The following is a 57,295-nucleotide window of genomic DNA, read 5'->3' as shown; positions in this document are numbered from 1 at the left end:
CCGGACGGGGACGCGGCCACCGTGTGATCCTTCGAGAAAGCTCTCTACTTCTCACTCGAACGGAGTCATCACGATGACCGCTCCTCATATTGTCGACCCTGCTGGCCTGCTCAGTCACGCCCTGTCCGAAGCGTCACCGGATCTGATGCGTGATCTGCTGCAGAACACGATCAACATGCTGCTGTCCGCGGATGCAGACCTCGTCGCCGGCGCGGAGTACGGCCGGCCCAGCCAGACCCGCAGCGCCCAGCGCAACGGCTACCGCCACCGCGAGCTCGACACCCGCGTCGGCACGATCGACGTGGCTGTGCCCAAGCTCCGTTCGGGCAGCTACTTCCCTCACTGGCTGCTGGAGCGTCGCAAGCGGGCCGAGGCCGCTTTGATCACCGTGGTCGCCGATTGCTACCTCGCCGGCGTCTCCACCCGCCGCATGGACAAGTTGGTCAAGACCCTCGGCATCGACGGTCTCTCCCGTTCCCAGGTCTCCCGGATGGCTGGCGAGCTCGACGAGCAGGTCAAGACCTTCCGCCACCGGCCCCTGGGCGAGGCTGGGCCGTTCACGTTCGTTGCCGCCGACGCACTGACGATGAAAGTCCGCGAAGGCGGGCGCGTGATCAATGCGGTCGTGCTGATCGCCACCGGGGTGAACAACGACGGGCACCGCGAGTGTCTCGGAATGCAGGTCGCGACGAGCGAGACCGCAGCAGCATGGAACACGTTCTTCGCCGACCTCGTCGCCCGCGGCCTCGACGGAGTGCGCCTGGTCACCAGCGATGCCCACCGGGGCCTGGTCGAGGCGATCGCTGCGAACCTGCCCGGCGCTGCCTGGCAGCGATGCCGCACTCACTATGCCGCGAACCTGATGAGCACCTGCTCGAAAGCAGCCTGGCCCGCGGTGAAGGCAGGTCTGCACGCGGTCTTCGACCAGCCCGACGCGGCCTCCGTGAACACCCAGTTCGACCGGCTCCTGGAACAGACCAGCGAGCGTGTGCCCGAGGTTGCCGACCATCTCGCTGCTGCACGAGAGGACCTGCTGGCGTTCACCGCGTTCCCGAAGGAGATCTGGCGACAGATCTGGTCGAACAACCCCCCAAGAGCGCCTCAACCGCGAGATCCGCCGACGCACGGACGCCGTCTCGATCTTCCCCCACCGCGATGCGATCATCCGCCTCGTCGGTGCGGTCCTGGCTGAACAGACCGATGAATGGCTCGAAGGCCGCCGCTACTTCGGACTCGAGGTCCTCCGCCGCTCCCAGCTCCACCTGACCACCACCTCGACCGCCACCCAGGAGGTGACCACCCCCGGCCACACGACCCCAGCCCTGACCGCCTGAACCACAGAACCCGAAGAATCCGACCGCTACACCACTACCCAGGACTTGACCTCACTCTCCGGGGTGGGGAGGGGCTGTCCGCACCAGAAGCACTCCGCCACAGCCGCCTCACGGACCTCGGCGCGGTACTCGGTCGGGCTCAGCCCGGTCAGCTTGCGGAACTGCTGGGCCGCGTGGGCTTGATTCGACCAGCCGACGGCTTGGGCGATGTCGCGCACGGGTTGAGGGGTCTCGCGAAGGAGGCGGGACATCTCTCGGATGCGTTGGTGGGTGATCCATGTGAAGGGGCTGACGCCGTGCACCTTGATAAATTGTCGTCCGAGTCCCGAGTGTGACAGGTGTGCGATAGCCGCGAGTTCAGATAGCGTCCAGTGATGGGAGATGTCTGCACGGACGGCAGATTCCACCGCGATGACCGCGTCGCACGGGTGGCGTCGGAGGTGATCGGGGTTCTTCACCGCGACTCTTTGTAGGAATCATGCCGCCTTGGCTGAGCGAGTCCGGGAAGCGCCGTTGCGTCCGAGGAGAGCGGTGATCCGCCCTCCTCGGACCCGCCGGTCGAGCCGTACTTCACCACGAGGCTTTCAGCATGGGCGACAGCACCTGGAGCATCGAATGTTCGTCCTTCAAAAGCACCTGGGGGCTACTTGGCCATAACGGCAGGGGACTGCAGGGAGATGATGTTGCCATCTGGGTCCGTGAACCGAAGCGCCGTGGCCCACGGCATGTGCTCGATCTCGTGGGGCAGTTCCACATCCCGATCGCGCAGCGTGTCGCGGGCGGCAGCAACGTCAGGGCACTCGAACACCACCGTCGCACTACCGGGCTGGGCGTTGCCTTCGCCGGGGGTCAGGGCGAGTGAGGTTGCCGCACCTTCGGGGGCCACCTGAAGCCAGCGACCATGAGGCCCACCGTCCATGTCGGCCACAACCGTCAGCCCGAGCTTGTCGATGTAGAACTCCTTGGCGCGGTCCTGATCGGCAACCGGGACATGTGCGATCTGTACGTGAGTGATCATGAGGTTCCTCTCCAATCTTCCACAATACGTAGGCAGGTTCCTACGCATTACTCGTAGGCTAACCCCTACCGATACGATGGGGCAATGCCCACAGTCGATGACGTGTTCGCAGCGGTTGCGAACCCCCACCGCAGGCGGCTACTCGACCTCCTGCTCGACCAGCCGCAATCCGTCAGCTCACTCGCCGCGCGCTTCGACATGCAACGCCCCAGCGTCTCGGAACACCTCAAGATCTTGAAGGACGCTGGCCTGGTCGAGGAGGAGCGGCACGGCCGAGAACGGATCTACCACGTCGAGGCAGCACAACTGCAACCACTAGCCGACTGGCTGAGCCCATACGAAGTCTTCTGGAGAGACACCCTGAAGGACCTCCGCGAACACCTCGACAGGAATCCATGAGCAGCCAGACACACACCATCGAAGTCGACGAGTTCCTAGCGCACCCTGCAGCTCGGGTCTGGGAAGCTCTCATCAACCCCACCGAGCTCGCCCAATGGTTCATGGCCACCGACTTTCGTCCTGAGAGCGGCCACGAATTCACCCTGGATGTCGGCCGATGGGGCACGGTCCACTGCAAAGTTGCACATGTCGAGGCCGAACGGCTCCTTCGCTACACGTGGCGCAATGGGCCGCTTGACACGGTTGTCACCTGGCACCTCGTCCCTGAGGGCAAGGGAACCAGGGTCATCCTCGAGCATGAGGGCTTCGACTTGTCAGACCCGGTACAGCGTCAAGCCTTCAACGGTATGACCGGCGGCTGGCGCAGCATGGTCCTCACATCCCTTGCCCGTCACCTTGCCGGTCCCGACAGCCGATCGCTTTGAGGTCGCACCTTGGGGATGCTCGTCGGGGGCGAGCTATAGATGAGCCCGGGTTAGCGTCGACATTGAACTGGGACGCGCTTGACCCTGGGTGCTGGACACATCGCGGGCGACGAGTGCCGGGCTGCGCCACCAAGATAGATCCGGGTGCGCCACTGCGTGCTGCCAAGGACGGCGCGCCCAGCTCTCACGCCAACGAGTGGCCGCTTAGGCCAACTACTTGGCGCACCTAAGCCAGGCGCCCAACGTGGCCTCAGTGCTGCCACGCCTCTTGCAGATCGAGGTTTGCTGGCTCTTCACAATTCAGGGTGTAGGTGTGGTCTGAATCCGCCGGCTTCGAGGAGTGCGCGGGCGATGTAGTTGGTGAGGTTGCGGAAGCCGAGGGCCAGGCCACGCAGGTGCTCGAGGCGACCGTTCACGGCTTCGGTAGGTCCGTTGCTCGTGCGCGGCCGGTCGAAGTAGGCCAGGACGTCGCAGGCGCGTCTGGTCAGGGTGCGGCCGAGCTTGCGCAGTTCTACCAACGCCTCAGGCACACTGTCGGCGAGGGCGTCGATCACGGAGCTCATCTCGACGCGGCCGGCTGCTCGGTCGGGGTGACGGTAGGCGGAGATCATGCGCTGGTAGATCCCCCAGGTGCACTCGACTTGCACGTGCCGGTCCCCAGCGAAGAGCTTGTCAAGGCGCTCGTGCTGGCGGTCGGTGAGCAGGTCAGCCCCGGTGTGCAGGGTCCGCCGCGCGGTGTAGAGCGGGTCGCCCTTGCGTCCGCGGTGTCCGTGCAGTTCCTGCTGGACTCGGCGGCGGCACTCATCGAGAGCGTCCCCGGCCAACCGGATGACGTGGAAGGGATCCATAACCGTGACGGCGTCCGGCAGCTCCTCGGTGGTGGCGGTCTTGAAGCCCGCGAACCCATCCATGGCCACGACCTCGATCCCATCGCGCCAAGCCTGGTCCCGCTCGGCCAGCCAGTCCTTGAACGCCTTCTTCGACCGACCTTCGACCACGTCCAGCAGGCGTGAGGGCCCGGTGCCGTCCCGGACCGGGGTGAGGTCGATGATCACGGTGACGTACTTGTCACCGCGCCGGGTGTGCCGCCACACGTGCTCATCGACCCCGACGACCTTGACACCGTCCAGGCGGGTCGGGTCCTCGATGAGCAGACGCCGGCCCTCAGCCAGGACCGCGTCGTTGGCGGTGTTCCACGCCACGCCCAGTCCTTCGGCAACTCGGGCCATCGACAGGTGGCCGACGACGATCCCGACCAGACCCCACCGCAGGCCGGCGCGGGAGATCTTGGCCCGCGGCGGCGCCGCAGCGGTGGTGTCCTGACGCCACACGTGCGAGCACTCCTTGCAGCGGTAGCGGCGCACGGTGAGCACCAGCGTGGTAGGGCGCCACCCGAACGGCTCGTGCGCCAACTCCCTGCTCACCGTGTCACGGGGCACGCCCTGGCAGCCGCACCGCCTGCACCAGTCGTCCGGCTCCACGACCCGGCACGCCAGCACGGACCGGTCAGGCTCGAGCAGCTGGCCGGTGTCCTCCAGACCGAGGCCGTCGAGGCGGGTGAAGGTAGTCAGGTCAGGGCGCGTGAAGGTAGCGTCAGGCACGTCGAGGTCTTCCGGACGGGTTGTGTGAGAACTCCCATCATCGGAAGACCTCGACCCTCACCCCGACACCGACGCGCCGCCCCAGGTCGCACCACAGCTATACCCTCATCTGTGAAGAGCCCCTTTTCGACCGTCGTCGACAGCCGCATATGGCAGGGTGTCGAAAGTGAGGTCGCTGAATCGTCTCTAGTGCAGGAGGGCGAACGGCGCTCTCCCTGAGTAGTACAAGGAGAACTCCAACATGCGATACGTACTTGCTTTCCATGCTGAGGAACCAGGCATCAGCACCGAGGAGCAGCCGTCGGCAGAGGAGATGGCCGAGATGCAGCAGTTAATGACCGACTTCACCGACTCACTCGAGGCTGCCGGGGTCATGGTGGCCGCCGAGATGCTCACCCCATCGCCGACTGCCTCGACGGTGACGCGACGCAGTGGCAAGACAGTCATCGAGGATGGTCCCTTCGCGGCGACGAAAGAAGCACTGGCCGGTGTGTTCGTGATCGATGTTCCCGACCGCGAGGCGGCACTGGCTTGGGCTGAGCGGTTCCCTGGTGCGAGCTACGGAACAGTCGAGGTGCGTGCAGCGGGGGTTTCCTACGTCGATGGCAGCTGGCACCAGTAGTCGCAGCAATGACGTCTCCTGATGTGGAGCAGGCGGTGGTTCTGACCCACGATGACTGGGGCAGGATCATCGCCTTGCTTTCTGTACGAGACGGCGATATCGCTGGTGCAGAGGATGCAGTAGCCGGTGCGGTTGAGCGCGCCCTTCATACCTGGCCCAGCAAGGGCATCCCGCACAATCCCTCCGGGTGGATCTATCGCACTGCGCTGAACCTTCGACGCGATGTCTGGAAGTCCGCCGCGCATCGAACCAGCGTCGAGCTGAACTCGGAAGTACACGAAGCGCTACAACCCAGCGTCAACGCAGGGCTCGATGAGCTCCCCGACAGCCGCCTCCAACTTCTCGCAGCCTGCGCACACCCCGACATCGATCCCGCCACTCGCCCACTGCTCATGCTGTCTGCAGTCCTCGGGCTCCCTACCCGACGTATCGCGGAAGGAATGATCCTGCCCGCCGCGACAGTGGCAGCGCGGCTGACCCGAGCGAAGAAGAAGATCGCCACGAATGGTCTCCAGATGCACGTGCCCGACCGATCCGAACTGCATGCGTGCCTCTCGTCCATCCACGAAGCCATCTACGGGGTGTTCACCATCGAGTGGGCCAATGCGGCAACGGATCTGCGCGAAGACCTCGCTGGAGAAGCGGTCTATCTCTCTGAACTAGTTCCCGCCCTCTGCCCCGATGATGGAGAGTCTCACGGACTTGCCGCTCTCATCCACCTGTCAGTGGCACGGTTCAACGCACGACGGAGCCCCAGCGGCGCGCTGGTACCTCTCGACGATCAAGACCCAACCATGTGGAACGCAAGCCATCTGGCGAAGGGTGAATGGCATCTTCGTGAAGTCCACCGATGCGGAGAAATCGGCCGCTACGCCATCGAAGCGAGCATCCAAGCCCTCCACATGCAAGGTGTGCGCACTCGAAAACCAAACTGGCATGCCCTATTACGGCAACACGACCACCTTCTACGGATCGCCCCCTCGTTAGGAGCACGAGTTTCCAGAGCCGCAATTCTTCAGCATGCGGAAGGAGGAGCCGCGGCCCTGGCCGCCCTCAGCAGCCTCCCAAAAGCAGCGGAGAGCTACCAACCCGCATGGGTCTTGCGAAGCCATCTCTACCGCGCCATGGGGAGAAACCAAGACGCCATCTCGACACTAGAGCGAGCCATGACTCTGACCACAATCACCAGTGAACACGAGCACTTAGCGAAGCTGCTCACTCGATGGAAACAACGCGCGTAGCGCTCAGCGTGCCGTACACAGCGTCTTGGTGTGCCTGTCATCTCACGACTCTCGTCGCCAGATAGAAGGCAGACCCCTACAGATGGGGCCGGGACTGATGCACGATCAGGTGTCAGCTTGGTTTAGGCCGCCAGGGTGACGGTCGGGTTCATGATGGTCTCGTATTCGATGGGGGTCAATCGGCCCAGGCGGGCCTGACGCCGGCGGCGGTGGTAGGTCCGTTCGATCCAGGTAATGAGGCTCATCATGATCCAGGGTGTAGTTGGGGTCTGAACCCGCCGGTCTCGAGCAGCGATCTGGCGATGTAGTTGGTGAGGTTGCGGAAGCCGAGTGCGGAGCCGCGGAGGTGTTCGAGCCGTCCGTTGATCGCCTCTGTGGGTCCGTTGCTGGTGCCGGGTCGGTCGAAGTAGGCCAGTACGTCGTCGGCTCGCTTCTTCAGTGTTCGCCCCAGCGTGATGACCTCGGTGAGCGCCTTCGGGACGCCGTGGCTGACCGAGTCGATCAGTTTGACCATTAGCTCGCGGCCACGACGCCGGTCCTGCTCGCGGTAGGCGGCGATCATCCGCTGGTAGACGCCCCAGGTTGCCTCGACTTCGACATGCGCATCGACGCTGAATAGGTCGTGCAGGCGGTCGTTCTGCTTGTCGGTGAGCAGGTCAGCTCCCGTGTGCAGGGTTCGCCGCGCCCGGTATAGCGGGTCGTCCTTGCGGCCGCGGTGGCCCTGGGTGTGCTGCTGGACCCGGCGGCGGCAACGGTCCAGTGCATCGCCGGCCAGCCGGACGACGTGGAAGGGATCCATCACCGCGACCGCGTCGGGCAGCGCCTCGGTGGTGGCGGTCTTGAAGCCGGTGAACCCGTCCATCGCGACCACCTCGATCGCGTCGCGCCACGCCTGCGGTCGCTCGGCGAGCCAAGTCTTGAACGCCTGCTTGGAGCGGCCCTCGACCATGTCCAGCAGCCGTGCTGGTCCGGTGCCCTCACGGATGCCGGTCAGGTCGATGACCACGGTGACGTACTTGTCGCCGCGGCGGGTGTGCCTCCAGACGTGCTCATCGACGCCGACGACCTTCACCCCGTCGGACCTGTGCTCGTCGTCGATCAGGACGGCGAGGTTGGCGGTGTTCCACGCGACCCCGAGCCCCTCGGCGACGCGGGCGACGGTGAGGTGCTGGACCACGATGCCCTCTGGTGCCCAGCGCAGCCCGCGGCGCGACAGCTTCGCCCGTGGTTCGGCCGCCAGGCTGGTGTCCTGTCGCCATACATGGCAGCAGTCGGTGCAGCGGTAGCGACGCACGACGACCTCCAGGGTCGTGGGTCGCCACCCGAGCGGTTCGTGCGCAAGCCGCCGGACCACCGTGTCCCGCGGAACCCCTTCGCAGCCGCAGCGACGGCACCACTGGTCGAGTTCGACGACGCGGCAAGCGATCACCGCGCGGTCGGGCTCGAGCCGTTGCCCAACGGCTTCGAGACCGAGCTCATCCAGTCGGCAGAACGTGGTCAGGTCAGGGCGAGTGAAGGTAGCGTCGTGCACGTCGAGGTCTTCCGGATGGGCAGTGTGAAAACTTCCATACTCGGGAGACCTCGACTTCTATCCCGACACCGCCGCGCCGTCAGCTTCTACACCCTCATCTGCGAAGAGCCGGTTTGCTTAGATCGCCGGGCCGGTACTCTGACTGTGCGACGTACTGAACGTCGCACCCAAAAGGAGGTGGTCGGCATGCCGACGCTTTCTCTGCTGGACGACGCCTGCGGCAGGTGGGAGTCGTAAAACGCTCGTGGAGGGGCCGTAGGTCCGTGGATAACCTCACGGCTGGAACCCTGAGAAGCGAGAAGCGCATCGCGGCGTAGCCACGTGGCGCATTCCATCCTGGCAACGGGGTGGCGTTCCCGAGACTTCGGCGGACGGCAAAACCTCCAGAGTGCGAAAAGATCCAGGAGGTTGGCGGCGACGCCGCCGAGGGGGTGGCCGCAACGGCCACCCCCTCTCTCACATCCAGGACGCGAGCACCTTTCCGCGAGAGGGGTGGTTCGGCGTGACGGTGTCGATGCGGGTGATGTCGGCTGGTGATGGTTACAAATATCTGCTGCGCACTGTGGCGGCTGGTGATGGTGACCGGTCGCTGTCGACTCCGTTGACCCGTTACTACGCCGAGGCTGGCACCCCGCCGGGGCGTTGGCTCGGTTCCGGCGTCACCGGCCTGGGGCATGGTGAACTTGCCCCGGGTGCGCAGGTGTCGGAGGCGCAGCTTCAGTTGCTGGTGGGGATGGGGCGGGATCCGATTACTGGTGTGCCGTTGGGGCGGGCGTATCCGGTGTACAGCTCGAGGGCGGAGCGGGTCGCGGACCGTGTCGCGCAGCTGGACCCTGCCCTGGGGGCGGTGGAGCGGGGGCGGGTCGTTGCGCAGATTGAGGCGGAGGAGGCTGCGCGGGGGTCGCGGCGTGCGGTGGCGGGGTTTGATTTCACGTTCAGTGTGCCGAAGTCGGCGTCGGTGTTGTGGGCGGTTGCGGACGCGGGGACGCAGGCGTTGATTGCGCAAGCCCATCATGAGGCGGTTGCGGCGGTGGTTGCGTTCATGGAGCGCGAAGTAGCAGCCACCCGCACGGGCGCAACCGCGGGCGATGGCGCGGTTGCACAGGTCGACGTCACCGGGCTCATAGCGACGGCGTTCGATCACTTCGACTCCCGCGCCGGGGACCCGCACTTGCACACGCATGTGGTGATCAGCAACAAGGCCCAAACGGTGTTGGATGGGAAGTGGCGGAGTCTGGATGGGCGGCCGATGCATGCCGCGGTCGTGGCGTTGTCGGAGCTGCACGAGGCCGTGTTCGCCGATCACATGACCCGCACGTTCGGCGTGAGCTGGGAGGTGCGGGAGATGGGCCGTGACCGGAACCCGTCATGGGCGATCACCGACGTCCCCGAGGAACTGGTGGCGGAGTTCTCGACCCGCTCCCGGCACATCAACGAGGCGACCGACGCGCTGATTGCTGACTACGTGACCCAGCACGGCAAACGCCCGTCGCCGGCGACCATCATGAAACTGCGCGCCCAGGCCACGCTCGCGACCCGCCCAGAGAAGCAGGTCCGATCCTTGGCGGAGCTAACAGCCGAGTGGCGCACCCGCGCCAGCCAGCAGCTCGGCACGGATGCCACCGCGTGGGCGCGGAGCGTCACGGCGGGGGAGCGGCAGTTGCTGTTGCGGGCTGATGATGTGCCGTTGGATCTGATCGGGCAGGTGGGGCGGTCGGTGGTTGAGGTGGTTGGTGAGAAGCGTTCGACGTGGCGGCGCTGGAACCTGATGGCCGAAGCCGCGCGCCAGACGATGGGGTGGCGGTTCGCCACCGTCGAGGACCGCGAAGTCATCACCGCCATGGTTGCTGACGCCGCCGAACAGGCGTCCCTGCGCCTGACCCCACCCGAGCTCGTGACCAGTCCGGTGGAGTTCCGCCGTCCCGATGGCACCTCGGTGTTTCGGCCCAAGCACTCGACCGAGTTCTCCTCCGACACCCTCCTCGCGGCAGAGGACCGCCTCCTGCAACGGGCCCGCACCACCACCGGCCCGAGCATCGACCTCGCCACCGTCGAGACCATCACGAGCAAGCCCGATGCCGAGGGGCGGGTGCTCGGTCCCGACCAGGCGTCAGCTTTGGCGTCGGTCGCGGTGTCGGGCCGGGTGGTGGATGTGTTGGTGGGGCCGGCGGGGGCCGGGAAGACGACCGCGATGAACGCCTTGCGCCGGGCGTGGGAGGCCTCGCATGGTGCTGGGTCGGTGGTGGGGCTGGCGCCGTCGGCGGTGGCGGCGCAGGTGCTGGCCGATGATCTGGGGATCGCCACGGAGAACACGGCGAAGTGGTGGACCACCCACCAACACACCGGCGCCACCTTCCAGGCCGGGCAGCTGGTCATCATCGACGAAGCCTCCCTCGCCGGCACCCTGTCCTTGGACCGGATCACGCAGGCAGCGGAGGAGGCGGGGGCGAAGGTGCTGTTGGTCGGTGACTACGCCCAGCTCCAATCCGTCGACGCTGGCGGTGCGTTCAGCCTGTTGATCCACGACCGCGACGATGCTCCCGAGCTGGTCGATGTCCACCGCTTCACCCACGCTTGGGAGAAGACCGCGTCCCTGGAGTTGCGGCACATCAACACCTACCTGGCACACGATCGCATCCACGACGGTGACGCCGAGGCCATGGCCGATGCCGCCTACACCGCCTGGCGCCGAGACCGGCAGCAGGGTTTGGTGTCGGTGCTGATCGCCGAAGTCCGCGAGAACGTCACCGCCCTCAACGTCCGCGCCCGCACTGACCTGATCCTTGACGGCACGCTGAAGCCCGGCCCCGAAATCACCCTGTCCGACGGGTCCATGGCGGGCGTGGGGGACACGATCATCACCCGCCACAACGACCGGCGGCTACGGAACCGGCACGGCTGGATCCGCAACGGCCAAACCTGGACCATCGCCGCCGTGCGCGGCGATGGTTCGGTCACGATCCGCCCACCCGGGGCCCGGTTCGGCAACAGCATCGTCGTGCCCGCCGACTACGTGGCCGAGCACGTCGATCTCGGCTACGCAGTCACCGCCCACCGCGCCCAAGGCCTCACCACCGACACCGCCCACGTCCTTGTTGAACCCACCGCCACCAGGGAGAACCTGTATGTCGCGATGACGCGCGGACGCGAATCGAACCAGGCCTACGTCATCCTCGACCGTCTCGACGATCACGCCACGGCGCATCCGGGTGACAATCCCGACGCGACCGCCCGCACGGTCCTTTACGGTGTGCTGCAACACAGCGGTGCTGAGCTGTCGGCACACGAGACCATCACCGCCGAGCAGGACCAGTGGGGCTCGATCGCCCAACTCGCCGCCGAATACGAAACCATCGCCGCCGCAGCCCAACACGACCGCTGGACCACCCTCGTCACCACCAGCGGCCTCACTACCGATCAAGCGCAAGCCGTCATCGAATTCGACACCTACGGCGCCCTGACTGCGGAACTGCGCCGGGCGGAAGCCAACCACCACAACGTCGAGGCCCTCCTACCACGCCTCATCGCAGCGCGCGGGTTCGCCAACGCCGACGACATCGCCTCCGTCATCCACCACCGCCTCGCCCACGCCACCACCCGACCCGCCGGATCCGGCCGCACCCGCCAGGCCCCGCGTCTCATCGCCGGCCTGATTCCCGAAGCCACCGGCCCCATGACCCCCGACATGCACCAAGCTCTGACCGAGCGCCGCCACCTCAGCGAAACCCGAGCAGAAGCAGTTCTCGGCACCGCCCTCCACACCCACGTCGCCGCCAAGGCGTTCCAAGACGGAGAGCGCGTCACCATCGCAGCGGCGCTGTCCGGGAGATTCTGGTCGATGCGAACAGCGACGAACCTTGCGGAGTGGAGACGATGGTGTCGCGACCAGGGAACGAAGCTGCGGGACAGGTCAGTTGACGTCCACTCGCTATTCCGCGACATGATCCCCTGTCGACGTCAAGGAGCGACCCCCGTACCCATTCCTCGCGGTGGAGTGGCCATGGGAGCTCTACGTTGGCGCTGGAACGTCCTCCCGCGTTGTCTTCAACGCCAACGACGTTCCGCTGACTGATGCCGATTGAGGATCGACGATTACGGAGTCGACGGCCCACTCCGTTTCTCAGTCGTCACACCTACGTGGGAGCTTCCATACGAGGGGCGGTTCGGTTCGACCGGTGTTCACTACCGTGCACTGGCTGACGATGCCACGGTGGAGGGAGGTCGCGGATCGACAGCGCCTCTGTCGACCTGGTTGAATAATCACAAGCCTACGCTCCTTCTCTCCGGCGACCGACTGATCACCGGCGATGACCGGCTGCTCGCGCCGCGAACCGAGCTTCTGCCGTACCCCCGTGACAATCTGCGTTCTCTCGACTGGACCGCCGGAGGTGTGAACACTGCGGTCGAATCGCAGGGCCCCGATCGCAGAGCCGACTCGATACAGGCTTTCATGGCGCGCTACCTCGGTGAGAACCAGACCTTTGACGCCCTTATCGACGATGACAGGTCGGGTGAGACGGCCGACCTCGTCGGCATCCGAGTCGATGGAGGAGATCTGCACGTCACGCTCGTGCACTGCAAGTACTCCTCAAAACCAGACGCAGGATCCCGCCTAAAGGACCTCTACGAAGTCTGCGGCCAAGCGATGCGCGGCGCGCGATGGCGAGACAACGCAGCGTTGCCACTCCTCGAACACCTCGATCGCCGGGCCGTCGGATACACGCGCCGCTTTGGAGGAACGGCGTTCGAAATTGGGGACCGTGAGATGCTCTGCCGGATCAGGGAGCAGACGTCGCTGCTGTTCCCGCGGTTCACGACAATCATTGCCCAGCCAGGCCTGAGCATTGGGTCAGCGAGTGATGAGCAACTCCGGCTCATCGCTGGTGCCGCTTCATATGTGCAGACCGTGACCAAAGGTGGGTTTGATGTCTACGGATTGGACTGAGCGGCAATAGCCGTACGGATTTCGACGAAACAAACATCGACGCCCGCGTCGTCTGTGCGGGCTATTGAACGAGTGCGTTGGACAGGTCTCGGAAGTAGTTGTGGCGCGCCCAAAAGGAACGATCGCCAATGACGTAGAGGCGGCGTTTGGCGCGGCTGGCGGCAACATTGACAAGGTTCGGGGTGCGTGCCCAGTTGGCGGGTGCTCCCGGTTTGCTGGGGTCACCGCCGAGGACGAGGATCACGACGTCGGCCTCGCGTCCTTGCGCTGTGTGAATAGTTCCGGCTTGGAGGCCCTGATATTTCGGGATGAGGCTGCGGAGGCGATCTGCGACGGCTCGGAACGGGGAGATGGCGATGACCTCCGACGGCGGGATGCCGTGGTCGTTCAAGTAGGCGAGGGCCTTCTCGAACCGCTCGATCTGGCTTGCTTGGAGATGGCTGCCTGCGTTGTTGGCCGGCTCGTCGGCCCAGTAGCTGGGGGCGATGAGCGGTCCGGTTGGGCTGTCGAAGCGCTCGTCGGGGTCGTCGAGACCACGGTGGACGCCGTTGACCATGAGGTTGTTGTAGGCGATCTGGTTGCACAGAGTGAACATCGGGTTGTCGCAGCGTCGGTGCACCAGGAGTGGCGCGCTGACCCAGACTTTGTCCTCGCCTTGATCGAGCTGGGTCCCGAACGGCGTGACGCGGTCGGCCAGGGTCTGGACGGAGGCACGTGGCGGGATCCAGGTCGTGCTGAGGCCGTAGTTGCTGGCGATGTTGCGTTGTGCCTTCTCGGGGAGTGTGACGACGGGCTCGAGCTGGAGCGGGTCGCCCACTGCGACGATGCGTTGCGCGCGCCAGATCGCGCCGGCGGCGTACTGGGGTGAGGCTTGTCCAGCTTCGTCGATGAGGAGCCAGCCGATCGCCTCGGAGCCGATGCCGCTGAACATCCGGCTGGCCGAAGCGAAGGTTGTGGAAATCAACGGGACGACGAGGAAGAACAGTTGCCAGGCAGCCCGGAGCTTCTCGGGCTCGAGGTCGCGGGGGTAGTTCCCAGCGACGACCTCACCGGCGGCGCGCAGCCCGTTCAGCATGTCTCGTGCCGTGTTGGCGAGGAAGTCTTGGTGTAGTTGGAGTGCCGCGGCGAACAGATCCGACCGGGCGGTGTCAAGCTCCTTGTCAAGCCATGGGGCGTGTAGCTCTCGCTGGTCGCCCTGCCATGCCGGGCCGGGATAAGCCGCACCGAACCGTTCTTTGTCCTGCGCACACTGATCCTGAAGTCTGGCCCGTTGAGCTCGGAGGCCGTTTAGGTCGTGTTGAGCTGATGACAGCCGTGCTTGGGCATGCCGCACGGCGTCGTGAAGCCGTTGCCCACGGTCGCATACGTCTCGGTATTGTTGCTCGGCGTTGTCCAGTGCTCGCGCGAGGTCGGCGAGGCGGGTGCGCCATGCTCGGACGGCTCGCCCGAAGGAGAAGAGTGTCTCCAGTACGCCGGGCTTAGTAGCGAGGTGCCGACCGTGGCTGGCGGCAGCTTGCGTGCGGCCTGCGTCTGCCCGCTGCTGAACGGGCTGATGCTGGGACAGATCGTGTTGGGCCCGATTCAGATCTCGGAGTTCCTGTTCGATCGCCGCTTCCAGACCGCGTTCACGTTCAGCGAGTTCTGGGACTTGCCGGAGCCGGTCTTGGGCCTGCGCCCGTTGTCGGATGAGTGCGTCGACGCGCTGCTCGGCAGTGCAGAAGGCTTCGCGTGCTTGTGCCCAGGGCGTGTAGGGAACCTTGCCGTCGCGCCACTGGACCAGCCTTGTCTGCATCCTTGGAACGCCGTTCTCGACAGGTTTCTTGGTCTTGGGGTCCTTTTCATCGAACCAGAATGCTGAGTGGAAGGACGAACGGTTCCTCTTTCTGCCGAGTCGAGCGGCGACGAGACCCCAGGCTGTTGGCGGTGCCGCGTCGCTGGTGGAGTCGCTGCCAGTCACGTCTTGGAGGATCTCGGTCGCGATATCACCGAAGTAGTCGATGTGGCCGCGCCACGGCGCTTCGATTGCGTTCTCGTCGGGGATCTCGGTGGTGACGTTCTCGACGGCCGCGTTGTTCGCAGACGCGACGACCATCTCGAACCCTGTCAGCTCGGGTTTGAGTTGGCGAACGATCCGGCCGTGGCCTTCGTCGTCGGACCATCGATGGGTGACTTGGGTGAAGGCATGCGATGGCTGAGTCAGCGCTGCGAGTCGTCGGGCTCGCTCGACGACGTTTCCGGCGAGGATATCGCGCAGCATCGTCGTCTTGCCCGTGCCCGGCGGACCGTTGACGCCCATTAGACCACCGCTGTGCCCGAGGTCGTTCAGCGCTCGATTGACGGCGAACTGCTGGCTCAGGGCCAGCGAGTGGTCCGGGTTAGCCGGCCATCGACCCTTGGGGAGGCGCTCGATCCCGGTTCCTGCGTCGACCGCGCGCGGGTGTGTGACGACATCTACCCGATCGGACACAGGCAGCGTTTGGTCGCCGGTGAGATACGTGGCGAGGCCGGCGCCGAGATCTCCGCGTGCGACATGGTCGCGTACGACCGCGAGGTCGTCGAGGTAGAAGCTGTTCAAGAAGTCAGTGTCCGTGCCGTCCTCGGCTCGTCGTGCCGACACCGCCACGCTCTCGATGACCACGCGATCGTCCGCAAGGTCATCGAAGCCGTCGACTCCGGCAGCGACATGGGACAGCTTCAGCAACTTGTTCAGCGAGTCCGAGTCGTAAGGCGGGGTCTGCTCTCCGCCATCGGCATCACGGCGGGCGCCTTCAAAAGCGTCAATCGAGTCGACGAACTCTTCCTTGGCCTCCTCGAACCCGTCCATCCAGCGCGGATTGCTCGGTCCTGGATCTCGCGTACGACCGGCAGCCCAGAGCGCCGAGGACAGCACCGCCGAATCGGTGACGAGACGACCGTCGTGATCGATCAGGAGACCGGCACAGGCGCTCTCACCCTCAGGCCGCTTGTCGTAGGCATCGGGATCCTCGCCGAACACACGGCCCAACGCCTCGTAGGTCGCTTCAAGCTTGTAGACGCCCAGATATACAGTGTGACGCCAGACCCTTCGGGTCCCGTTGAACGGCTCGGGCGGAGCCAACGTCTCCCAGGGGAGAGGGCCTCCCGATTGCCACGCGATCACCTGACGATCCGACGGGCGGGTGGCTCGACGCGTCAACGCTGGTACCCGCTGCGGGCTGAATAACTCCAACATCCGCCAGAACGTCAGTATCCGCAGACGCTCATCGCTGCCCCGATCCACTCCCATGCCTCTCATCTTACCCGATCGGGTTGTCACAGCCGCCCCGGCGCCCAGTCTCGGCGATCGACGTGGTTCGCTATCTTTCACGTCCGTGCGCATCACGCAGCACTTTGCCGGCAGATCGGAGATGGTTGCGGACTGTGCTGGGTGAGAATCCCAGGTGCTTGCCCACGCGTTCGAGTGACTCACCACCGGCATAGCGACGAGCCATCTCCTGCACCTCATCCGGCGACGGTGTAGCACGCCGCATCCGTACACCCCGGTCCCGCAGCAGTAAGGCCAGTCGCTCCCGACCGATCCCGAGCTCGTTGGCAAGCTCTAGCAACGTGGCGCCAGCCTCCTACTGTCTCTGTGCCACGTCGAGCAGGTCCTTGCCGGCGCGAGGGAGCCTACGCGGGAGTGGCTCCTCGTGGTCGGCCTTGAGCACGCGGATGCGGAGCGACCGGCGCGTTCGCACCAGCTGAATCACTGGCGGGGCAAGTTTCGACAAGCCTTCCGCCAGCTCCACTGAATACAAAATCCCAGTTCAGAGATGAGCTGGGGATTTGTTGTATTTGCTGGGTAATCCACCGTGCTAATCTAATTTCATTGGAATTGCCCAGTTCCGCCATGGACAGCGGCCCCAAGCCGATTCACCCGCGCCGGACAATGCTGGTGTGGGTGCGCTGGGACGTGAGGGCGTCAGTAATAAAGAGAGCGAGCACATGAACGGTCTAGGTGCTACCAAACGCTTCGGCTACACCTTCCTGGTGCTGTCCACAATCGGGCTGATTTTTTCCGCTTTGATCATGCACGACAAGCTGCAGATGGCGCTGGATCCTAACTTCGAACCTGCCTGCGCTTTCAACGAAGTGATTTCGTGTACGGATGTGATGGCATCGGATCAGGCGTCTGCGTTCGGGTTTTCTAATCCGTTCATCGGGCTGATTGGCTTCCCGGTGATGATGACCCTCGCCGTGATGCTAATCGTCGGCGCCAAGCTGCCACGTTGGATGTGGTACTGCACCTTGGTCGGGCTGGCTTTGGGTGTGGTGTTTGTGCACTGGCTGGCCTACGCCGCGATCTACCAGATTGGCGCGCTGTGCCCCTACTGCATGGCCGTGTGGGCGGCGATCCTACCGATGTTTGTCATGACGTTGGTGCACATTCAGCGCGAGAAACGGCGCGAGGCGGGAGAGGGCGTGCCGCACTCCGCGCTAGGCATGCCGTTGGTGGTTGTTATCGCCTGGTTCCTGGCGTTTACCGCGCTGATCCTGGATCAGTTCGTTTTCTAGCTGTGCTACGACCCAGCGGTGTGGGCGCTTAGCTGCGCCACCAATCATCGTGCGGCGCGACTGGCAGATGCCGCTTGTGGCGCGAGCGGAACCATAGCTTTTCGATGTGCTCGGCGACTTGCGGGTCGATGTCGGCCGCGCCGTTGGTGCTTTCCAGGTAATCGTCGAGTTGTGTGTACGTCACGCCCAGCGCTTCCTCGTCGGGGAGTGCGGGGCGGTCTTCCTCCAGATCTGCGGTGGGAACCTTTTGCCACGTGCTGTCGGGGGCGCCGAGGTGCTGCAACAGCGCCGCGCCCTGTCGCTTGGTGAGCCCTGCTAGTGGAACCAGATCCGCTGCACCGTCGCCGTGCTTGGTGTAGAAGCCGGTGATTGCCTCTGCCGCGTGATCCGTGCCGACCACTAGCGCGCCGAGCTCGCCCGCCAGCGCATACTGCGCGATCATGCGTTCGCGCGCTTTGACGTTGCCCTTGTTGAAGTCGCTGACCTGCGCGATGCCGAGGGCCTCGCTCGCCGCGCGCGCCGATTCGTCGGTTGCGTCCTTGATATTTACTGTGACGCCCATACTCGGCGCGATAAACTTCAGCGCCACCTGTGCGTCGTCCTCGTCCGCCTGGGTTCCGTAGGGCAGCCGCACGGCGCAGAAGCGGTAGGGCTGCGGAGTATCTGCTTGCTGAGCCTGTGTGTCCTCCTGGCTGAGGCGTTCGACCGCCAGCTGGCACAGCCTTCCCGCCAGGGTGGAGTCCTGGCCGCCGGAGATTCCCAGTACCAAAGCGCGCACTCCCGTGGTCTGCATGTAGTCGGCGATGAACTGCACGCGGCGCTCTACCTCTTCGGCGGGGTTGATGGTGGGGCGCACGCCCAGTTCTGCGACGATCTGTGCGTGCAGCGGGCGCGCGCCCGGGCGCTTGGCGCCGCTAGTGCTGCCGGGGTTGTTGGGGATGTGGTTCGGCTGGTTTGCGGAAGGGCTCATGGGTTAGATGCTAGTCCGCAGGGGAGCGTGGGGTGCTCGGGTAGTCCATTTGCACTTATTTGGTTTTGGAGTCTGCGATGGGTAAACTCATCGTTTGTGTTTGTGCCGGGCGGCATCGACGGGTTTTAGCCTGTTAGCCTGTACTGCCTGGCGATGTAAGAAAGTCGATGAGGAAAGGAGCGCCCGATGAAGGTCCGCAAGTCCCTTCGGTCGCTGAAGAACAAGCCGGGCGCTCAGGTCGTTCGTCGCCGCGGCAAGGTCTACGTGATCAACAAGAAGGAACCCCGCTTCAAGGCTCGCCAGGGCTAAGAACCGTAGGGTTTCGCTTCCCCCGTCTTCCGCTGAGAGTGCCAATGGCACCGCGGAGGCGGGGGATTTTTTGTCTCAAATTCCGGCTTTGAAATTACATGCATGTTTTTTATGTGGCTAGATGTAGTGGTGGGAAAACTCCCCACCTGCGAATACTCAAGATGTAACTACTAGATATTGTGTTTCAGTTTTATGGGAGCCCCAAAATGTTGTGTTTTAGCGGTTGTCTTACACGCATGTGATGTGTAGTCTTAAGCAAGTCGATGAGGGGCGATGAAGGCACAGTACGCCTGGCTATCGCCCGCCGAGGTCGTTGCTACGGCCAGCTTAAAGACTGACAAAGACCAACACTGATAGCGCTCACGAACCAGGAGAATGACAGCCACCATGATCACCGTCTACACCAAGCCCGCATGTGTTCAGTGCAACGCCACCAAGAAGGCCCTCGATAAGGCTGGTCTGGAGTACGAACTCGTGGACATCAGCCTCGACGATGAGGCTCGTGACTACGTCATGGCACTGGGCCACCTGCAGGCTCCCGTGGTTGTCGCTGGGGAGGATCACTGGTCTGGCTTCCGCCCGGATCGCATCCGCTCCCTGACCGCCAAGGCTGCTTAACCCTCGCGCGTCGCTTCGCCTTCACCGTCTACCAGGTGGGGGCTATTTTTGCGCGCGCCACTGTCTGAATGAGGCTCAATGCTAATCACGTATTTTTCCTCCACGACGGAGAACACGCACCGCTTCGTGCGCAAGCTCGGGTTGCCTTCCTCCCGCATCCCTTTGAAGCGTAATGACGCTCCACTGCTCGTCGACCAACCGCATGTCTTGGTCGTGCCGACATACGGCGGGGGAGCAGGGATGACGGGGGACTATTCCCGACCAGTTCCAAAGCAGGTAATCAAGTTTCTCAACGTAGAGCAGAACCGCAAGTGGCTACGCGGGGTGATCGGCGCGGGGAACATTAACTTCGGGTCGGACTTCGCCAAGGCCGGCGAGGTGATCTCCGCCAAGTGCCAGGTGCCGTACTTGTACCGCTTCGAGCTGATGGGAACGGAGCAGGATGTCCACCGAGTGCGCGAGGGATTGGCGGAGTTTGAGGCCTCCCTGCGCCACGAGGGCCGGTGGGATCTGGCGAGCTGATAACGCCTTGGCGAGCTGACATGGCAAGTGTGACGCAGAGAATAGAACACCTGCTTCGCACCCGCCCCGCACATGTCCGGGGCACTGATTAGAATCGAAACGAACGCACGAGCGCGAGACATTTTTCTTAGCGCGAGTTTTTGAGGAGACGCATACACATGACTGGCACTGAGCTTGGCAAGACCGTCCAGGAGCCCGTTGACCAGCGGGAGCAGCTGGATTATCACGCTCTGAACGCGATGTTGAACCTGTACAACGATGCAGGGGAGATCCAATTCGACAAGGATCGCGAGGCTGCAAACCAGTACTTCCTGCAGCACGTTAACCAGAACACCGTGTACTTCCACGATCTGGAGGAAAAGGTTAAGTACCTGGTGGACAACGAGTACTACGATCCCGAGGTACTGGATCAGTACGAGTTCAGCTTCGTGAAATCCCTGTTTAAGCAGGCCTACGCGAAGAAGTTCCGTTTCCAGTCTTTCCTGGGTGCGTACAAGTACTACACCTCCTACACTCTGAAGACCTTCGATGGCCGCCGTTACCTGGAGCGTTTCGAGGATCGCGTGTGCATGGTTGCATTGGGGCTGGCAGCGGGCGATACCGAGTTGGCGTCCAACCTCGTCGACGAGATCATGGATGGCCGCTTCCAGCCTGCAACGCCGACCTTCCTCAACATCGGCAAGAAGCAGCGCGGCGAGCCGGTTTCGTGCTTCCTGCTGCGCATCGAGGACAACATGGAGTCCATCGGCCGTTCCATCAATTCCGCGCTGCAGCTGTCCAAGCGCGGCGGCGGTGTGGCTCTGCTGCTGTCGAACGTGCGTGAAGCCGGCGCGCCGATTAAGCACATCGAGAACCAGTCCTCCGGTGTGATCCCCGTGATGAAGCTGCTGGAAGATGCCTTCAGCTACGCCAACCAGCTGGGCGCCCGCCAGGGTGCCGGTGCGGTCTACCTGAGCGCGCACCACCCGGACATCCTGCGCTTCCTGGATACCAAGCGTGAGAACGCGGACGAGAAGATCCGCATTAAGACCCTCTCGTTGGGCGTGGTGATCCCGGACATCACCTTTGAGCTGGCCAAGCGCAACGACGACATGTACTTGTTCAGCCCGTACGACGTCGAGCGTGTGTACGGCAAGCCGTTCGCCGACGTCTCCATCACCGAGCACTACGAGGAGATGGTGGAGGATCCGCGTATCCGCAAGTCCAAGATCAACGCGCGTGCGTTCTTCCAGACCCTGGCGGAGATCCAGTTCGAGTCCGGATACCCGTACATCATGTTCGAGGACACGGTTAATAAGGCCAACCCGATCGAGGGCCGTATTACCCACTCGAACCTGTGCTCCGAGATTCTGCAGGTCTCCACCCCGTCGGAATTCAACGCCGACCTGTCGTACAAGAAGATCGGCGACGACATTTCCTGCAACCTGGGTTCCATGAACATTGCGAAGGCGATGGATTCGGAGGACTTCTCCAAGACCATCGAGACTGCCATCCGTGGCCTGACTGCCGTGTCGGACCAGACCTCCATCGATTCCGTGCCGTCGGTGCGCCAGGGTAACGACAACTCCCACGCCATCGGCCTGGGGCAGATGAACCTGCACGGCTTCCTGGGGCGCGAGCGCATTCACTACGGTTCCGAGGAGGCGCTGGACTTCACCAACGCCTACTTTGCGACCGTGATGTACGAGGCGCTGAAGGCCTCCAACAAGATCGCCCGGGAGCGCGGCGAGAAGTTCCACAACTTCGAAAACTCCCAGTACGCTACCGGCGAGTTCTTCGACCGCTACGATCCGGCCGACTTTGCCCCGAAGACGGAGCGCGTGCGTCAGATCTTCGGCAACTCCAGCATCCACGTGCCCACCGCGCAGGACTGGCAGCAGCTGAAGGAAGACGTGCAGGCTCACGGCCTGTACAACCGCAACCTGCAGGCTATCCCGCCGACGGGTTCGATCTCCTACATCAACAACTCCACGTCCTCGATCCATCCGATCGCCTCCAAGATTGAGATTCGCAAGGAGGGCAAGATCGGTCGCGTGTACTACCCGGCTCCGTACATGACGAACGACAACCTGGAGTACTACGAGGACGCATACGAGATCGGCTACGAGAAGATCATCGAGACTTACGCTGTGGCCACGAAGTACGTGGACCAGGGCCTGTCGCTGACCCTGTTCTTCAAGGACACCGCCACCACGCGCGACATCAACCGCGCACAGATCTATGCATGGCGCAAGGGGATCAAGACGATCTACTACATCCGCCTCCGCCAGACGGCCCTGACCGGCACGGAGGTCGAGGGCTGCGTGAGCTGCATGCTCTAAGTAGGGGAGTGGCCCCACCGAACACGAAGAGCCGACTGGGAGGAATCCCAGTCGGCTCTTTCTTATTGGCCTTTGAGTGGCGTTCTTAATGGCTGCTAGCGGTTGCCCAGCTCCGCGTCGATGCGCAGCAGGCCGGAACCATCATTGCCTACCAGCTTGATACGGTCGATGATGTTGCTAACTGTAGCCTCCTCCTCGATCTGCTCCTCCAGGAAGAAGTTCAGCAGGTTGCGGGAGTCAATGTCGCCAACCTCGTCGGCGGTCTTCACCAGATCGCGGATCAGTGCGGAGACCTTACGCTCGTGCTCGAGGGAAGCCTCGAAGGCATCCAGCGGGGTGGAGATCTTCAGGGAAGGCATCTCAACAGTCTCGATGTCCACGCGCGCGTCGCGGTTCAGCAGGTGCTGCGCGAACTTCTGAGCGTGCTCGCGCTCCTCATCAGCCTGCGCCTGCATCCAGCTGCTCATGCCGTCGAAGGAGAGGCGGTCCAGCTCGTAAGCCAGCTGCGTATAAACCAGGGCTGCCTGGTGCTCGGCGGTGACCTGTTCGTTCAATTGCTTTTGAAAATTCTCGTTGATTTCCATGCAGCTCAATGTACTCAGGGTTTATCCAATCGGCTAGCAAACGCAGGCTACCCTTATATTATCAATGCAGGTCAGAGCCTATTGTATAGTCGGTGAGGCTGTCTTTACTTAGGCTGCCCTGTAAACCAATCCTGACGTGCTCTTTAGGTAGTGACGCCCCCAGCTCCGGGCTGAAAATCGACTCCAGTGCGTGCTGAGGGCGTCATTAAGAAAGATCCCCAAAATGGGGGTAGTGGCCGAGGGGTAGGCGCGTCGCGGAAACGGGGTACGATGGGGCGAAGTGCACAAGCTGAGGGTCAGCGAGAAAATCAGCACGTTTTGTGAAGAAGGAGACACGCAAGCGATGAGTGCGCACGCACCCCACACTCCCGTACACCGCGTCGGCGGCGATCCGATATCCGCCATCAACTGGAATAGTATTCCGGACGAGAAGGACCTGGAGGTGTGGGATCGCCTCACCGCCAACTTCTGGCTGCCTGAGAAGGTGCCGCTGTCCAACGACGTGCCCAGCTGGTCCACGCTGAACGACATGGAGAAGCAGGCGACCATGCGCGTGTTCACAGGCCTGACCATGCTGGACACCATCCAGGGCACCGTCGGCGCGGTGAAGTTGATCGAGGATGCGGCCACCCCGCACGAGGAAGCTGTGATGACGAACATCTCCTTCATGGAGAGCGTCCACGCGAAGTCTTATTCCTCTATCTTCATGACGCTGGCCTCCACACCGGAGATCAACGACGCTTTCCGTTGGTCGGAGGAGAACGACAAGCTGCAGAACAAGGCTAATATCATCCTCGACTTCTACGAGGGTGAAGATCCGATGAAGAAGAAGATTGCCTCAGTTCTGCTGGAGAGCTTCCTTTTCTACTCCGGTTTCTACCTGCCCATGTACTGGTCCTCGCACGCGAAGCTGACCAACACTGCGGACATTATTCGTTTGATCATCCGCGATGAGTCCGTGCACGGCTACTACATCGGCTACAAGTACCAGCGCGCACTGGAAAACGAGACTCCGGAGCGCCAGGAGGAGCTGAAGGAGCACACCTTCGACCTGCTGCTGGAGCTGTACGACAACGAGGCACAGTACACCGAGGACCTGTACGACGAGCTCGGCTGGACCGAGGATGTGAAGCGCTTCCTGCGCTACAACGCCAACAAGGCGCTGAACAACCTGGGATATGAGGGGCTGTTCCCGGCTGACGAGACTCGCGTCTCCCCGGCGATCCTGTCCGCTTTGAACCCGGGTGGCGACGAGAACCACGACTTCTTCTCTGGCTCCGGTTCTTCCTATGTAATTGGTAAGGCAGAGAACACCGTCGACGACGACTGGGACTTCTAGGCGGCGACTTCGAAGCAGCAGCATAGCTATCACCCCGGTTAGCACCCCCGAAAACGTGGGATCTGTTAGCTGCGCGCCGTCCACGGCTATTGAAATGCGCGTTGACGGGATACTATGTAATCATTCTGCGTCTGTTCGGGCCGGTTGTTGACGAGACCGACCCAGCGGGAACGGGGCAGAGGAAACATTCTTTTGGGTGGCCGCCCTCAAGAATCCTGTGAGTCGTCTAAAGCTCACAGGAGGAAAAGGGCAGGTCACGCGTAGTCAGGAGGAACTAATGACCGCAGTAGCGCCTAGGGAAAGCCATGAGGTTTCCCCGGCTCGGCCTGCGCCTTTCGGTGAGGCACCGCGTGGCAGCCTCGCATGGAAGATGCTGACCACGACCGACCACAAGCTTCTGGGCATCATGTACCTAATCATGTCCTTCACCTTCTTCATGGTTGGTGGCTTGATGGCCCTGCTGATCCGTATCGAGCTTTTCTCTCCGGGCCAGCAATTCCTGTCCAATGAGCAGTTCAACCAGCTGTTCACGATGCACGGCACGATCATGCTGCTGCTGTACGGCTCCCCGATGGTGTTCGGTTTCGCGAACTACATCCTGCCGCTGCAGATCGGCGCGCCTGACGTGGCATTCCCCCGTCTGAACGCCTTCGGCTTCTGGATGACCACCGCCGGTGGTGTCGTTATGCTGCTCGGCTTCCTGACCCCGGGTGGTGCTGCTGACTTCGGTTGGACCATGTACATGCCGCTGGCGGACGCTACGCACTCTCCGGGTGTGGGCTCTGAGCTGTGGATCCTGGGTGTCGGCGTTGGTGGTATCGGTACCATCCTTTCCGCTGTGAACATGATCACCACCATCCTGTGCCTGCGTGCGCCGGGTATGACCATGTTCCGCATGCCGATCTTCACCTGGAACATCCTGGTCACCTCTCTGCTGGTTCTGCTGATCTTCCCGCTGCTGACCGCTGCAGCCCTGGGTGTCTTCTACGACCGCAAGCTGGGTGGCCACATCTACGACGCTGGTAACGGTGGCGCTATCCTGTGGCAGCACCTGTTCTGGTTCTTCGGCCACCCTGAAGTTTACGTCCTGGCACTGCCGTTCTTCGGCATCGTGTCCGAGGTCTTCCCGGTGTTCTCCCGCAAGCCGATGTTCGGCTACGTCGGCCTAGTGTTCGCAACCCTGTCGATTGCTGCACTGTCCATGGCCGTGTGGGCGCACCACATGTTCGTGACCGGCGCCGTGATGCTGCCGTTCTTCTCCTTCATGACGTTCCTGATCGCCGTGCCGACTGGTATGAAGTTCTTCAACTGGCTGGGCACGATGTGGAAGGGTCGCCTGACCTTCGAGACCCCGATGATCTTCGCGGTCGGCTTCTTCGCCACCTTCCTCTTCGGTGGTCTGACCGGTGTCATGCTGGCCTCCCCGGCTCTGGACTTCCACGTTTCGGATACCTACTTCGTGGTTGCCCACTTCCACTACACCCTGTTCGGTACCGTGACCTTCGCTTCCTTCGCAGGTATCTACTTCTGGTTCCCGAAGATGACCGGTCGCATGCTGGACGAGAAGCTGGGCAAGATCCACTTCTGGCTGGTTACCATCGGCTTCCACACCACCTTCCTGGTGCAGCACTGGCTGGGCAACATGGGTATGCCGCGTCGTTACGCTGACTACCTGCCGACGGATGGTTTCACCACCCTGAACCAGATCTCCACGGTTGGTGCTTGCATCCTGGCGATCTCCATGATTCCGTTCCTGTGGAACGTCTTTAAGTCCTACCGCTACGGCGAGGTCGTCACCGTCGATGACCCGTGGGGCTACGGCAACTCCCTGGAGTGGGCAACCTCTTGCCCGCCGCCGCGCCACAACTTCAATTCCATGCCTCGCATCCGCTCCGAGCGCCCGGCGTTCGAGCTGCACCACCCGCACATGGTCAAGCGCATGCGCGACGAGGCTCACGTCGGTCGCCACTTCTAAGCGCACTTTCTAGTGACGCCCCCTCACCCGGCCACTGCCCAGCGCAGTCGCTAGGTGCCTGGCGGCTGGCTCGATCTTAAATCCACACCTCAACTACGCGGGGTGTGGATTTTCGCATTCTCGGGGCGCACAGGGAGCTGATTGGGGAAGCGGGGACCGTGGGTGGAGCGGGGGAACTGAAACGAGGGCTATGCAGTCTCGGTTATCAATTCTTGCGGGAAAGTGGGACAATATAGGCCGTGACTACCTCTGCTGATGCCAACAACCCCAACCCTTCTGTTAGCCAGCCCGCAGCCGGCTCGGCCAACGACCCACACTTCGAGTCCGCCCTCGAGGACACGCTGCAGGAAGGCCTCGCGCCCAGCGTGATTACCGTTACCGGACCCGACCGCCCCGGCGTATCTGCGGCCTTCTTTCGAGTACTGTCCTCCTACGGAGTGCAGCTACTCGACATTGAGCAGTCCGTCTTCCGCGGGAAGCTGTCGTTGGCGGCGCTAGTGGGCGTCGGACAAGAAGACCTTGAACCCCTCGGCGAGGGACTTAAAGAAACCCTGGCCTCCTACGGCATGCGGGTCAGCGTCGAGGCCGACGACAACCTCTCGAGCACCCGTCCGCACTCCACTCACGTGATGGTTGTGCTGGGCCGCCCGCTGACGGCCACGCACATTTCCCGCATCGGCCAGACCCTGGCGGACTACGGGGCGAATATCGACACGATCACCGGCATCGCGGACTACCCGGTCACCGGCCTGGAACTTAACCTGACCGTCGCCAACCCGGCACCCGGTGGCGGTGTGCCGCTGCGTAAGGCTCTGGCGACCCTCACCTCGGAAGTGGGCGTGGACATCGCTATTGAACGTGCGGGGCTGGCTCGCCGGGCGAAGCGCCTTATCTGTTTCGACGTGGACTCCACCCTCATCCAGCACGAGGTCATCGAAATGCTGGCGGTCTACGCTGGCCGCGAAGAAGAGGTTGCCGCCGTCACCGAGCGTGCTATGCGGGGCGAGTTGGATTTCGCCGAATCCTTGCACGAGCGTGTGAAGGCCCTCGCCGGCCTGGATGCTGCGGTAGTGGAGAAGGTCGCCCACGATATCCAGCTGACACCCGGCGCCCGCACTACCATCCGCACGTTGAAGCGTCTGGGTTACAAGGCGGGTGTGGTCTCCGGTGGATTCATTCAGGTTATCGAGCCGCTCGCCCGCGAGTTGGACCTCGACTTCGCCCGCGCGAATACCCTGGAGATTGTCGACGGCAAGCTCACTGGTCGCGTGATCGGCCCGGTCGTCGACCGTCAGGCGAAGGCCGAAAGCCTCAAGGAGTTCGCCTGGTCCAACGGCATTCAGCTGAACCAGACTGTCGCGGTCGGCGACGGCGCAAACGATATCGACATGCTCTCTACGGCTGGCCTGGGAATCGCCTTCAATGCAAAGCCCGCCCTCAAGGAGATTGCCGACACCTCTGTGAACTACCCCTTCCTGGACCAGGTGTTGTTCATTCTTGGCATTTCTCGCCACGAGATTGAGGACGCCGACCTCCGCGACGGCACGTATCGCCGAGTGCCGATCGTCGAAAACTAACTGGCGCCCCGGGGCGGCCACGCTCTAGTCTGCGAAAGCAGTTCTAAACCGCGTGCTCGCGCAGCTCGCGGCGCAGAATCTTGCCCGTGGAGGACTTCGGAATGCCCTGCACGAACTCAACAATACGGATCTTCTTGTAGGGCGCCACGCGCTCGGCCACGAAGTCCATCACTTGCTGCTCGTTGAGGGAAGAACCCCTCTGGGCCACGACAAAGGCCTTCGGCAGTTCCTCGCCAACAGAGGCGCGGTGCACGCCGATCACGGCGGCGTCTGCGATCTCCGGGTGGCTCAGCAGTACCGACTCCAGCTCTGCGGGTGGAACCTGGTAGCCCTTGTACTTGATCAGCTCCTTTAGACGGTCCACGATGTGGACGTTGCCCTCTGGATCTGTGTTCGCCAAGTCTCCGGTGCGCAGCCAACCGTCGCCCGGCAGGGCCTCGGCGGTCTGCTCTGGCTTGTTCAGGTAGCCGGCCATAATCTGTGGCCCGCGGACCCACAGCTCGCCGACCTCGGATACGCCCTCGCTGGGCAGCGGAATTTCCTCCAGGGTCTCCGGATCCACCAGCTTGCTCTCGGTGTTGGCGCAGGGCTTGCCAATGGAGCCGCGGTTGATGTCCTTGGAGACGTTCGCATGTGCCAACGGCGAGGTCTCAGTCATGCCATAGCCCTGCTGCACGTGGATGCCCAGGCGCTTCTCCAGCTCCAGAGCCAGATCCTCGTCCAGCGTGGCTGCACCGCTGAACACTCCGCGCATGCGCGATAGGTCGTAGTTATCGACCATCGGGTGCTTCGCCAGCTGCACGGCGATCGGCGGGGCGATCAGCGTGAAATTCACCTCGAACTTCTGGTGGTGCTCCAGGAAGCTCTGTAGCTCGAAGCGCGGCACCACAACCAGCTTTGCGCGCTGTGCCAGCGCCAGGTTTACCAGTGCGGTCAGACCATAGATGTGGAAGAAGGGCAAGACCGCGTACACCGTGTCGTCCCGGCGCAGCAAGTCGATGTCCTGGCCCTGCTGCACGTTGGCCACCAGCTGACGGTGCATCAGGCGCACGCCCTTCGGCAGGCCGGTGGTGCCAGAGGAGTAGGGGAGTACCGCCAGGTCCTCGTCGGGGTCGATCTCCACCTCGGGAGCCGTGCGGCGCTCCGCCATGATCTGCTGCATACCCTTGGAGGTATCCAGGTGGATGATGTCTTCTTCCGCGATGCCGGCATCCTTCGCCCCCTGGGACGAAGCGTCACCAAGCGCGGCAACAGTAAGCAGCATCTTCGCGCCAGAGTCCTCAATCTGCGCGGTCACGGTCTCCGGCGTGGACAGTAGCGACAGTGGCGATACGACAGCGCCGATGCGCCACAGTCCGTAGGCGGCGACGATGAAGTTGAGAGAGTTAGGCAGATGCAGAGCCACCACGTCACCCTTCTCGATGCCCTTGCTGACGAGCCAGCCTGCGGTGGACTCGATGTAGTTCTGCAGCTGCGCGAAGGTTGTTTCGGAGCCATCGGCGATATCGATGACGGCGACGCGGTCTTCTTCCTCCGTGGTGAGGTTGCTGAAGACGTAGTCGTAGACACCTAGCGGGCTGAGTTCGATGTCCGGGCGGTCGCTCTTAATGGGCATTGCGTCGGGCTCCTATCCGTTCGCGGTTATTCTCCGCCTCCACTGTAGTCGGCAAGAGCTATAGCCGACATCACTTTCTTATGTTTTGCGTCGCTAACTTCTTGATAGTGTGAATCGGTATTGAATAGTGCGCGCCTCCTATTGAACTGTGCGCGAGATCGGGCATAATCGCTTAAAGTAATTCTTTTATTACTCACGGGAACCTTCGCCGTCTTGCGTGCATTACACAACCGTCCTGAAGCAGGTTTTAGTGGTTCATCTGCTTCAGCGCGTTCTTTGTTGTTATTGCGGATGCTGGTGGAAGGAGGTGAACGATGAGCACGAAGAGTGATTCGATCGAAAACGGAGGACACATGGCTGGCCCATCCGCTGATACCGAGGCAGACGCACCAATCCTTACCCCGCTGGAGGAATTGTTCGGCAACGAAGCGCAGGATCTTGACGACTTATTCAACGCAATGTTGGACGTTGCCGTTGATCCGAACACCGAGATGCCCGAGGGGGATCTGATCCCTGACCTTGATTCCTTCCCGGAGGAAGGTGCGGAAGACCTTTCGGAAGATGCGGCTTCGCACGAGGTTGATCTTGCGGATCTCGACGATTCTGGTGCGTTGGTTGATGACGCCACCTCGGCAGAGGACCTCCCCAGTGATGCTTCGGGCGACGACGTGGATACCGGTACGGCAGAGCACGAGGATCTGGATGACCTCGGCGGCTCTGACGATCTGAGTGAGATCGCAGATCCCGCAGCTGACCTTACTGATCCGGCCGCGGATGTCACCGGCTACGGCGAGGATGATTATGGCAACGACTACGGCGATGATCACCCGGACGACCTGACCGACCTCAGCGGAATGTAGGGGGAAGTCAGAAATGTCTAACGGATCTAACACCCCACGGAAAGAACTCACCCGCGACGAGGAACGCGACCTGCTGGCCAAAGCCCATGAGGGCGACCAGCAGGCTTTCGCGCGTCTAGCACGCCAGGCATGGGGCAGGATGTTCTCTGTCTGCCTGTCCATTACCGGCAACCGCGCCGATGCGGAGGATGCGCTGCAGAACGCTCTGACCTCTGCGTGGAAGAACATTGAAAACTTCGACGGGCGCGCCAGGTTCTCCACCTGGGCGTACCGCATTGCCTCCAACGCTGCGCTGCAGATCGTGCGCTCCCGCCGAGACGTTCCAGAGGAAGACGCAGGCGTGGATGAGGTTGCACAGACCCCGGAGGTAGGGTCACAGGTCACCTCGGCAATGGTCGTGCGCCAGGCATTGGCGCAGCTGCCGGATGACTTCCGCGAAGTCATCGTCTTGCGCGAGTACACGGGCATGAGCTACCAGGACATTGCCGCCCACCAGGGGATTCCAATTCAAACGGTTAAGTCCCGCATCAATCGTGCGCGTGCGAAGCTGAAGGCGGCACTGGTGGAGGCCGGCGTCACTAGCGCATAAACAGCCAGGCCCTGCCCCACAGCAAAGAGCCCCACAACATCGAGCAGCTCGATCTCCGCTCGGTGCGTGGGGCTCTAACTTGTGCCTTGAAACAATGAAGTGATGGTTAGTCCTGCGGCATCAGGTTGTAGAACTTCAGCATCTCGATTGCGTCTTCCTTGGTGTCCTCAGCCTTGCCGTTGGACAGCACGACCAGCTTTTCGTCGGGGTACCACACCGTGACATTCGGGCTGGAGAACTTGGCGCTGGGGTAGAAGGTAATCTCCGGCCATCCGTTTCCGGCCTCCTGGAGGACCTGCCCCTTCACGGAAGAGTTCCTTCCGTGGTCATAGATCTTCTGCGCGTCGTCTCCGGACAGCGTGTAACGGAAGTTGTTGTAGAGGAACTCATCCTTGTGATCCTCGAGGGAGTCGCGGCTGGGCAGGCAGGAGTACATGTCGATATCCATGCCGTCGTAGGCCGCACCTGCGAAGCTTGCCCTGTCTGGCTTGGTGTTGCAGCTATCGATGCGGTTGTAGAAGTTCGTCGGAGTGTAGTCCTTGACCTCTGGAAGCAGGGAAGCCAGTGGCTTGTACATATCCGACTCATACGGCTCCCGCGACGGGCTGTAGGGGCTAGCTTCGGTGAACGGCGGGTTGCCACCCTCGCCGTTTCCGCCGCCACCGCCGTTTCCGCCACCGTTGTCATCGCCGCCGTTCAGGGTGACGAAGCCGATGGCCACCACGACTGCGAGGACGGCCAGGCAAGCCGTGATGATCACCGGAGTGTTGGACTTCTTTGCCTTCGAGGAGCTCGTTGCGTGGGCGCTGGTGAAGTTGCTGGCGCCGTATGCGTTTGCCGAGCTGGGCACGAAGGCGGCAGTTTGTGGGGAATTGTTGTAGGACTGTGGCCCCTGGTTCTGGCTTGGGCTTTGACCCTGGCTCGCACGCGGCATGCCGGGTGGGGTCGCCGGGCCGAACTGGCCGGAACGACTTGCAGCGGAGGCCGCCCCGGCGCCCAAACCAGCGCCAGCGACCCCAGCCAATCCAGCGGCACCAGCACCTGCAGTGCCTGCACTGCCGGAACCTGCGCCACCGGGGCGAGAACCTGCCCCCTGAGCTCCGTTCATGCCACCGGTGAACCCGCGCAGGGTTGCAGCCAGCGCACCGCGGCTCACCACGGTCTTCGGGTCGTCGAGCGTCATGACAGTGCCGACTTCGCCCAGTCGGTCCTGCACAAACGGAATGCGCGAGGATCCACCGGTCATGTAGATCGGGGTCTTTGTGGAAGCGACGCCCGCCTGAGTCAGCGCCGCACGGGTCAGTTCAACTCCGCGCATGATCGACTGCTCGATTACATTGTTGAACTCATCGCGGGTGATCAGCAGGTCGGTTTCCCCGTGGGGAGTAGAGACACTGATGGTGGCCGAGGACGTATCCGACAGGATCTCCTTGGCTTCTCGGATGCTGGATTCCAGTGCGTGCACCGTGGTGATAGGTGCCGAGCGAACGAAGTCCGCCAGGTCGGGATCGTCGTGCTCCAGCTGGTCCAGAACCCAGCGGTACAGCAGGTTGTCGATGGTGCGCCCACCCAGGCTGTTATCACCCTTGGCGGCCACGACGTCGAAGTTGCCATCCCCCTTTGCGCGCAGCACGGCAATATCCAGGGTGCCGCCACCGAAGTCGAACACTGCTACGTGGGAGCCGGATTGGACGGACTGCTGAGAGGCGTAGTGGATCGCAGCTGCGCGCGGCTCGGATAGCACGCGCAGGTTCTGTTCCGGCACGCCTGCGGCGACGGCGCTGCGCTTCAGCTGCTCCACGGAGTGCGCCGACCAGGCTTCGGGGTGAGTCAGCGTAACCGTCTCGGGGGCCTGGTTCGCGTGCTGAGCCTTGCCCGAACGCAGAACTGTAGCGATCACGGAGCCGACGACCTTCGTCAACGGCAGACTACGGCCAGCCAGCTGAACCTCGTCGTGGTCGATGTAGCGCTTGGGGCTCAGCAACAGCCGGGAGGGGTCGCGGCGGCCACGCGCCAGGGCGGAATCGCCGTTGAGCAGTGTGGGCTCTTCGTCATCGGCAGCGGCGTGTGCGCCGTGCGGGACGTCGAGGAACACTGCAGACGGCATGATGTTGGAGCGGTGCGTCAACGCAAGGGCGGAGATCTCCCTACCCATGGGGCTCTGGTGAGCGGCAGCCGTATTCGAGGTTCCGAAGTCGACCGCCAGATGCCATGCGTTAGTCATTTAAAGTACAGCTCCTGACAAAACATAAGGGTTTAAAAGCGTTTAAGGCATAAGTAGCTTACACTTTAGCGCCTCGGTTGGCCTTTAGTGCGTAGCTTGTAGCGCTGATTGGAAAGAGCCCAGGAGGCGCTCACGAGCCTCGTCTTCCGCCGCCGACAGTGGGGACATCGACATTTGCTGCATTTCGGCGATCTTATCCTCCAGCGCCTGGCGGACCTGTTCCACCGGAGTATCGCGCGGCAGGTTCACAGTCACTGCCGGGTGCCCAGCCGTCACGGCGGAGCGCAGCAGCGGCAGCAAGCGCGAATCCGGGGTGGAGGCGTAGGTGTTGCGGTAGCTGCGGTATAGCATCACAAAGTGCATGCCCGGCTGCGCCAGCGTCACCGACTGGACCCAGCGCACGTGTTGCAAGTCCGGGTGGTTAGAGGCCAGATCGTCCAGCACATCCAGCATCCGGGCTGCGCGCTGCAGCACTGCGAAGTAGGTGATGTCGCCGGTCAGCAGGTGCACAAGTTCCGAGACCCCGGAGGTCTCCACCATCCACTTAACCAGCGCCGGTGCTCCGCCCTCGGCGGCGATGCGACGCCCGGCGAAAACGCCGTATTCGCCCATAACGTCCAGCAAGTCGTCGCGGGTGCTCGCGCTGCACTCCGGCACGATCTCCCGCGGGTCCTCCGCCTCCAGCAGGTCCAGCAGACCTTCGCGGTCCAGATGTGCCAGCGCACTCAAGTTACGGGCCACCTCACCGGTGACTTTGCCCGTCAGCGCGGACTCTGCCATCAGGCCGGAAAGCGGAATGGTGCGCTGCACCGTGCTCATCAGCCGCTTCTGGATGCCATCGGCGTGTTGGCGGGCGTGCTGCAACGGATCGATGGGGCCGAAGGCACCGGAACCGAAAGAATCCGCTCTGGAAAGGATGCCGACGGTATTTAGGGGCGTCATTCCCAATTGGGAGAGGAACCGCTTTTCGTCCTCGCGCGGGGCAGAGTCCGACAAGAAGACAAGGCAGTCGGCCCAACCGCTGGCGCGGCGCGTGTCTTTTTGTCCGTCGACGAGTACGCGGCGGGTGCGCTCTTCATTCTCGACGGTCAGGGTGGCGGTGCCGGGGGTGTCAATCAGCGTGAGCTCCTGGAGGCGCCGGTTGGGCAGGAACTGATCCACAAAGTCCACCTGGTTCACCGGCACGGTCAGGTTGTTCAGCGGGCCGTTGTTCAGCGGCACGCGGATGACCTGCCCGTCGGTGGTGTGAATCTCGGCGCGGGCGGGCGCACCGTTGTGGTACATGCTCACCGCCATGGTGCACTCCAGGGCGCCGGTGGCGGCAATGAGGTTCTCCGTCAAAGCGTTGACCAGCGTGGACTTTCCGGATTTCAGGCGGCCGACCACAGCCACGCGCGGCGGGCGGGTGACCATCAGGCGCAGCTGTTCGGCGTGCCGCGCCAGGTCCGGCGAGCCGCCGGCCAAAGCGTCGACAGCCTGGGTGAGCAGCAGCGTCAGGTCAGAGACGCGCTGGCTCAAATGCGCCGAGGCTGATTGGATCTGATTTCCCTGCTCCATTTACATCCCCGCCTTCGCGTGTTCTGCCATGCTCGCCGCTCCGCGCCGGGTGAGTTTCAGCGCAGCCAGATGCCCGTCCAGTTCTTCGATGGTCTGGTTCACGATCTCTAGGTTTTTCTTAAGCCGGCTGACGGTCTGCTTGCGCTGAGCCTCGGATTCGCGGGCGATCTTCTGTGCGGATTCGATCTTGGACTGCAGGTTGCGCTGCTCCTGGCGAATTGCGGAGCGATGGCGCAGCAGGATTTCCGTCCTGCCTGTCGTGATCGCAATGTCAATCATGCGGTTGATGGAGGTGCGGGTCGTCGCAATGGTTTCGCGGAGCCAGATAAGTAGGTGCTGCTTGCCGTTGCGCATCGCCCGGTAGCCCATGTTCACGCCGATCCAAGCCGCTGCGGCCACGGGGGCGAAGGGGATCACCACTGTCAGGGCGCCTGCGCCGACGATGCCCATCGTCAGCATCGACGGATCCACTAGCCCAGTCGTTTTCTTCTCTACATCGTGGCTGAGTGTGCTCGGCGGTGCCATTGCCGCGAAGATCTGTTGCTGCACCTGATCCACCATGTCCTGACGCCCCTGGAATAGTTGGGCGGCGCGGGCGGTCACTTCGCTGACCATCGCCATCACCATTCGTTCCATGATCTGGCGTAGTTCAATTTCGATTTGGCTAGTGAATACCTGCGGTTTGCTGCGCAGCACGCGCATGCCTTCGGCGTTGACGCGATTGGTCCAGCGCGTTTTTACGTCCGTCAGTGCCTCGTCCATCGCCGCGGAGACCTTGTTGCGGCTCAGCTGGATGTCGCGCATAAACAGCTGTTCCCACTCGCTGGTGGCATCGCGGAACGCCTCCAGCTTGCGCTTTTCGGCTTCGAGTTCGCCGACTGCATCGCTAGTTTTGTCGTATAGCTTGATGTCGCGCTCGATGTCGGTGGTGATGGTGTGCATCGTCGACTTGGTGATCTCGAGCGCGGTCACCGTGCCGAGGTTGCCCGGCGAGTTCACGTGGTCGATGATCTGTTGGCGCAGCTCGGCGATGCCGCACCGTTGCTCGATCTGTGCTCTTTTTTCTGGTGACGCCGATTCCGCCGCGTCCAGAGCCCGCAACGAGGAAACCCCAATCACTGGGATGTCCAGGCCGAGGTGCTCTGCGATGAGGCGCTGGTCGTCGGCAACGATGGAGCGCCAGCGGCGCACATTCTTATCGGTCTTGGTGACGGCCACGATCACGCTACCGACCTGCTCGCGGGCGCGGCGCAGAATGTCCATCTCCGGGGCAGTGATCGGGGTGGATGCGTCGCAGACCATGAGCAGCACGCCAGCATTCCGGGCTTCCGCCAGGGAGGCCGCCACCGCGTGCTCGTCCAGGCCGCCCACGCCCGGAGTGTCGATGATGGTCACCTTGCCCATGCCAGAGTAAGGAACCAGCAGCTCAGCGGCGCTGGGCAGCGAGGCTACTTCCTTACTGTCTTTCGGCGCTCGGTTGATGGCATCCACGGCTTCTTGGGTGACCCAGTTCTTTAGATCTTCTGGCTCGATCGGGTCGTGCTCCGTGCCCCGCACGAGGCGCGCCAGCACCGGTTGGTCCGGGTCCTGGTCAGGTTCCGTGTGGATGCGGATGGGCGCGCTGGTGGCGGTGATGACGTCCACCGGCAGTAGGTCACGCCGACCGACTAGAGCGTTGATGAGGGAGGACTTGCCGCGCTTCACCTCGCCGATGATGACCACTGCGGAGGTGCGGTACTTCGCATTCACGAGGTTCTGCACGCGATCCGCGACATTGTTCATTTTGTATTTTCTGGCGATGGTGGCCCCGCGTTCGACGCTTGCCTGGGGGGATCGGCCCGCAGCGTTTGGATAGGGGGTCACGGTGGGTATCGCCTTTCTGTGTAGTGCCCGGTTAGTGCGCGACGAGCGCACGGTAGTACTTGGTAGTGCGAGAATGCCATTCTAGTATGCCGATAAAAAGACCTTCCGGGAGTTTAGCTTAAGCACTGTGCACGCTTTCACCCCCGGAACTGCTTTCGGGATTCAAGTGTAGGAAATGCATTTTTACTAGGTAATTTGTGGGTTCTGGGGTGAGGGGGCGTCAATAATAAATACCCCCAAGGAACAACACTTAGGGGAGGGGCATTCAATAACTGACAGGCAGCCAGGAAGAGCCTGAAGGATACTAGGAAGAACACTGAAAAGGAGCACACAATGTCCAACGAGAACCTGAACAACGGCAACAACGGCAACAACAACGGCCTCACCACCAACGACAACGCAGGCGCCCAGGATCACTCCCTGGGTCGCTGGGAGGTACTGGACGCAGACGGCAACATGGTCCAGGGCAACATCGTCGGCGCGCAGGACACCAACGCTGACGGTAAGGAAGATGCATTCCAGGTAGATATCAACGGTGACGGACGCCCGGACGGCACGGTCTACGACAAGGATGGCGACAAGGTGACTGACCGTGCGGAGATGGACTACGACCAGGACGGCATCGTCGATACGGTCTACGAGGACATCGACGGCGACGGCGTGATCGACCACATGTCGGTAGACACCACCAACGACGGCAAGCTGGACACTAAGGCCACCGACTACGACAGCGACGGTGTGACCGACAACGTGAAGATCGACTCCAACGGCGACGGTAACCACGACGTGACCGCCTACGACTTCGACGGCGACGGCAAGGTCGATAGTGTTGCCTACGACACCGATGGCGATGGGATCTCCGACTACTCCGAGTTTGACCACGACGAAAACGGCGTTGTGGACGGTACCAGCGGCGAGGTTCCGCCATCCGCGGCACAGCAGGCGGTAGGCGAAGGCATCTGGGGTTCCCAGACCCAGAACGCAGCACCCCAGAACGCAGCGCCCCAGGATGCAGCACCACAGGCCGACGCTCCGGCTGCGGCAGCCCCGGCAGCTGAGGCGCCGGCAGAGGACAAGCCCGAGGCTCCAGCAGAGGACAAGCCCGAGTCTCGCACTGAGGACAATGCAGAGGCTCCGGCAGAAGAGGCAGCCCCGCAGGGCGGTGCGGACACTGACCTGCAGTCCGCCGGTGCGGACAACGCAGCACCGAATGGCGGCGAGTACGTGGACCTGGATGGCGACGGTCTGGCAGACGGTGTGGCTCATGACACCAACAACGACGGCCAGATCGATGCCCTCGAGATCGACACCACCGGCAACGACCAGACGGACACCGTCTTCGTGGACACCGATGGCGACGGCCAGGTTGACGAGCGCCACGTGGATACCGACGCTGACGGCTTCACCGACGAGGCTCTGCTGGATACCGACTTCGACGGCATCGGCGACACTAAGGTGCACGACTACGACAACGACGGCGTGTACGAGTCCTCCGAGGAGACCTACACCGAAGACGTCGCTCCGACCTTCGACGACCTGCTGGGCGGAGCTGGCGACAGCGCAGCCGCTGGCAACGACGGCGCGGACCTGGCCTAAGGTCTAGTCCCCGGGCCTCAGGTCAGGGCCTAGCCCCCGGCCCTAAGCTTCAACCAGGCGACGCAGTGCACCCCGCACTGTGTCGCCATTTTCCGTGTACCAGAAGTCCGGCATCGAACGGCGGATGTAGCTGCCGTAGCGCTTCGTGGCTAGCCGCTGATCCAGCACCGCTACCACGCCCCGGTCGTCCACGGAACGCAGCAGACGGCCCGCCCCCTGTGCCATCAGCAGCGCCGCATGGTTCGCCGCCACCTCCATGAACCCGCTGCCGCCGCGCTGATCGGCGGCCTCCTGCCGGGCCTGCTGCAGCGGGTCGTCGGGACGGGGGAAGGGGATGCGGTCGATGACCACCAGGGAAAGCGACTTGCCGGGTACGTCCACGCCCTGCCACAGCCCGAGCGTGCCGAATAGGCAGGCGGACTGGTTCTTGCGGAACTTCTCCACCAGCGTGGACATGGAGTCTTCGCCCTGCAGCAGAATCTCGTAAGGTACCACCGTGCGCAGCTGCTCGGCCATGTCCTCTGCCGCGCGCCGGGAACTGAAAAGCCCCAGGGTGCGCCCACCGGCGGCGTTGATCAGCCGGGCGGTTTCGTCCACGGAGGCGTCGCTGGCGCGATCCCGCCCGGGCGGGGGCAGGTGCCGGGCGACGTAGAGGATGCCGTGGGTGCGTGCGTCGAAGGGCGTGCCGGCATCCAGCGTGGGGGTGCTCTTCGGTAGCCCCCAGCGGCTGAGCATAGATGTGAACTTGCCGCCCAGCGCCAGCGTCGCCGAGGTCAGGATCACCGTGTTGCGGCCGAAAAGGCGCTGGCGCAACAGGTCGGCAACGCTCAAGGGGGCGACCCGCACCACGTGCTTCGGTGCGCGCGGACCGGAGTCTGCGGTGTACCAGATGACGTCCTCGCCGAGCAGGTCCTCGGCATCCGCACTGGTGCCCTCGCCCACGCGCGAGGCGTTGAGGATGCGCACACACGTATCGTTAAGCTCCTCGGTGGCCACGATCACCGCCAGGCGTTCGGCGGCCTTCTTCGAATCATTGGCGAACTCGGAGGCGGGGATGCCACTGACCTGCCGGTTCGTCTTCCACGCCGTGTCTCTCAAGGCCGCGAGCGGCACCTGTAGCGCCTCGGGTACGCCGGTCCAGCGCCCCTCGATGCCGGCGCCGAAACGGTCGTTGTTTCTGGACGCCTCCGCCTCCGCCTTTAACGCCTCCGTCCACCTGTCGCCTGCTTCAGCCAGCTCGTCCCCGGCAGCGTCGGCGCCGGAGACGGCCAGTTTCGCGGCGCGTTTGGCCAGCACCGCAATGGCAGTGGGGGATAGTTCTGCGGTGGCGACGGAGGTAATGCGATCCTCCAGCTCGTGGGCCTCGTCCACGATCACTGTGTCGTGTTCCGGCAGGACTGGGGCGTCCACAAGAGCATCGATGGCAAGCAGGGCATGGTTGGTGATGACAACGTCGGCGTCCGCGGCGTGGGCGCGGGCGCGTTCGGCGAAGCACTGCTCGCCGAAGGGGCAGCGGGTAGCGCCGAGGCACTCGCGGGAGGACACGCTGACTTGGCGCCATGCGCGATCGCTGACGCCCTGGGGGAGGTTATCGCGGTCGCCATCCTCGGTTTCGCCGGCCCATTCGTGCAGGCGGGCGACTTGGGCACCGGTGGCGGAGAGCTGGGAGGGGTCCAGGAGGGATTCTTCGGCTTCTTCCACGCCGCTGTCGGTCTGCGCATTGTTGACCTTGTTGAGGCAAACGTAGTTGCCGCGGCCTTTTTGGATGGCGAACTCGAGGGGGCGCGGTAGCTCCGGTTCGAGTGCCCTGGCTAGGCGTGGCAGGTCGCGCTCCACCAGCTGGCGCTGCAGGGCGATCGTCGCGGTGGAGACGATGACGGGGTAGTCGGAATCCATGGCCGCGGCGATGCTGGGGATCAGGTAGGCTAGGGACTTACCCGTGCCGGTGCCGGCCTGGACGGCCAGGTGGTGTTCCTTGTCAATGGCCTCGGCCACGGCCTTAGCCATCTTCTGCTGGCCCGGGCGCGGGGCACCGCCGAGGTCGGTGACGGCGAGGCTGAGGAGATCGAGGACGTTGGAGCTCATACGAAACTGTGCGAACCTTTGCGAAACTTCTAGGCCTTGGGATTGCGGATATGGCGGACCTGCAGTACAGGTTCGTCGCGGGTGAGAGCCAGGCCTTCCCAGGGCAGGCAAACTAGCTGCTTGGCGCAGTGTTCGCGAGATTCCTCGAGGGTGGGCAGGCCGTCCACGAGCTCGCCGTCGCGCACCATGGGGATGGTCAGCTGGGTGCTGTTCAGTCCCTCGGCCTGGGGTAGTTCCGCACCCATGGGGAAGGTGACTTCCTCCACTGCGGTGCCAGAGGGGCGGCTAAAGCGGGCGGCATCCTTCGCCCCGCCGAGGCTGGCCTTGCCGCGGGAGCGCTTGGCGACGGGCACCCCGTCTACCTCCACGAGCTTGTAGACCAGCCCGGCGGTGGGTGCGCCTGAGCCGGTGACTACGGAGGTGCCCACGCCGAAGGAATCCACCGGCTCGCTGCGCAGGGCGGCGATGGAGAACTCGTCCATGTCGGAGGAAACCACGATCTTGGTGTTCGTTGCGCCTAGGGAATCCAGCTGGTCGCGCACGCGGCGGGTCAGCACACCCAAATCGCCGGAGTCGATGCGCACGGCCCCCAGCTCCGTGCCACCGGCGGCAACGGCGTTTTCCACGCCTTGAGTGATGTCATAGGTATCCACCAGCAGGGTGGTTCCTGTACCCAGGGCGGCGATCTGTGCCTTGAAGGCTGCGAGCTCGTCGGGGGTGCCATCTGGGCGGGTGTGCAGCAAGGTCCAGGCGTGCGCTGCGGTGCCGGAGGCCGGGATGCCGTAGCGCTGCGCAGCCTCCATGTTAGAGGTGGCAACGAACCCGGCCAGGTAGGCGGCGCGGGCGGAGGTGACGGCGGCGTATTCGTGGGTGCGGCGTGCGCCCATGTCGATGATGGGACGGTCGCCGGCGGCGGTGACCATGCGGGCGGCGGCGCTGGCCACGGCGGAGTCCATGTTCAGGATGGAGAGGATCACCGTCTCCAGGATCACACACTCGCCGAAGGTGCCGCGGACCGTCAAGACGGGGGAGTGGGGGAAGTACAGCTCGCCCTCGCGGTAGCCGTCGATCTGCCCGGAGAAGCGGAAGTTGCGCAGGTATTCCAGGGTTTCTTCCCGCAGAAAGTCGATGCGGTCCAGCTGCTGGTCGGTGAACACGAAATCGCGCACGGCCTGCAGCACACGGGCGGTGCCGGCGATCACGCCGTAGCGACGCTCGTTGGGCAGGCGGCGGGTGAACACCTCGAAGGTGCAGGCGCGGTCCACAGTGCCGTCGAGGATCGCAGCCTCGAGCATGGTCAGTTCGTATTTGTCTGTAAGAAGTGCGGAGGAGCGGGTGCTGTTTTCGTTCACCCGCTCCATGCTAGTCCACGCCCCACCACGGACCCGGCAGCGAAGATGGCCGATGTGGGTATTCTGGAAAGCATGACTTCCCCAGCCGCTCCCGCTGCCACCCCTGTGGCGGACAAACTGCCAGAAACACTGACGGAGCCCAACCTGCCGTGGATGTGCATCTGTTGGGACGATCCGGTGAACCTGATGAGCTACGTGACGTATGTCTTCCAGACCGTACTGGGCTATTCACGCAAGCGCGCCACGGAGCTGATGATGCAGGTTCATACCGAGGGGAAAGCCGTGGTGAGCTCCGGGGAGCGCGACAAAGTCGAAGGGGATGTGAAGAAGCTGCAGACCGCCGGGCTTTGGGCGACGATGCAGCGGGCGGACGGGTAGGCGTCAATAAAGAAGGTAGGAACGAACATGCAGCCGTGGACGAAGAAAAGCAGCCTGCTGCGCGGGACTCGCTTTAATACGCAGCTAGAGCCGCTCGAGCGCGAGATGCTGGGGGATTCGGCGGTGGCCGTCTCCGACAAACTGATGGAGCGCGCGCGGACCGCCCCGAAAGATGAGCTGGCGGAGATGACGGGCATGGCCAGCGGGCATGCCGATGCGCCGAAGGATCCGGGGCTGGCGCGGCTGCTGCCGAGCTTCTTCCGCGAGGGGGACGAGGAAGTCGACGGCGATGCGGCGCTAACTCGCCAGCTGAACGAGACGGACATCATCAAGACGAAGCTGTCCAATCTGCGTTTCGTGGTGGACTACCTGGGGCCGAATGGCTCGGTGAATGTATCGCTGACGCAGGACGAGGTTCACCCGTGGCTGAGCGCGATCAACGATATTCGGCTGTATCACTCTGCGCAGTACGAGGAGTTCAAAAAGGAGCTGCTGGAGGGGGAGGAGAATTCCGACCAAGCGACGGCGGCGCAGAACTACCTGGATTGGTTGGGCTACCACCAGGACAGTCTGTTGTCGGCGATGATGGGTGAGTAATGAGCATAGAGTTGTTCGGCTGCCAGCCGGGGTCCGCTAATTCTCTGGCAGACGTGGCGGGCATCGGTGTCGGCCACGCGGTGTGCGAGGACGGTGCGGGGGATTCGGGCGTGACGATGATTGTCGCCCCGAAATCCGCCACTGCCAGCGTGGATGTGCGCGGTGGTGGGCCGGGGACCCGCGAGACGGATCTTCTGGCGCCGCACAACACGGTGCAGGCCGTGCACGCCATAGGTCTATGCGGTGGTTCTGCATTTGGTCTTGACGCCCTCACGGGGGCAATGGCCGAGCTGGAGAGTAGGGGAATCGGCTTCCCCGTGCTGGGTCCGGAACACCCGGATAAGTTGGTGCCGATCGTACCGGGGGCCGTGATTTTTGATCTGCTGTTGGGGCGCTGGGACTCGCGGCCGGATGCGGCCACAGGGGCGGCGGCGACGGCGGCGGCTCTGGGGACCGTGGCTGGAGACGTTGCTGGCGGGGCTGGCGGCGTGGCTGAGCAGGGCGCTGCAGGGCAGGGGGGTTCAGCGCAGAGTGGTTCAGGGCAAGGGGCACTGAACGGCAACGTCGGCGCGGGGTTGGGCGCCTCTGCCGGAGCGCTGAAGGGCGGCTTTGGGCAGGCCAGCGCCGTGTTCCCGGAAGGCACCCCGCTGGCGGGGGTGACTGTGGCCGTAGGCATTGTGGTGAACCCACAGGGCGCGGTTTTCGACCCGGCGACCGGCCTGCCGTGGGGAATCGCTGCGGAGCTGAACGGGGAGTTTTCCCGATATGGGCTGGCCGACGGCCTGGTTGATGGTGAGCCGGTGGGGGCTGAGGGCGTCAAAAGATTAAAGAGCAAGAACCTGCTTGGCACGAAGATCACGGCGGATATGCTGGCGCCGAAGCTCAATACGACGATCGGGGTGGTGGCGACCGATGCGCCGCTGACGAAGGCGCAGGCCAAGAGGCTGGCGCTGGCGGGGCACGACGGGATCGCGCGGGCGATTAGGCCGGCACACATGCCGATGGACGGGGACACTCTGTTTGCGATGGCGACAGGCGAGCACGGTACGGGGGCGGCTGTGGACGATATTGGTATGAGCCTGCTTTCGGCGGTCGCGGCCAACACGGTGGAGCGGGCGATCATGCATGCCGTCTTGGCAGCGGAGTCGGCCTTCGGCGTGCAGAGTTGGCGCGAAGTAGTGAAAGGGACGTAATGAAAGGTGAGTGCCGTGGCTGGGGCTGCTGAGACTGCTGGGGCTAACGTACAGGCGGTGCAGGCAAACAATGCGCCGATCGGAGTGTTTGATTCGGGGGTAGGTGGGCTGACCGTGGCGCGCGCCATTGTGGACCAGCTGCCGCACGAGAACCTGGTGTACATCGGGGACACGGCTAACTCGCCCTACGGTGACAAGCCCCTGGCACAGGTGCGCGAGCTTTCGATCAGGATTGCGGACACCCTGGCGGAGCGTGGCTGCAAGATGATTGTGGTGGCGTGCAACTCTGCCTCATCGGCGTTTATTCGAGACGCAAGGGAGAGGTATTCCATTCCGGTCGTTGAAGTGATCCTGCCTGCGGTGCGGCGCGCGGCGGCGGCGACCCGCAACGGCAAGATCGGAGTGATCGGCACCCAGGCGACGGTGAGCAGTAGGTCCTACCAGGATCTTTTCGCGGCGATCCCGGGAGTCGAGGCGTATGCGCAGGCCTGCCCGCAGTTCGTGCCTTTTGTGGAGCGAGGCATGACCAGCGGGCGGCAGCTGATGGGGCTGGCGGAGAACTACCTGGCGCCGCTGAAAGCCCAGAGGGTAGATACCGTGGTGCTGGGCTGCACACATTATCCGTTGCTGACCGGGGTGGTGCAGCTGGTGATGGGGGAAGATGTCACGCTGATCAATAGCGCGGAGGAGACCGCGAAGACCGTGTATCGCACGCTGGCGGAGCAGGATCTGCTGGCGGATGAAGATTCGGAGCGGACAGTGAATCTTTCTTTCGAGTCGACGGGTGACCCGCAGAGGTTTGCGAAGTTGGCTGGGAGGTTCCTGGGGCCGGCGATTAGCTCTGTGTCTCAGATTCCGGAGATGGTGCGCTAGCACTTAGGGTTCTCTTATGCGGAGGTGACCAGGGGGTTGGTGCTTATGGAACCATTTTTCTGGTTGAACTTGAACCGTGAATACGGTTAAACTATTTGCGTACTTTTGGGCTGTTCTTTGCTGAATGAACTGATGTCGAGTTCGATCCGAACCTGCCTGCTGGCACCTCCGAGAAGGTCACCTGGACTGCTCAGGTTCCGTTCGACGTTGCGACCCGTCCGAACCCGGAGTTGAAGCCGGGTGAGATCAAGGTCGTTCAGAAGGGCGTGCCTGGCGAGACCAAGGTTGTGCAGGAGGGAACACCTGGTGAGATCAAGCACATCGTCAAGGTGACTGTTGATAGCAATGGTGAGGTAAGCAAGGAGGAGTCCACTGAGGAGATCAGCCAGTCTTCTCCGTACATCATCGAGGTTGGCCCAGCCAAGGGCATTGAGACTGATCTGACGGATAAGCACACCGAAGAGCTTCCGTACGACACCCTCATTGAGTACGACCCGAATCTCGAGGCGGGCAAGGTTGTTGAGGATCAGGCAGGTTCCACTGGCCAGAAGGAGATCACCAGAACCTGGAAGCTGGTTGACGGCGTGCCGGTAGGCGAGCCGGAGACCTCCGAGACGGTCACAAAGGAAAAGCAGGATCGTAAGATCCGCGTGGGCACCAAGTGTAACTGCGAGACTCCAGACAATCCGGAGCAGCCGGGTACCCCGAGCCAGCCGGGCTCCAAGGGCAGTGTATCCACCGGCTGCTCCGCAACCAGCGGCAGCACCGGCTCTCAGAAGCAGGTTGATAGCCCGCGGATGAGCACCCTGGCCTCCACAGGCGCGAACGTGATTGGCATATTCGCAGTCGGCCTGGCGCTGATCATCGGCGCCATCCCGCTGCTGCGCCGCCGCCACGAAGAAGGCGAGGCCTAACCGCCACTAGCGTTCAGCGCTAGCGCCTAGCGGAACAGCCAATCCTGGCAAGTCCCGCGAAAGAAAGGGCGACCACCAACACAACGGTGGTCGCCCTTTCACACATTTGCCACCGCTTCGTGGCAGAATGACAACCTATGGAACTGGTAGTGCTGGGATGCTCCGGAAGCGTCGAAGGACCCGATAGCGCAGCATCGGGATACATCGTCCGCGACACAACCACGGCCACCACCGACCACCTCCTCCTCGACTGTGGCCCCGGCGTGCTCAGCGCCATGCAGTGCGCCGAAGACATCGACCCCTCCGCCTGCCACGTCGCCTTCAGCCACATGCACGCCGACCACTGCCTAGACTTCCCCTCACTCCTTGTCTGGCGCCGATTTCACCCCACAGCCTCCTCCACCCAATGCCACCAACTACTCGGCCCCACCATCGCCCACCGCCACCTCTCCGCAGCCGGCGCCGACGCACCCGAACGCCCCGACGACTTCACCGACACCTTCGACATCAACGTCTACAAGGTAGGCGAGGGGCTTTTCGACGCCACCACGTACCCGGCCCACCCCATCGGCCCATTCACCCTGTACGCCGCCACCGCCGTACACCCCACAGAGGCCTACCTACTGCGCGTGGAAGATAACGCAGGTAACTCCCTGGTGTACTCGGGGGACACTGCCTGGACCGATAACCTGGCCCACATCGCAGCGGGAGCAGACGTATTCCTCTGCGAAGCCACCTGGGGCGAACATGCAGAAGGCAAGCCCACCGGCATGCATATCTCCGGTGAAGACGCAGGCCGTGCGGCACAGGCAGCAGGCGTGGGCAAGCTCGTGCTCACCCACATCCCACCGTGGGGAGACGCGGACGCGGCGGTCCGCGGCGCGGCCCGCCACTATGACGGCGAGATACTGGTTGCCCGCCCAGGCATGCGCCTATCTGTCGGCGAGTAGCTTGTCCGGGGCGGCTAGTAAACTTGAGTTCCATGACGGAAACCAACGTAGAAAATAACACCGACGCAAGCAGCAACTTCACCCGCGCTGACGGCCGCGCCACCAACGAGCTGCGCCCGGTACGCATCACCCGCGGATTCACCAGCAATCCCGCAGGCAGTGTGCTGGTGGAATTCGGCAACACCCGAGTCATGTGCACCGCCAGCGTGGAAGAAGGCGTGCCGCGCTTCAAGAAGGATTCCGGCGAGGGTTGGCTGACCGCCGAGTACGCGATGCTGCCGGCCTCTACCCACGAGCGCATGCCGCGCGAATCCATGAAGGGCAAGGTCAAGGGGCGCACCCAGGAGATCTCCCGCCTCGTCGGCCGCGCACTGCGCGCCGCCGTGGACCTGAAGGAACTGGGGGAGAACACCGTCAACATCGACTGCGACGTTCTGCAGGCCGACGGTGGCACCCGCACAGCAGCCATCACCGGCGCCTACGTGGCTCTGGCTGATGCTCTCGCCGTGCTGCAAGCTAGGGGCGTCGTACCAGGGCAACCGTTACGCGCACCCGTCGCCGCAGTATCCGTGGGCATCATCGACGGCGTGCCGTGCCTCGATCTGCCGTATGAAGAAGACTCGCGGGCGGACGTGGACATGAACGTGGCCATGACGGCCGAGGGGCGTTTCGTGGAAATCCAAGGCACCGGCGAGAATGCGGAGTTCACGCGCGAGGAGCTGAATACGCTGCTGAATCTAGCCGAGGGTGGTCTGCGCGAGCTTATTGAGGCGCAGCGGGCAGCGCTGGCGCAGGAACTCTAGAGCCCGACAGCGGACGCAACAGAAGCGACCGTGGCAAAACAAGCGCAAGAAACAAACGCGAGTCGAGTAGGAGAGTGGTACCGTGCGGGTACTGGTGGCCTCAAGGAATAAGAAGAAGCTGGTGGAGCTGAACCGCATGCTGGAAGCGGCGAACGTGACCGGCATCGAACTCGTGGGACTGGGGGACGTGCCGGAATACCCGGAAACCCCGGAAACCGGCGCGACGTTCGTAGACAACGCGCGGATTAAGACCAACGACGGCGTGCGCCACACCGGCCTGCCGACGATTGCCGATGATTCCGGGCTTGCCGTCGATGCACTGAGCGGTATGCCGGGCGTGCTGAGCGCCCGGTGGTCCGGCGGCCACGGCGACGACAAGGCCAACAACGACCTGTTGCTGGCGCAGATGGGGGACGTGCCGGACGAGCGGCGTGGGGCGCACTTCGTATCCTCCTGCGTGCTGCAGCTGCCCGCCGACGTTGCGGCAGAGCGCGGCATGGAGACCGAGTACGCTGTGGAAGGGCGTTGGTACGGCCGAGTGCTGCGCGCCGAGCAGGGCGAGGGCGGCTTCGGCTATGACCCGCTGTTCGCCCCCGACGAGCTGCCAGAAGGCCAGGAAGAACAACTGGCCGGTAAGTCCGCAGGTGAGCTGACGGCGGAGCAGAAGGATGCCGTCTCCCACCGCGGCAAAGCCCTTCGCCAGCTGGTGGAGATTCTGGCGCAGCTGGCGGATTAAAGCGGCAAGGCTGGTGCCCACCACGCCGCCAAGCTGGGCACCCAGCGCACCGCAAGGCTAGACGCCGGGCGTGTGCGACCCACGTATGATGGGGCAAGGCAAGCCCGAACATGTAACCGAAAGAAACAACAAACCAGCGAAAGGATTCCTCGCGTGACCGCCCCCGGCACAGACAGCGACCAGGCCACCTATAGCCCCACAAGCCCCAGCGGCATCGTGGCCGGGTCGCAGGCCGACCTCAGCTGGCTGGAGGACGTGTACAAGTTCTTCCACCAGCACCCCGAACTCTCGGGAGCAGAGGAAGTTACCGCGCAGCGAATCGCCAAGGAGCTGGAAAACTTCCCGGACTGGGAGATCACCACGAACATCGGCGGCTACGGCATCACCGCCGTGCTGGAAAACGGCGACGGCCCGACAGTGTTGATGCGCGCTGACTTCGATGGCCTGCCCGTCGCGGAGAAAACCGGCGTGGACTACGCCTCCACGTACTCACAGCTCAACGCTTCCGGCGAGCGCGTGGCAACCATGCATGCCTGTGGCCACGACCAGCACACCACAAGTCTGCTAGGCGCCATGCGCATCGTCGATGAAGAGCGTGCCCGCTGGTCCGGTACGGTCGTGGCACTATTCCAGCCGGCCGAAGAGGCGTCCATCGGCGCGCACAAGATGGTCTCCGACGGTTTAGGCGGCATCATACCCCGGCCCGACGTCTGCCTGGCGCAACACATCGTCGCCGGCCCAGCGGGCCAGGTGTACTCCGCGCCCGGCCCGGTGATGACGTCCTCCACTACCATCGAGATCACCCTCCACGGCCGCGGCGCGCACGCCTCCATGCCGCACCGTTCCGTTGACCCGGTGGTGCTGGCGGCTTCGACGGTGATGAAGCTGCAGACGATCGTTTCTCGCGAAGTGCCGCCGAATAAATTCGCGGTGATTACCGTCGCCTCGGTGGAAGCAGGTAAGGCGAACAACGTGATCCCGGACTCCGCGAAGATCTCCCTATCCTGCCGCTTCTACGACGAAGAGCTGCGCCAGAAGTGCGTGGATGCCATCAAGCGGGTGGTACGCGCTGAGGCGCTGGCCGCTGGTGCCGACCGCGAGCCGGACTTCAAATTCGTTGGTTTGCTGGGCGCTACCGACAACACCCCCGAGGTCTACGACGTTGTCCGCCCCCATTTCGACAGCACCTTCGGCGAGGATTCCCTGGAGATGGAACCCTGGACAGCCTCCGAGGACTTCTCCGTGATCCCGAAGTCCTTCGGCTGCCCCTACATGCTTTGGACCATCGGTATTACCCCGCGCCGCCAGTGGCAGCGCGCCGAGTCCGCCGGGCGGCTGGATATTGACATCCCCACCAACCACAACCCAGGCTTCCTACCGGATCTTTCCACCCTGCAGGTTTCCACGCGCGCGGCCGCCGTTGCGATTCTGGCCTGCTTACAGTCCACTTGGGAGAAGCCGGAAGCCGAACCGCACGCGATGGGTGCGCCCGTGCCGACCGACGAGGAGATCGACGCTGTCGCCGTCGAAACCTCGCTGGTCGAGTAGCCGCTAGTCCAGCTGGAAGGCGGCCTTAACCTCGTCGCGGCGCTTCTTCTCCACCACGAAGCTCAAGAAAGGCACCACACCCGCCAGCATCGTGGTAACCCACTTTGCTGGCTCCCAGCGCGCCTTCGTGCCCAGATCCAGGCAGGAAATCACGTACACCATAAACACCAAGCCGTGCGCCGGGCCGATGTAGCTAAACCACTCCGGCGCATTCTCGCTTCCGAGGATCAGATATTTAACAATCATCTCCACCATCAGAATCAGCAGCCAAATACCCGTAACCACTGCCGCCACGGAGTAAAACCTCAGCGACTTTGCCACGCGCGCCCGGCGCTCCGGGTGGATAGCAGGGGTCTGCTCGTTGGTCATTGCTTAGTGCCCTTTCTGGTCGTTGTTCTTGCGCTCGTTATTTTTGGACGCCCTCATGCGCGCCCGCTCGCGCCTATCATCTACCCAAATATCCTCAGTTTCTTCGGCACGATCTTCGGCCTGCAGGAAGTCTTCCGGCACCTCGGTGATCTCATCGGTCGGCAGGGTAGGGGCTGCTGGGGCTTCGTCTCCCAGCAGGCGCTCCTTTTCGTACTGGATGTACTTGCGGTACGCCACGACGAAGAAGATGCCGAAGATCGGCCACTGGATGGCATAACCCAGGTTTTGGAAGCTACCGCCGTTGGACTGCCAACGATCCCACTGCCACCACGCCAGCAGGAGGGTGGCAATGACCGCCAGGATTAGGAAGATGATTTGGATGATGCGAACGCGCAGCGGAAACGGGTGGGCAGGTGCCTTACCGTCATTGTCTGAGTGTTCGTTCACACTGCAACATTCTACCTCTACTGCCTTTTACGCCTAATTTCTTTTGACGCTGGGTTGCTTGCTAGCATGAAAGGGGAAACGCGGTTGTCCGCGTTCTTTTTGCGCCTGTGGCGGAATTGGCAGACGCGCTGGATTTAGGTTCCAGTGTCTTATGACGTGGGAGTTCAAGTCTCCCCAGGCGCACAAAATTTTTCAGCCCCGCAGCACTGCCCGCCTGTGTTGCGGGGCTGTGTGCTGCGCAGCGCGGGTATGCGCAGGCACGGGCGCTACAGCTCCTTGGCGATGCGCGCGACGTGCCCGGTGGCCTTCACGTTGTATTTCGCCACGGCGATCTTGCCTTCCTCGTCAATAACGAACGTGGAGCGGATCACGCCCTGGACGATCTTCCCGTAGTTCTTCTTCTCTCCGAATGCGCCGTAGCTTTCCATGACGGACTTGTCGGCGTCCGAAAGAAGGGGGAAGGTCAGCTCGTACTTATCGCGGAACTTCTCCAGAGCCTCTACCTTGTCGGGAGAAATACCAACCACGTCCACGCCCTGGCCGTTGAGCTCGGTGAGGGAATCGCGGAAATCGCAGGCCTCAGTGGTGCAGCCGGGAGTATCCGCCTTGGGGTAGAAGTACACGATGACCTTGCGGCCCGCGTAGTCCGCCAGGCTTACGTTCTTGCCGGAATCACTAGGCAGGGTGAACTCCGGGGCCTTGTCGCCGACCTCAAGTCGGGTGGGCTGGTTTGCGGTGGTGTTGTTGTTATCAGTCATGCATTCCACCCTAGCGAAAGCGCCGACGGGTGCGATCATTTACAATGTTCAGGTAGCACTTAAACGTTCGAATAAGGGAGAAACTTCCGTGGCCCGTAGCATCGATGCCATCCAGCGCGACATTGAACGCACCCGCAACCAGCTGGGACGGACGCTGGAGGAGCTGTCCGTCCGTGCGGATCCGAAGAACCTGGCGGATGACGCTCGCGGCCAGGCCGTGAACACCCTCAAGGAGCCGAAGGTACAGATGATCATTGGCGGTGTAGTCGCCGGTGTTGTCCTGCTGACCGCCCTGGCCGTTGGCTCCAAGCGCAAGGAAAAGAAGCAGATCAAGGAAATCCAGCGCCTGCTGGCAGCTACCCGCTAAGCGGGTAGCGTTGCCCGACTCAGACTCACTGCCTGGCGAAACTGTACGCAGCGCCAGGCCGGGCGGGTTCACACTACCCAGCCCCGCGAAGCTGGCCATTCTGGCCCTGCTGACCGTCCTGTCGATCGCCGCAGGTTTCGCCTGCGAAGCGGTGGGCGTACCCGCCGCCTGGATCTTTTCCTTCCTGATCGTCTTCGGCGTCTACGCCATCTTCAGCGACCGCCAGGTCAGCCCGCCTAAAAAGGCGATGATCCCCTCCCAGGTGATCATCGCCCTTTTGTGTTCCTCGCCCCTTACCACCATCGACCTCGGCACCATCGTCTCCTATGCCGGCCCGACGGCCATGTCGCTGATCGTCACGCTGGCTGTGTGCCTACTGGCCTCCTGGCTGCTGGTGCGCATCCACCGGGTTGGCCCGGCCACGTCGGTGCTGGCCACCCTCGCGGGCGGCGCCAGCGCGATGGTGATGCTCTCCCGGGAGCTCAACGCAGATACGCGCTTTGTCACCCTCACCCAGTACCTGCGCGTATCCATCATCGTCTTGACACTCCCCGGGCTGGTCACGCTACTCGGCCGCGTCGAGGGCGACGAGGCAGATGCGGCCGAAGGGGCGTCAACAGGAAAAGAAAGCCTTCTCGACGGCCTGCAGACGAACTGGCAGGGCATAGTAGGCGCGGTGGTCGTGGGGCTGGCCGTGTGGGCGTTCACGCGGCTGACGGCGCGGTGGTTCAGCATCAGCTCGCCGTACCTGCTGCTGAGCATCGCGTTCGCCATGATCGGCGTGATGGTGTTCGGCGTGCCGCACGAGTTCATCGCGCCGAACGGGCTGCTGGAAAAGCTGGCCTACGCACTGGTCGGCGTGCAGGCCGGCGGCACCCTGACGAAGGGCGCACTGCGGCAGTTCGTGAAGGCCCTGCCCGTGATCCTGGGCGTGATCGCCCTGATGATCGCCAGCTCTATCGGCACGGCCTTCGCCATCGCTGGCCTATGGGACTTTAAGGTTCTGGACGCCTACCTCGCCACCGTGCCGGGCGGCATCTACGCCGTTCTCGCATTTGCGCACGACGCTGGCAGCCAGCCGATTGTCACGGTCATTCAAGTGATGCGCATGATCGCCATGCTGGTGGTGGGCGCTTACGCGCCGCAGATCATCCGGTGGGTGTTCGGCGCGGGCGCGGCCGACGGGCGGCCGGAGCCACGCGAAACGCAGCGCTAGCGGGCTGTGTTAGGGGGAGCTGGCGCTGTGGCCCGCACACACCGGGAGCGCCAGGGGAGCGGGACTGATGGCCTAGTGGTTAGTGCTGGGTGGGGGAGAGTGAGGCGGCGTCCGCAAGAATCTCCATCGACCGCAGCGACTCAGATGTCGAGGGCGACTGCAGAGACACCATGAGCTCATCGGCTTGAGCGTGCGTACGGAACTCCTCGAGGTAACGGCGGACAACATCGCGCGTGCCGACGGCGGAGTAGCGCAGCATATTCAGGATCTGTTGGCCGGCGGGGGAATCGATGAGCATGTCCAGCTCCTCCTCCGTCAGGCTGCGGCCGCGGCCGGCCATGACGCGCACGCGGGTGCGGCAGACTTGGCGGAACTGCTCCTCGGCTTCCTCCTGCGTGTCGGCGGCGGTGACGTTGACCGCGGCGATGACGTAGGGCTCTGGGTGGGCTTCCGAGGGCTGGTAATTATCGCGGTACATCTGCACCGCCTGCGTGAGGGCGGCGGGCGCGAAGTGGCTGGCGAAGCTATGCGGCAGACCCAGGTGCGCGGCCAGCTGCGCGCCGAACAGAGAGGAGCCCAGGATGTACAGGGGCACATTGGTGTGCCGACCCGGCACCGCCTCCACGCCGGGGATTTTCGACGGGCCGTTGAGGTATCCGTAGAGCTCGGCGACATCCTGCGGGAATGTCTCCGCGGCGAAGGGCTCGCGGCGCAGGGCGCGCAAGGTCATCTGGTCGGTACCGGGCGCGCGGCCGAGGCCCAGGTCAATGCGGCCGGGGTGTAGTTCCGCAAGGGTGCCGAACTGCTCGGCGATGACCAGTGGGGCGTGGTTCGGGAGCATGACGCCACCCGCGCCCAGGTTGATAGTGGAAGTCTTCGCCGCGATGTGAGCGATGAGGACCGCGGGGGCGGAGCTGGCGATGGACTTCATGTTGTGGTGCTCGGAATACCAGATGCGCTCGAATCCTAGCTTCTCGGCCTGCTGGGCCCACTGGACGGAGCGGTCGAAGGCGTCCGCGGGGCGCTCGCCCTTGTAGACAGTGGCGAAGTCGAGGAGGCTCAGCGGGGCTAGGGAGTTGTCGTGTGCCGTCGTGTCCGTCATGGTGGTGTTGATGCCTCCTGGTTGGGGTTTGCGGGCTCGCACTGCTTTCGGCGTTGAGCCTAACCGCAGGGCGGCTTTCACTGCTTTCGGCGCTGCGTGACTTACGTTGTCTGTGCGCTTGCGTTCCTAACTAACGACAACCGCTCTGACAGGGCGGATATTCCCGTTGGAGGTGGCGGAGGGGCGTAAGAGAGAAGACAAACCAAAAACCCTCGCTCACTCGGTAGGATTCCAAGCGAACGAGGGTTGAACTGTGGGCTATCAGGGACTCGAACCCCGAACCCGCTGATTAAGAGTCAGCTGCTCTGCCAGTTGAGCTAATAGCCCGCGTTATTCGAAGCGCTATGCGCCTCGGCAACGTGGAAAACTTTATACCCAGATGACATAACAATACAAATCGCCTGGTCAGAGCGGGTAAATTGATGTGTGAGTTCAGGGCTTATGCGCACGCCCCGGTGCTTCGTATACGCCCCTCATGCTTCGCACGCGCCCCGCACGGACGTCCCGCATGCACGCCCCATGCCCCGCAAGCGCACCCCACGCCGCCGACCTCGCCGAGTCATTCACCGTAAACCCAGTCACCGTTTATAACGTTTACGCTACGAACTGCTGGAACCCGCCAAAATGACTAACGCTCCACTGCAGCCAAGCGTTAAAGTTTAGGACAGTCACTTTTCTTACACACACCTTTCCCTTTCTTGGAGTTAGTCTTGCGCAACACCAAGGTTTTCGGACAAACCTTCTCACGGATCACTGCGGCGTCACTAAGTATCGCCCTAGTTACCTTCACCGCATCGTGCACAATCGACCGCGACAGCGACGAACCGCAGATCAGCTCTAATGCCTCAACCGGCGAGAACGGCGAGGGCGAAGAGAAGAAGGAAGAAAACAAGCTGACCTCCAACGTGAAGGACGGCGACACCGAGGTCGACGTCACCGAGCACGTGCAGGTCAAGGGCGACAAGAAGATCGAGAAGGTCTCGCTGACCAACGACGCAGGCGAGGAAGTAAAGGGTAAGTTCAATGAGGACAAGACCGAGTGGACCGTCCCCACCAAGCTCGGCTACTCGCGCACCTACACCCTCACCGCGAAGTCCGGCGACCAGAAGCTCGAGCAGACCTTCACCACCATGACCCCCGGCATGACGCTCAACGGCGCGCTCGCCCCGCTCGACGGCTCGACCGTGGGCATCGGCCAAACCATCTCTCTTCGTTTTGACGCCCCCGTGGAAAACCGCAAGGCAGTGGAAGATGCCATCACCGTGGAAACTACGCCGAAGGTGGAAGGTGCTTTCTACTGGATCACGGCCCAGGAAGTGCGCTGGCGCCCAGAGAAGTACTGGAAGCCCGGCACCAAAGTCAACGTGAAGGCCGACCTGTACGGCACGAAGATTGGCGAAGGCGTGTACGGCGGTGAAGACCGCAGCGCGAAGTTCACTATCGGCGACGCGATGCGTGCCGTCGTGGACGACAGCACCAAGATGATGACCATCAAGAAGAACGGCAAGACCGTGCAGACCATGCCGGTTTCCCTGGGGCGGGATTACCAGTATCCCACGCCGAACGGCAAGTACATCATCGGCGACCAGTTTGAGACACTGACCATGGACTCTTCGACGTTCGGCCTGACGGGCGCGGGCTCGTACGTGACGGACGTGCAGTACGCGACGCAGATGAGCTACTCCGGTATTTACATCCACGCCGCGCCGTGGAGCGTGTACGCGCAAGGCAACACCAACACCTCGCATGGCTGCATCAACGTGAGCGCCGAGAATGCCGCCTGGGTGTTTAACAACATGAAGCGCGGCGACATCGTTGAGGTGAAGAACACGCAGGGCGAGACCCTGAACGGTTCCGACGGCCTGGGCGACTGGAACATCCCGTGGAAGACCTGGAAGGCCGGGAACACGGAAGGGTAGCTAGCGCAGGCGCGCGGCGCGGGGGACGGCGCGCGCGATGATCTTCGCCTTTTCGGCTCGTGGCACACGCACGCGGGTCGTTTTTAGTTGCTCGACGGGGGTGCAGGCCAGACGCTCGTTCAACGCGGCGAACAGGTCGTGCGCGCCGAGCACCCCGACGCGGGCCGCCAGCGGCAGTAGGGCCATGGTGGCGTGCGCCTGGGCAAGCTCCGCGCGGATTTCGGCAACCAGCTCGACCTTAGACTCCTCGGTGAGTTTCGGCAGGTAGGAGCGGTGCAGCCCGACCGTATCCTCCTGATAGTCTCGCAGGAAATTCACCTTCTGGAAGGCGCTACCCAGTGCGTAGGCGCCCTGGTCGGTGCGGGAGCGTTGCTCCGTGGTCAGTGGGCGCCCGGCTTGCTCGGCGTGCGTGGCGAACACCGCGTTGCACATCCACCCGATCACGCCCGCGGATCCGTGCACGTAGTCGGCAAGTGGCAAGGGGCTGGAGCTGGGGGCGTCCGAATGCATGGATGCGAAGAAATCCACCGTCCAGGATCGTTCAAACCCCGCCCAGCGCGCGGTGGTGGCGAATGCGTGCGCGATGGGGTCGGTGCTGAATCCGGTGTCCAGCGCCGTGAGGGCGGTCTGTTCGTAGTCGTCGAGGGATTTTGTGACGCCGCAGGCTGGTACGCCCAGCGCCTCAGCCGTACCGTCGACGATTTCATCCGCGACGCGGGCGAGGGCGTAGATGTTGCGGATGTGCAGCTTGATCGTGGGCGCGAGGAGTTCGCTGGCCAGGTAGAAGCTGGTGGAGTAGTGGCGGATGATGCGGGAGGCCGCGGCGGTGGAGGCCTGCGTGTACAGCGCGCCGGGGTTGTCGTGGATGCTGGCGCTGGGGTGTGCGGTGGGGTTTGCGCGAAGATGGGGCTTGGGCAGGCGGGCCATGGTGATTAATGCTAGTCCATGAGAGTTTGGAGGCTGGGGAGTGTCCTGGGGAGCCCAAATGTCGCAAATCTTCCACTTTCGAGATCCTTTCGGGTTTGACGAATTTGTCAAAGTGCCCTGAACAGTGCAAACAGAATAGTTATAAATACAGAGTGGAAGATTTGGGACATTTTCCCTTGGGAGGGGGGAGCCCACTCGCAACCGCACGTATCTTGGAGGCTGCAGGCACTGCGAGCCCATGCAGTGCGCTAAGGAATGCCCGCTAAAGTATTCCGGCTAAGGCATTCTCACTATGGCGTACTCGCTAGGCGCCGTGGAATGAAAGTGAGCCGAAAAGCGCTGAATATTAAGAAGGCTACGAAAGTAACGACAAAGAGAGGCGAACATCATGAGCGCATACACCTACAACGTCACTGGAATGAGCTGCGGGCACTGCGAAAACGCCGTCAAGGAGGAAGTTTCCAACCTTCCGGGCGTTACGAACATCGAGGTCAGCGCAGACAAGGGGCTGCTGACGTTCGAGCACGACGGGGCGGCAGGGGAGCTGACGGATCAGCAGGTCATCGACGCGGTCGACGAGGCCGGCTACGAGG

Annotated in this window: 50 protein-coding genes, 2 tRNA genes and 2 pseudogenes (1 of these 54 cut by a window edge); 32 read left to right on the top strand and 22 right to left on the bottom strand. The window is 63.0% G+C overall.

The window, feature by feature from the left end:
* Positions 1-73 precede the first annotated feature (73 nt).
* Positions 74-1,334 (top strand): annotated as a pseudogene (locus MHX63_RS07155) (IS256 family transposase).
* Between the two features lie 26 nt (positions 1,335-1,360).
* On the opposite strand, the gene MHX63_RS07150 reads toward MHX63_RS07155, so the two are convergent.
* Both MHX63_RS07150 and MHX63_RS07145 read right to left on the bottom strand, forming a co-directional pair.
* Positions 1,361-1,792, bottom strand: coding sequence for an AraC family transcriptional regulator (locus MHX63_RS07150; protein WP_239387888.1), 432 nt, complete (start codon positions 1,790-1,792; stop codon positions 1,361-1,363).
* A gap of 185 nt (positions 1,793-1,977) precedes the next feature.
* Positions 1,978-2,352 (bottom strand): glyoxalase superfamily protein, encoded by a 375-nt coding sequence (locus MHX63_RS07145; protein WP_239387887.1) that lies wholly within the window; start codon positions 2,350-2,352, stop codon positions 1,978-1,980.
* 84 nt (positions 2,353-2,436) lie between these two features.
* Here MHX63_RS07145 and MHX63_RS07140 point away from each other — a divergent pair, with 84 nt between their 5' ends.
* Complete coding sequence (locus MHX63_RS07140; RefSeq protein ID WP_239387886.1) at positions 2,437-2,751, top strand: helix-turn-helix transcriptional regulator; 315 nt, start codon at positions 2,437-2,439, stop codon at positions 2,749-2,751.
* Positions 2,748-3,176 carry an SRPBCC domain-containing protein gene (locus MHX63_RS07135; protein WP_239387885.1) on the top strand — a complete coding sequence of 143 codons (429 nt, stop codon included), beginning with the start codon at positions 2,748-2,750 and terminating at the stop codon, positions 3,174-3,176. The genes MHX63_RS07140 and MHX63_RS07135 overlap by 4 nt, the downstream gene beginning before the upstream one ends.
* Before the next feature lie 293 nt (positions 3,177-3,469).
* On the opposite strand, the gene MHX63_RS07130 is transcribed toward MHX63_RS07135, so the two are convergent.
* Positions 3,470-4,777 (bottom strand): ISL3 family transposase, encoded by a 1,308-nt coding sequence (locus MHX63_RS07130; RefSeq protein WP_239387884.1) that lies wholly within the window; start codon positions 4,775-4,777, stop codon positions 3,470-3,472.
* A gap of 241 nt (positions 4,778-5,018) precedes the next feature.
* On the opposite strand from MHX63_RS07130, the gene MHX63_RS07125 reads away from it, so the two are divergent.
* Both MHX63_RS07125 and MHX63_RS07120 read left to right on the top strand, forming a co-directional pair.
* Complete coding sequence (locus MHX63_RS07125; protein WP_239387883.1) at positions 5,019-5,399, top strand: YciI family protein; 381 nt, start codon at positions 5,019-5,021, stop codon at positions 5,397-5,399.
* A gap of 8 nt (positions 5,400-5,407) precedes the next feature.
* Positions 5,408-6,640 carry an RNA polymerase sigma factor gene (locus tag MHX63_RS07120; RefSeq protein WP_239387882.1) on the top strand — a complete coding sequence of 411 codons (1,233 nt, stop codon included), beginning with the start codon at positions 5,408-5,410 and terminating at the stop codon, positions 6,638-6,640.
* Between the two features lie 122 nt (positions 6,641-6,762).
* Here the strand turns inward: MHX63_RS07120 and MHX63_RS07115 are convergent.
* Both MHX63_RS07115 and MHX63_RS07110 read right to left on the bottom strand, forming a co-directional pair.
* Positions 6,763-6,891, bottom strand: a pseudogene (locus MHX63_RS07115) (IS3 family transposase); the annotation flags it as partial.
* Positions 6,885-8,171 (bottom strand): ISL3 family transposase, encoded by a 1,287-nt coding sequence (locus MHX63_RS07110; protein WP_239387881.1) that lies wholly within the window; start codon positions 8,169-8,171, stop codon positions 6,885-6,887. The pseudogene MHX63_RS07115 and the gene MHX63_RS07110, both read right to left, overlap by 7 nt.
* Positions 8,172-8,685: 514 nt before the next feature.
* Between MHX63_RS07110 and mobF the strand changes: the two genes are divergently transcribed.
* Together mobF and MHX63_RS07100 are read left to right on the top strand one after the other, a co-directional pair.
* Positions 8,686-12,243 (top strand): MobF family relaxase, encoded by a 3,558-nt coding sequence (mobF, locus tag MHX63_RS07105; RefSeq protein ID WP_370644177.1) that lies wholly within the window; start codon positions 8,686-8,688, stop codon positions 12,241-12,243.
* Between the two features lie 6 nt (positions 12,244-12,249).
* Positions 12,250-13,116, top strand: coding sequence for a hypothetical protein (locus MHX63_RS07100; RefSeq protein WP_239387879.1), 867 nt, complete (start codon positions 12,250-12,252; stop codon positions 13,114-13,116).
* Between the two features lie 61 nt (positions 13,117-13,177).
* On the opposite strand, the gene MHX63_RS07095 is transcribed toward MHX63_RS07100, so the two are convergent.
* From MHX63_RS07095 to MHX63_RS07090, 3 genes are all read right to left on the bottom strand, one after another.
* A complete protein-coding gene (locus MHX63_RS07095; protein ID WP_239387878.1) occupies positions 13,178-16,381 on the bottom strand; it encodes a DEAD/DEAH box helicase in 3,204 nt (1,067 codons plus the stop codon).
* Between the two features lie 70 nt (positions 16,382-16,451).
* Positions 16,452-16,625, bottom strand: a complete 174-nt coding sequence (locus MHX63_RS10510; RefSeq protein WP_370644049.1) for a helix-turn-helix domain-containing protein — start codon at positions 16,623-16,625, stop codon at positions 16,452-16,454.
* Positions 16,626-16,715: 90 nt separating this feature from the next.
* Entirely contained in the window at positions 16,716-16,865 is a 150-nt protein-coding gene (locus MHX63_RS07090) for a hypothetical protein (protein ID WP_239387877.1), read from the bottom strand.
* Between the two features lie 214 nt (positions 16,866-17,079).
* Between MHX63_RS07090 and MHX63_RS07085 the strand changes: the two genes are divergently transcribed.
* Positions 17,080-17,649, top strand: a complete 570-nt coding sequence (locus MHX63_RS07085) for a vitamin K epoxide reductase family protein (RefSeq protein WP_239387876.1) — start codon at positions 17,080-17,082, stop codon at positions 17,647-17,649.
* Positions 17,650-17,677: 28 nt separating this feature from the next.
* On the opposite strand, the gene nadE is transcribed toward MHX63_RS07085, so the two are convergent.
* Complete coding sequence (gene nadE / locus MHX63_RS07080; RefSeq protein WP_239387875.1) at positions 17,678-18,619, bottom strand: ammonia-dependent NAD(+) synthetase; 942 nt, start codon at positions 18,617-18,619, stop codon at positions 17,678-17,680.
* Between the two features lie 186 nt (positions 18,620-18,805).
* Between nadE and ykgO the strand changes: the two genes are divergently transcribed.
* The 4 genes from ykgO (at position 18,806) to nrdE (ending at position 22,389) form a co-directional block, all read left to right on the top strand.
* The gene (gene ykgO / locus MHX63_RS07075) at positions 18,806-18,928 is read left to right on the top strand and encodes a type B 50S ribosomal protein L36 (RefSeq protein ID WP_005511141.1); all 123 of its coding nucleotides are present in this window, start codon (positions 18,806-18,808) and stop codon (positions 18,926-18,928) included.
* Positions 18,929-19,315: 387 nt separating this feature from the next.
* Entirely contained in the window at positions 19,316-19,546 is a 231-nt protein-coding gene (gene nrdH / locus MHX63_RS07070; RefSeq protein ID WP_011273153.1) for a glutaredoxin-like protein NrdH, read from the top strand.
* A 78-nt stretch (positions 19,547-19,624) separates the two neighbouring features.
* Positions 19,625-20,068 (top strand): class Ib ribonucleoside-diphosphate reductase assembly flavoprotein NrdI, encoded by a 444-nt coding sequence (nrdI, locus tag MHX63_RS07065; RefSeq protein ID WP_239387874.1) that lies wholly within the window; start codon positions 19,625-19,627, stop codon positions 20,066-20,068.
* 158 nt (positions 20,069-20,226) lie between these two features.
* Positions 20,227-22,389 (top strand): class 1b ribonucleoside-diphosphate reductase subunit alpha, encoded by a 2,163-nt coding sequence (gene nrdE / locus MHX63_RS07060; protein WP_239387873.1) that lies wholly within the window; start codon positions 20,227-20,229, stop codon positions 22,387-22,389.
* 95 nt (positions 22,390-22,484) lie between these two features.
* On the opposite strand, the gene MHX63_RS07055 is transcribed toward nrdE, so the two are convergent.
* A complete protein-coding gene (locus MHX63_RS07055; protein WP_239387872.1) occupies positions 22,485-22,973 on the bottom strand; it encodes a ferritin in 489 nt (162 codons plus the stop codon).
* Between the two features lie 343 nt (positions 22,974-23,316).
* Between MHX63_RS07055 and nrdF the strand changes: the two genes are divergently transcribed.
* From nrdF to serB, 3 genes are all read left to right on the top strand, one after another.
* A complete protein-coding gene (gene nrdF, locus MHX63_RS07050) occupies positions 23,317-24,312 on the top strand; it encodes a class 1b ribonucleoside-diphosphate reductase subunit beta (RefSeq protein ID WP_239387871.1) in 996 nt (331 codons plus the stop codon).
* Positions 24,313-24,589: 277 nt separating this feature from the next.
* Complete coding sequence (gene ctaD, locus MHX63_RS07045) at positions 24,590-26,287, top strand: cytochrome c oxidase subunit I (RefSeq protein WP_239387870.1); 1,698 nt, start codon at positions 24,590-24,592, stop codon at positions 26,285-26,287.
* Positions 26,288-26,526: 239 nt separating this feature from the next.
* Complete coding sequence (gene serB / locus MHX63_RS07040) at positions 26,527-27,864, top strand: phosphoserine phosphatase SerB (RefSeq protein WP_239387869.1); 1,338 nt, start codon at positions 26,527-26,529, stop codon at positions 27,862-27,864.
* Positions 27,865-27,907: 43 nt separating this feature from the next.
* On the opposite strand, the gene MHX63_RS07035 is transcribed toward serB, so the two are convergent.
* Positions 27,908-29,479: an AMP-binding protein gene (locus MHX63_RS07035; RefSeq protein WP_239387868.1), complete on the bottom strand. Its 1,572-nt coding sequence runs from the start codon at positions 29,477-29,479 to the stop codon at positions 27,908-27,910.
* Positions 29,480-29,793: 314 nt separating this feature from the next.
* Here MHX63_RS07035 and MHX63_RS07030 point away from each other — a divergent pair, with 314 nt between their 5' ends.
* Together MHX63_RS07030 and MHX63_RS07025 are read left to right on the top strand one after the other, a co-directional pair.
* The gene (locus tag MHX63_RS07030) at positions 29,794-30,339 is read left to right on the top strand and encodes a hypothetical protein (protein ID WP_239387867.1); all 546 of its coding nucleotides are present in this window, start codon (positions 29,794-29,796) and stop codon (positions 30,337-30,339) included.
* Positions 30,340-30,352: 13 nt separating this feature from the next.
* Positions 30,353-30,928 carry an RNA polymerase sigma factor gene (locus tag MHX63_RS07025; protein ID WP_239387866.1) on the top strand — a complete coding sequence of 192 codons (576 nt, stop codon included), beginning with the start codon at positions 30,353-30,355 and terminating at the stop codon, positions 30,926-30,928.
* A 106-nt stretch (positions 30,929-31,034) separates the two neighbouring features.
* Here MHX63_RS07025 and MHX63_RS07020 read toward each other — a convergent pair whose 3' ends face one another.
* The 3 genes from MHX63_RS07020 to MHX63_RS07010 all read right to left on the bottom strand — a co-directional run bounded on the left by MHX63_RS07020 (position 31,035) and on the right by MHX63_RS07010 (position 36,491).
* Complete coding sequence (locus MHX63_RS07020; RefSeq protein ID WP_239387865.1) at positions 31,035-33,152, bottom strand: Hsp70 family protein; 2,118 nt, start codon at positions 33,150-33,152, stop codon at positions 31,035-31,037.
* 84 nt (positions 33,153-33,236) lie between these two features.
* Complete coding sequence (locus MHX63_RS07015; protein ID WP_239387864.1) at positions 33,237-34,709, bottom strand: GTPase; 1,473 nt, start codon at positions 34,707-34,709, stop codon at positions 33,237-33,239.
* Positions 34,710-36,491 (bottom strand): dynamin family protein, encoded by a 1,782-nt coding sequence (locus MHX63_RS07010; protein WP_239387863.1) that lies wholly within the window; start codon positions 36,489-36,491, stop codon positions 34,710-34,712.
* Between the two features lie 414 nt (positions 36,492-36,905).
* Here MHX63_RS07010 and MHX63_RS07005 point away from each other — a divergent pair, with 414 nt between their 5' ends.
* Entirely contained in the window at positions 36,906-38,168 is a 1,263-nt protein-coding gene (locus MHX63_RS07005; protein ID WP_239387862.1) for a hypothetical protein, read from the top strand.
* Positions 38,169-38,210: 42 nt separating this feature from the next.
* Here MHX63_RS07005 and MHX63_RS07000 read toward each other — a convergent pair whose 3' ends face one another.
* Both MHX63_RS07000 and MHX63_RS06995 read right to left on the bottom strand, forming a co-directional pair.
* The gene (locus MHX63_RS07000) at positions 38,211-40,253 is read right to left on the bottom strand and encodes an ATP-dependent DNA helicase (protein WP_239387861.1); all 2,043 of its coding nucleotides are present in this window, start codon (positions 40,251-40,253) and stop codon (positions 38,211-38,213) included.
* A gap of 29 nt (positions 40,254-40,282) precedes the next feature.
* Positions 40,283-41,614 carry a nicotinate phosphoribosyltransferase gene (locus MHX63_RS06995; RefSeq protein ID WP_239387860.1) on the bottom strand — a complete coding sequence of 444 codons (1,332 nt, stop codon included), beginning with the start codon at positions 41,612-41,614 and terminating at the stop codon, positions 40,283-40,285.
* 63 nt (positions 41,615-41,677) lie between these two features.
* Between MHX63_RS06995 and clpS the strand changes: the two genes are divergently transcribed.
* The 9 genes from clpS to MHX63_RS06945 all read left to right on the top strand — a co-directional run bounded on the left by clpS (position 41,678) and on the right by MHX63_RS06945 (position 49,597).
* Positions 41,678-41,983, top strand: a complete 306-nt coding sequence (gene clpS / locus MHX63_RS06990) for an ATP-dependent Clp protease adapter ClpS (RefSeq protein WP_011273166.1) — start codon at positions 41,678-41,680, stop codon at positions 41,981-41,983.
* A 27-nt stretch (positions 41,984-42,010) separates the two neighbouring features.
* Positions 42,011-42,580, top strand: a complete 570-nt coding sequence (locus MHX63_RS06985; RefSeq protein ID WP_239387859.1) for a DUF2017 domain-containing protein — start codon at positions 42,011-42,013, stop codon at positions 42,578-42,580.
* On the top strand, positions 42,580-43,773 hold the full coding sequence (locus MHX63_RS06980) for a P1 family peptidase (protein WP_239387858.1): 1,194 nt from the start codon (positions 42,580-42,582) through the stop codon (positions 43,771-43,773). The genes MHX63_RS06985 and MHX63_RS06980 overlap by 1 nt, the downstream gene beginning before the upstream one ends.
* Positions 43,774-43,779: 6 nt before the next feature.
* On the top strand, positions 43,780-44,646 hold the full coding sequence (gene murI / locus MHX63_RS06975; RefSeq protein ID WP_239387857.1) for a glutamate racemase: 867 nt from the start codon (positions 43,780-43,782) through the stop codon (positions 44,644-44,646).
* A gap of 152 nt (positions 44,647-44,798) precedes the next feature.
* The gene (locus MHX63_RS06965) at positions 44,799-45,560 is read left to right on the top strand and encodes a G5 domain-containing protein (protein WP_255710560.1); all 762 of its coding nucleotides are present in this window, start codon (positions 44,799-44,801) and stop codon (positions 45,558-45,560) included.
* 137 nt (positions 45,561-45,697) lie between these two features.
* Positions 45,698-46,510 (top strand): MBL fold metallo-hydrolase, encoded by an 813-nt coding sequence (locus MHX63_RS06960; protein WP_239387855.1) that lies wholly within the window; start codon positions 45,698-45,700, stop codon positions 46,508-46,510.
* Between the two features lie 32 nt (positions 46,511-46,542).
* On the top strand, positions 46,543-47,313 hold the full coding sequence (gene rph, locus MHX63_RS06955) for a ribonuclease PH (protein ID WP_239387854.1): 771 nt from the start codon (positions 46,543-46,545) through the stop codon (positions 47,311-47,313).
* A gap of 82 nt (positions 47,314-47,395) precedes the next feature.
* Positions 47,396-48,049 (top strand): non-canonical purine NTP pyrophosphatase, encoded by a 654-nt coding sequence (locus MHX63_RS06950; protein WP_239387853.1) that lies wholly within the window; start codon positions 47,396-47,398, stop codon positions 48,047-48,049.
* A 153-nt stretch (positions 48,050-48,202) separates the two neighbouring features.
* Complete coding sequence (locus tag MHX63_RS06945) at positions 48,203-49,597, top strand: amidohydrolase (protein ID WP_239387852.1); 1,395 nt, start codon at positions 48,203-48,205, stop codon at positions 49,595-49,597.
* Positions 49,598-49,600: 3 nt separating this feature from the next.
* Here the strand turns inward: MHX63_RS06945 and MHX63_RS06940 are convergent, their stop codons facing one another.
* Positions 49,601-49,966: a DUF3817 domain-containing protein gene (locus MHX63_RS06940; RefSeq protein WP_239387851.1), complete on the bottom strand. Its 366-nt coding sequence runs from the start codon at positions 49,964-49,966 to the stop codon at positions 49,601-49,603.
* 3 nt (positions 49,967-49,969) lie between these two features.
* Entirely contained in the window at positions 49,970-50,413 is a 444-nt protein-coding gene (locus MHX63_RS06935) for a hypothetical protein (RefSeq protein WP_239387850.1), read from the bottom strand.
* Between the two features lie 101 nt (positions 50,414-50,514).
* Here MHX63_RS06935 and MHX63_RS06930 point away from each other — a divergent pair.
* Positions 50,515-50,596, top strand: a tRNA-Leu gene (locus tag MHX63_RS06930).
* An 83-nt stretch (positions 50,597-50,679) separates the two neighbouring features.
* On the opposite strand, the gene bcp is transcribed toward MHX63_RS06930, so the two are convergent.
* Positions 50,680-51,171 (bottom strand): thioredoxin-dependent thiol peroxidase, encoded by a 492-nt coding sequence (gene bcp, locus MHX63_RS06925; RefSeq protein WP_239387849.1) that lies wholly within the window; start codon positions 51,169-51,171, stop codon positions 50,680-50,682.
* An 88-nt stretch (positions 51,172-51,259) separates the two neighbouring features.
* Between bcp and MHX63_RS06920 the strand changes: the two genes are divergently transcribed.
* Both MHX63_RS06920 and MHX63_RS06915 read left to right on the top strand, forming a co-directional pair.
* Positions 51,260-51,538: a DUF3618 domain-containing protein gene (locus MHX63_RS06920; RefSeq protein WP_239387848.1), complete on the top strand. Its 279-nt coding sequence runs from the start codon at positions 51,260-51,262 to the stop codon at positions 51,536-51,538.
* A gap of 10 nt (positions 51,539-51,548) precedes the next feature.
* A complete protein-coding gene (locus tag MHX63_RS06915; RefSeq protein ID WP_239387847.1) occupies positions 51,549-52,754 on the top strand; it encodes an AbrB family transcriptional regulator in 1,206 nt (401 codons plus the stop codon).
* Positions 52,755-52,833: 79 nt separating this feature from the next.
* On the opposite strand, the gene MHX63_RS06910 is transcribed toward MHX63_RS06915, so the two are convergent.
* Complete coding sequence (locus MHX63_RS06910) at positions 52,834-53,856, bottom strand: LLM class flavin-dependent oxidoreductase (RefSeq protein WP_239387846.1); 1,023 nt, start codon at positions 53,854-53,856, stop codon at positions 52,834-52,836.
* A gap of 254 nt (positions 53,857-54,110) precedes the next feature.
* Positions 54,111-54,183: transfer RNA gene (locus tag MHX63_RS06905), tRNA-Lys, on the bottom strand.
* Between the two features lie 383 nt (positions 54,184-54,566).
* Here MHX63_RS06905 and MHX63_RS06900 point away from each other — a divergent pair.
* Positions 54,567-55,775, top strand: a complete 1,209-nt coding sequence (locus MHX63_RS06900; RefSeq protein ID WP_239387845.1) for an Ig-like domain-containing protein — start codon at positions 54,567-54,569, stop codon at positions 55,773-55,775.
* Here the strand turns inward: MHX63_RS06900 and MHX63_RS06895 are convergent, their stop codons facing one another.
* Positions 55,776-56,702 (bottom strand): squalene/phytoene synthase family protein, encoded by a 927-nt coding sequence (locus tag MHX63_RS06895; RefSeq protein ID WP_239387844.1) that lies wholly within the window; start codon positions 56,700-56,702, stop codon positions 55,776-55,778.
* A 388-nt stretch (positions 56,703-57,090) separates the two neighbouring features.
* Between MHX63_RS06895 and MHX63_RS06890 the strand changes: the two genes are divergently transcribed.
* Positions 57,091-57,295, top strand: the 5' portion of a protein-coding gene (locus MHX63_RS06890; RefSeq protein ID WP_239387843.1) for a heavy-metal-associated domain-containing protein. Its footprint extends 14 nt past the window's final position; only the first 205 of its 219 coding nucleotides appear in the window; it begins with the start codon at positions 57,091-57,093; its stop codon lies beyond the right edge, outside the window.

The organism is Corynebacterium sp. ACRQK, assembly GCF_022345965.1.
Classification (GTDB): domain Bacteria; phylum Actinomycetota; class Actinomycetes; order Mycobacteriales; family Mycobacteriaceae; genus Corynebacterium.
Note: the sequence above shows the minus strand (reverse complement) of the source record. Positions and strands in the feature narration are given on the sequence as shown.

Excerpts from the sequence above, each read along its gene's own strand:
- MHX63_RS07145 (WP_239387887.1), bottom strand. The coding sequence starts at position 2,352 with ATGATCACTCACGTACAGATCGCACATGTCCCGGTTGCCGATCAGGAC.
- MHX63_RS07140 (WP_239387886.1), top strand. The coding sequence starts at position 2,437 with ATGCCCACAGTCGATGACGTGTTCGCAGCGGTTGCGAACCCCCACCGC.
- MHX63_RS07135 (WP_239387885.1), top strand. The coding sequence starts at position 2,748 with ATGAGCAGCCAGACACACACCATCGAAGTCGACGAGTTCCTAGCGCAC.
- MHX63_RS07125 (WP_239387883.1), top strand. The coding sequence starts at position 5,019 with ATGCGATACGTACTTGCTTTCCATGCTGAGGAACCAGGCATCAGCACC.
- MHX63_RS07120 (WP_239387882.1), top strand. The coding sequence starts at position 5,408 with ATGACGTCTCCTGATGTGGAGCAGGCGGTGGTTCTGACCCACGATGAC.
- mobF (WP_370644177.1), top strand. The coding sequence starts at position 8,686 with ATGCGGGTGATGTCGGCTGGTGATGGTTACAAATATCTGCTGCGCACT.
- MHX63_RS07095 (WP_239387878.1), bottom strand. The coding sequence starts at position 16,381 with ATGGGAGTGGATCGGGGCAGCGATGAGCGTCTGCGGATACTGACGTTC.
- MHX63_RS10510 (WP_370644049.1), bottom strand. The coding sequence starts at position 16,625 with ATGCGGCGTGCTACACCGTCGCCGGATGAGGTGCAGGAGATGGCTCGT.
- MHX63_RS07085 (WP_239387876.1), top strand. The coding sequence starts at position 17,080 with ATGAACGGTCTAGGTGCTACCAAACGCTTCGGCTACACCTTCCTGGTG.
- nadE (WP_239387875.1), bottom strand. The coding sequence starts at position 18,619 with ATGAGCCCTTCCGCAAACCAGCCGAACCACATCCCCAACAACCCCGGC.
- ykgO (WP_005511141.1), top strand. The coding sequence starts at position 18,806 with ATGAAGGTCCGCAAGTCCCTTCGGTCGCTGAAGAACAAGCCGGGCGCT.
- nrdH (WP_011273153.1), top strand. The coding sequence starts at position 19,316 with ATGATCACCGTCTACACCAAGCCCGCATGTGTTCAGTGCAACGCCACC.
- nrdI (WP_239387874.1), top strand. The coding sequence starts at position 19,625 with ATGCTAATCACGTATTTTTCCTCCACGACGGAGAACACGCACCGCTTC.
- nrdE (WP_239387873.1), top strand. The coding sequence starts at position 20,227 with ATGACTGGCACTGAGCTTGGCAAGACCGTCCAGGAGCCCGTTGACCAG.
- MHX63_RS07055 (WP_239387872.1), bottom strand. The coding sequence starts at position 22,973 with ATGGAAATCAACGAGAATTTTCAAAAGCAATTGAACGAACAGGTCACC.
- nrdF (WP_239387871.1), top strand. The coding sequence starts at position 23,317 with ATGAGTGCGCACGCACCCCACACTCCCGTACACCGCGTCGGCGGCGAT.
- ctaD (WP_239387870.1), top strand. The coding sequence starts at position 24,590 with ATGACCGCAGTAGCGCCTAGGGAAAGCCATGAGGTTTCCCCGGCTCGG.
- MHX63_RS07035 (WP_239387868.1), bottom strand. The coding sequence starts at position 29,479 with ATGCCCATTAAGAGCGACCGCCCGGACATCGAACTCAGCCCGCTAGGT.
- MHX63_RS07030 (WP_239387867.1), top strand. The coding sequence starts at position 29,794 with ATGAGCACGAAGAGTGATTCGATCGAAAACGGAGGACACATGGCTGGC.
- MHX63_RS07025 (WP_239387866.1), top strand. The coding sequence starts at position 30,353 with ATGTCTAACGGATCTAACACCCCACGGAAAGAACTCACCCGCGACGAG.
- MHX63_RS07020 (WP_239387865.1), bottom strand. The coding sequence starts at position 33,152 with ATGACTAACGCATGGCATCTGGCGGTCGACTTCGGAACCTCGAATACG.
- MHX63_RS07015 (WP_239387864.1), bottom strand. The coding sequence starts at position 34,709 with ATGGAGCAGGGAAATCAGATCCAATCAGCCTCGGCGCATTTGAGCCAG.
- MHX63_RS07010 (WP_239387863.1), bottom strand. The coding sequence starts at position 36,491 with ATGAACAATGTCGCGGATCGCGTGCAGAACCTCGTGAATGCGAAGTAC.
- MHX63_RS07005 (WP_239387862.1), top strand. The coding sequence starts at position 36,906 with ATGTCCAACGAGAACCTGAACAACGGCAACAACGGCAACAACAACGGC.
- MHX63_RS07000 (WP_239387861.1), bottom strand. The coding sequence starts at position 40,253 with ATGAGCTCCAACGTCCTCGATCTCCTCAGCCTCGCCGTCACCGACCTC.
- MHX63_RS06995 (WP_239387860.1), bottom strand. The coding sequence starts at position 41,614 with ATGGAGCGGGTGAACGAAAACAGCACCCGCTCCTCCGCACTTCTTACA.
- clpS (WP_011273166.1), top strand. The coding sequence starts at position 41,678 with ATGACTTCCCCAGCCGCTCCCGCTGCCACCCCTGTGGCGGACAAACTG.
- MHX63_RS06985 (WP_239387859.1), top strand. The coding sequence starts at position 42,011 with ATGCAGCCGTGGACGAAGAAAAGCAGCCTGCTGCGCGGGACTCGCTTT.
- MHX63_RS06980 (WP_239387858.1), top strand. The coding sequence starts at position 42,580 with ATGAGCATAGAGTTGTTCGGCTGCCAGCCGGGGTCCGCTAATTCTCTG.
- MHX63_RS06960 (WP_239387855.1), top strand. The coding sequence starts at position 45,698 with ATGGAACTGGTAGTGCTGGGATGCTCCGGAAGCGTCGAAGGACCCGAT.
- rph (WP_239387854.1), top strand. The coding sequence starts at position 46,543 with ATGACGGAAACCAACGTAGAAAATAACACCGACGCAAGCAGCAACTTC.
- MHX63_RS06940 (WP_239387851.1), bottom strand. The coding sequence starts at position 49,966 with ATGACCAACGAGCAGACCCCTGCTATCCACCCGGAGCGCCGGGCGCGC.
- bcp (WP_239387849.1), bottom strand. The coding sequence starts at position 51,171 with ATGACTGATAACAACAACACCACCGCAAACCAGCCCACCCGACTTGAG.
- MHX63_RS06910 (WP_239387846.1), bottom strand. The coding sequence starts at position 53,856 with ATGACGGACACGACGGCACACGACAACTCCCTAGCCCCGCTGAGCCTC.
- MHX63_RS06895 (WP_239387844.1), bottom strand. The coding sequence starts at position 56,702 with ATGGCCCGCCTGCCCAAGCCCCATCTTCGCGCAAACCCCACCGCACAC.